Origin of the sequence: Mycolicibacterium austroafricanum, assembly GCF_000612725.1 — a bacterium.
GTDB classification, from domain to species: domain Bacteria; phylum Actinomycetota; class Actinomycetes; order Mycobacteriales; family Mycobacteriaceae; genus Mycobacterium; species Mycobacterium austroafricanum.
On record NZ_HG964450.1, the window covers coordinates 616,808 to 673,133 of the forward strand.

Annotated in this window: 57 protein-coding genes (1 of these 57 only partly in view); 25 read left to right on the forward strand and 32 right to left on the reverse strand. The window is 68.1% G+C overall.

Annotated features, from left to right (window positions below):
- The first annotated feature begins 46 nt into the window (after positions 1-46).
- The 3 genes from BN976_RS03050 (at position 47) to BN976_RS03060 (ending at position 4,060) form a co-directional block, all read left to right on the forward strand.
- Positions 47-1,045, forward strand: a complete 999-nt coding sequence (locus BN976_RS03050; RefSeq protein WP_036367776.1) for a glutamate ABC transporter substrate-binding protein — start codon at positions 47-49, stop codon at positions 1,043-1,045.
- A complete protein-coding gene (locus BN976_RS03055; RefSeq protein WP_036369067.1) occupies positions 1,045-3,312 on the forward strand; it encodes a serine/threonine-protein kinase PknG in 2,268 nt (755 codons plus the stop codon). The genes BN976_RS03050 and BN976_RS03055 overlap by 1 nt, the downstream gene beginning before the upstream one ends.
- 289 nt (positions 3,313-3,601) lie before the next feature.
- Complete coding sequence (locus BN976_RS03060; RefSeq protein WP_084182180.1) at positions 3,602-4,060, forward strand: STAS domain-containing protein; 459 nt, start codon at positions 3,602-3,604, stop codon at positions 4,058-4,060.
- Here the strand turns inward: BN976_RS03060 and BN976_RS03065 are convergent.
- From BN976_RS03065 to fgd, 4 genes are read right to left on the reverse strand one after another with little or no spacing between them, the layout of a single operon-like run.
- Complete coding sequence (locus BN976_RS03065) at positions 3,980-5,152, reverse strand: acetate kinase (RefSeq protein WP_036369070.1); 1,173 nt, start codon at positions 5,150-5,152, stop codon at positions 3,980-3,982. The two genes, BN976_RS03060 and BN976_RS03065, sit on opposite strands and share 81 nt — an antisense overlap.
- A gap of 5 nt (positions 5,153-5,157) precedes the next feature.
- Positions 5,158-7,236 carry a phosphate acetyltransferase gene (gene pta / locus BN976_RS03070; RefSeq protein ID WP_036367780.1) on the reverse strand — a complete coding sequence of 693 codons (2,079 nt, stop codon included), beginning with the start codon at positions 7,234-7,236 and terminating at the stop codon, positions 5,158-5,160.
- A gap of 17 nt (positions 7,237-7,253) precedes the next feature.
- Positions 7,254-8,225: an endonuclease/exonuclease/phosphatase family protein gene (locus tag BN976_RS03075; RefSeq protein ID WP_036367782.1), complete on the reverse strand. Its 972-nt coding sequence runs from the start codon at positions 8,223-8,225 to the stop codon at positions 7,254-7,256.
- A gap of 16 nt (positions 8,226-8,241) precedes the next feature.
- Positions 8,242-9,252 (reverse strand): glucose-6-phosphate dehydrogenase (coenzyme-F420), encoded by a 1,011-nt coding sequence (gene fgd / locus BN976_RS03080; RefSeq protein WP_036367784.1) that lies wholly within the window; start codon positions 9,250-9,252, stop codon positions 8,242-8,244.
- Positions 9,253-9,275: 23 nt separating this feature from the next.
- Between fgd and BN976_RS03085 the strand changes: the two genes are divergently transcribed.
- Positions 9,276-10,016 (forward strand): MBL fold metallo-hydrolase, encoded by a 741-nt coding sequence (locus BN976_RS03085; RefSeq protein WP_036367787.1) that lies wholly within the window; start codon positions 9,276-9,278, stop codon positions 10,014-10,016.
- Positions 10,017-10,069: 53 nt separating this feature from the next.
- On the opposite strand, the gene BN976_RS03090 is transcribed toward BN976_RS03085, so the two are convergent.
- From BN976_RS03090 to BN976_RS03105, 4 genes are all read right to left on the reverse strand, one after another.
- Positions 10,070-10,333, reverse strand: a complete 264-nt coding sequence (locus BN976_RS03090) for a hypothetical protein (RefSeq protein ID WP_011777971.1) — start codon at positions 10,331-10,333, stop codon at positions 10,070-10,072.
- A 72-nt stretch (positions 10,334-10,405) separates the two neighbouring features.
- Positions 10,406-10,900 carry a GNAT family N-acetyltransferase gene (locus BN976_RS03095; RefSeq protein WP_036367791.1) on the reverse strand — a complete coding sequence of 165 codons (495 nt, stop codon included), beginning with the start codon at positions 10,898-10,900 and terminating at the stop codon, positions 10,406-10,408.
- A 53-nt stretch (positions 10,901-10,953) separates the two neighbouring features.
- Positions 10,954-11,433 carry an SRPBCC family protein gene (locus BN976_RS03100; RefSeq protein WP_011777969.1) on the reverse strand — a complete coding sequence of 160 codons (480 nt, stop codon included), beginning with the start codon at positions 11,431-11,433 and terminating at the stop codon, positions 10,954-10,956.
- Positions 11,430-11,762 carry an ArsR/SmtB family transcription factor gene (locus BN976_RS03105; protein ID WP_011777968.1) on the reverse strand — a complete coding sequence of 111 codons (333 nt, stop codon included), beginning with the start codon at positions 11,760-11,762 and terminating at the stop codon, positions 11,430-11,432. The genes BN976_RS03100 and BN976_RS03105 overlap by 4 nt, the downstream gene beginning before the upstream one ends.
- A 78-nt stretch (positions 11,763-11,840) precedes the next feature.
- Here BN976_RS03105 and BN976_RS03110 point away from each other — a divergent pair, with 78 nt between their 5' ends.
- Genes BN976_RS03110 through BN976_RS03120 form a run of 3 tightly spaced genes read left to right on the forward strand, consistent with a single transcriptional unit; the run spans position 11,841 to position 14,115 of the window.
- Positions 11,841-12,551, forward strand: coding sequence for a DUF899 domain-containing protein (locus tag BN976_RS03110; protein ID WP_036369073.1), 711 nt, complete (start codon positions 11,841-11,843; stop codon positions 12,549-12,551).
- Positions 12,538-13,182 carry a maleylpyruvate isomerase N-terminal domain-containing protein gene (locus tag BN976_RS03115; protein ID WP_036367793.1) on the forward strand — a complete coding sequence of 215 codons (645 nt, stop codon included), beginning with the start codon at positions 12,538-12,540 and terminating at the stop codon, positions 13,180-13,182. Before BN976_RS03110 ends, BN976_RS03115 begins: the two co-directional genes overlap by 14 nt.
- Before the next feature lie 54 nt (positions 13,183-13,236).
- Positions 13,237-14,115, forward strand: a complete 879-nt coding sequence (locus BN976_RS03120; protein WP_036367795.1) for an SDR family oxidoreductase — start codon at positions 13,237-13,239, stop codon at positions 14,113-14,115.
- Positions 14,116-14,166: 51 nt separating this feature from the next.
- On the opposite strand, the gene BN976_RS03125 is transcribed toward BN976_RS03120, so the two are convergent.
- The 6 genes from BN976_RS03125 to BN976_RS03150 are packed head-to-tail and all read right to left on the reverse strand — an operon-like array spanning position 14,167 to position 18,349.
- Positions 14,167-14,577 carry a hypothetical protein gene (locus BN976_RS03125; RefSeq protein ID WP_036367797.1) on the reverse strand — a complete coding sequence of 137 codons (411 nt, stop codon included), beginning with the start codon at positions 14,575-14,577 and terminating at the stop codon, positions 14,167-14,169.
- Positions 14,578-15,813, reverse strand: a complete 1,236-nt coding sequence (locus tag BN976_RS03130) for an O-succinylhomoserine sulfhydrylase (protein WP_036367799.1) — start codon at positions 15,811-15,813, stop codon at positions 14,578-14,580.
- On the reverse strand, positions 15,810-16,232 hold the full coding sequence (locus tag BN976_RS03135; protein ID WP_036367801.1) for a rhodanese-like domain-containing protein: 423 nt from the start codon (positions 16,230-16,232) through the stop codon (positions 15,810-15,812). The genes BN976_RS03130 and BN976_RS03135 overlap by 4 nt, the downstream gene beginning before the upstream one ends.
- 19 nt (positions 16,233-16,251) lie before the next feature.
- Positions 16,252-16,695 carry an Rv0361 family membrane protein gene (locus BN976_RS03140; RefSeq protein WP_036367803.1) on the reverse strand — a complete coding sequence of 148 codons (444 nt, stop codon included), beginning with the start codon at positions 16,693-16,695 and terminating at the stop codon, positions 16,252-16,254.
- Positions 16,692-17,843: a formate-dependent phosphoribosylglycinamide formyltransferase gene (purT, locus tag BN976_RS03145; RefSeq protein WP_036367806.1), complete on the reverse strand. Its 1,152-nt coding sequence runs from the start codon at positions 17,841-17,843 to the stop codon at positions 16,692-16,694. Before purT ends, BN976_RS03140 begins: the two co-directional genes overlap by 4 nt.
- Positions 17,840-18,349 carry a MarR family winged helix-turn-helix transcriptional regulator gene (locus BN976_RS03150; protein ID WP_036367807.1) on the reverse strand — a complete coding sequence of 170 codons (510 nt, stop codon included), beginning with the start codon at positions 18,347-18,349 and terminating at the stop codon, positions 17,840-17,842. Before BN976_RS03150 ends, purT begins: the two co-directional genes overlap by 4 nt.
- A gap of 61 nt (positions 18,350-18,410) precedes the next feature.
- On the opposite strand from BN976_RS03150, the gene BN976_RS03155 reads away from it, so the two are divergent.
- Genes BN976_RS03155 through BN976_RS32365 form a run of 3 tightly spaced genes read left to right on the forward strand, consistent with a single transcriptional unit; the run spans position 18,411 to position 21,875 of the window.
- Positions 18,411-20,450, forward strand: a complete 2,040-nt coding sequence (locus tag BN976_RS03155) for an MMPL family transporter (protein ID WP_036369076.1) — start codon at positions 18,411-18,413, stop codon at positions 20,448-20,450.
- A 9-nt stretch (positions 20,451-20,459) separates the two neighbouring features.
- Positions 20,460-21,680: a cytochrome P450 gene (locus BN976_RS03160; protein ID WP_036367808.1), complete on the forward strand. Its 1,221-nt coding sequence runs from the start codon at positions 20,460-20,462 to the stop codon at positions 21,678-21,680.
- Positions 21,681-21,875, forward strand: coding sequence for a ferredoxin (locus tag BN976_RS32365; RefSeq protein WP_084182182.1), 195 nt, complete (start codon positions 21,681-21,683; stop codon positions 21,873-21,875).
- On the opposite strand, the gene BN976_RS03165 is transcribed toward BN976_RS32365, so the two are convergent.
- From BN976_RS03165 to BN976_RS03180, 4 genes are read right to left on the reverse strand one after another with little or no spacing between them, the layout of a single operon-like run.
- Complete coding sequence (locus BN976_RS03165) at positions 21,832-22,488, reverse strand: hypothetical protein (RefSeq protein ID WP_036367809.1); 657 nt, start codon at positions 22,486-22,488, stop codon at positions 21,832-21,834. The two genes, BN976_RS32365 and BN976_RS03165, sit on opposite strands and share 44 nt — an antisense overlap.
- 25 nt (positions 22,489-22,513) lie before the next feature.
- The gene (locus BN976_RS03170) at positions 22,514-23,617 is read right to left on the reverse strand and encodes a GGDEF domain-containing protein (RefSeq protein WP_036367811.1); all 1,104 of its coding nucleotides are present in this window, start codon (positions 23,615-23,617) and stop codon (positions 22,514-22,516) included.
- A 24-nt stretch (positions 23,618-23,641) separates the two neighbouring features.
- The gene (locus tag BN976_RS03175) at positions 23,642-24,286 is read right to left on the reverse strand and encodes a PaaI family thioesterase (RefSeq protein ID WP_036367812.1); all 645 of its coding nucleotides are present in this window, start codon (positions 24,284-24,286) and stop codon (positions 23,642-23,644) included.
- Complete coding sequence (locus tag BN976_RS03180; RefSeq protein ID WP_036367814.1) at positions 24,283-25,578, reverse strand: adenylosuccinate synthase; 1,296 nt, start codon at positions 25,576-25,578, stop codon at positions 24,283-24,285. The genes BN976_RS03175 and BN976_RS03180 overlap by 4 nt, the downstream gene beginning before the upstream one ends.
- A 92-nt stretch (positions 25,579-25,670) precedes the next feature.
- On the opposite strand from BN976_RS03180, the gene BN976_RS03185 reads away from it, so the two are divergent.
- Positions 25,671-26,273, forward strand: a complete 603-nt coding sequence (locus BN976_RS03185; protein WP_036369079.1) for a hypothetical protein — start codon at positions 25,671-25,673, stop codon at positions 26,271-26,273.
- Here BN976_RS03185 and BN976_RS03190 read toward each other — a convergent pair.
- A complete protein-coding gene (locus BN976_RS03190) occupies positions 26,215-27,588 on the reverse strand; it encodes a cytochrome P450 (protein ID WP_051558263.1) in 1,374 nt (457 codons plus the stop codon). The genes BN976_RS03185 and BN976_RS03190 overlap by 59 nt on opposite strands.
- 24 nt (positions 27,589-27,612) lie before the next feature.
- Here BN976_RS03190 and BN976_RS03195 point away from each other — a divergent pair, with 24 nt between their 5' ends.
- Positions 27,613-28,392 (forward strand): site-2 protease family protein, encoded by a 780-nt coding sequence (locus BN976_RS03195; RefSeq protein WP_036367816.1) that lies wholly within the window; start codon positions 27,613-27,615, stop codon positions 28,390-28,392.
- A 40-nt stretch (positions 28,393-28,432) separates the two neighbouring features.
- The gene (locus BN976_RS03200) at positions 28,433-29,332 is read left to right on the forward strand and encodes a cation diffusion facilitator family transporter (protein WP_036367820.1); all 900 of its coding nucleotides are present in this window, start codon (positions 28,433-28,435) and stop codon (positions 29,330-29,332) included.
- Here BN976_RS03200 and BN976_RS03205 read toward each other — a convergent pair.
- Positions 29,329-29,745, reverse strand: coding sequence for a DUF3151 domain-containing protein (locus tag BN976_RS03205; RefSeq protein WP_036367823.1), 417 nt, complete (start codon positions 29,743-29,745; stop codon positions 29,329-29,331). The genes BN976_RS03200 and BN976_RS03205 overlap by 4 nt on opposite strands.
- 61 nt (positions 29,746-29,806) lie before the next feature.
- Between BN976_RS03205 and BN976_RS03210 the strand changes: the two genes are divergently transcribed.
- Positions 29,807-30,598: an Rv0361 family membrane protein gene (locus tag BN976_RS03210; protein ID WP_036367825.1), complete on the forward strand. Its 792-nt coding sequence runs from the start codon at positions 29,807-29,809 to the stop codon at positions 30,596-30,598.
- Here BN976_RS03210 and fbaA read toward each other — a convergent pair.
- A complete protein-coding gene (fbaA, locus tag BN976_RS03215) occupies positions 30,595-31,632 on the reverse strand; it encodes a class II fructose-bisphosphate aldolase (protein WP_036367828.1) in 1,038 nt (345 codons plus the stop codon). The two genes, BN976_RS03210 and fbaA, sit on opposite strands and share 4 nt — an antisense overlap.
- A 44-nt stretch (positions 31,633-31,676) precedes the next feature.
- Between fbaA and BN976_RS03220 the strand changes: the two genes are divergently transcribed.
- The 5 genes from BN976_RS03220 to BN976_RS03240 all read left to right on the forward strand — a co-directional run bounded on the left by BN976_RS03220 (position 31,677) and on the right by BN976_RS03240 (position 39,856).
- Positions 31,677-34,520, forward strand: coding sequence for a helix-turn-helix transcriptional regulator (locus tag BN976_RS03220; protein ID WP_084182183.1), 2,844 nt, complete (start codon positions 31,677-31,679; stop codon positions 34,518-34,520).
- 112 nt (positions 34,521-34,632) lie between these two features.
- On the forward strand, positions 34,633-35,376 hold the full coding sequence (locus BN976_RS03225; RefSeq protein WP_145977903.1) for a hypothetical protein: 744 nt from the start codon (positions 34,633-34,635) through the stop codon (positions 35,374-35,376).
- A gap of 649 nt (positions 35,377-36,025) precedes the next feature.
- The gene (locus BN976_RS03230; protein ID WP_235621955.1) at positions 36,026-36,640 is read left to right on the forward strand and encodes a hypothetical protein; all 615 of its coding nucleotides are present in this window, start codon (positions 36,026-36,028) and stop codon (positions 36,638-36,640) included.
- Positions 36,641-36,734: 94 nt separating this feature from the next.
- A complete protein-coding gene (locus tag BN976_RS33495) occupies positions 36,735-36,962 on the forward strand; it encodes a hypothetical protein (RefSeq protein WP_145977904.1) in 228 nt (75 codons plus the stop codon).
- A 137-nt stretch (positions 36,963-37,099) separates the two neighbouring features.
- Positions 37,100-39,856 carry an AAA family ATPase gene (locus BN976_RS03240; RefSeq protein ID WP_051558264.1) on the forward strand — a complete coding sequence of 919 codons (2,757 nt, stop codon included), beginning with the start codon at positions 37,100-37,102 and terminating at the stop codon, positions 39,854-39,856.
- On the opposite strand, the gene BN976_RS03245 is transcribed toward BN976_RS03240, so the two are convergent.
- Positions 39,853-40,155: a DUF732 domain-containing protein gene (locus tag BN976_RS03245; RefSeq protein ID WP_084182184.1), complete on the reverse strand. Its 303-nt coding sequence runs from the start codon at positions 40,153-40,155 to the stop codon at positions 39,853-39,855. The genes BN976_RS03240 and BN976_RS03245 overlap by 4 nt on opposite strands.
- Before the next feature lie 202 nt (positions 40,156-40,357).
- On the opposite strand from BN976_RS03245, the gene BN976_RS03250 reads away from it, so the two are divergent.
- Positions 40,358-41,197 (forward strand): CAP domain-containing protein, encoded by an 840-nt coding sequence (locus BN976_RS03250; protein WP_036367837.1) that lies wholly within the window; start codon positions 40,358-40,360, stop codon positions 41,195-41,197.
- Positions 41,198-41,201: 4 nt separating this feature from the next.
- On the opposite strand, the gene BN976_RS03255 is transcribed toward BN976_RS03250, so the two are convergent.
- Together BN976_RS03255 and BN976_RS03260 are read right to left on the reverse strand one after the other, a co-directional pair.
- On the reverse strand, positions 41,202-41,732 hold the full coding sequence (locus BN976_RS03255) for a DUF3558 family protein (RefSeq protein WP_036367840.1): 531 nt from the start codon (positions 41,730-41,732) through the stop codon (positions 41,202-41,204).
- Positions 41,733-41,780: 48 nt separating this feature from the next.
- Positions 41,781-42,794 (reverse strand): alcohol dehydrogenase catalytic domain-containing protein, encoded by a 1,014-nt coding sequence (locus BN976_RS03260; protein WP_036367842.1) that lies wholly within the window; start codon positions 42,792-42,794, stop codon positions 41,781-41,783.
- On the opposite strand from BN976_RS03260, the gene BN976_RS03265 reads away from it, so the two are divergent.
- A complete protein-coding gene (locus BN976_RS03265; RefSeq protein WP_409366008.1) occupies positions 42,793-43,539 on the forward strand; it encodes a DedA family protein in 747 nt (248 codons plus the stop codon). The genes BN976_RS03260 and BN976_RS03265 overlap by 2 nt on opposite strands.
- Here the strand turns inward: BN976_RS03265 and nhaA are convergent.
- Positions 43,536-45,389, reverse strand: coding sequence for a Na+/H+ antiporter NhaA (gene nhaA, locus BN976_RS03270; RefSeq protein WP_409366009.1), 1,854 nt, complete (start codon positions 45,387-45,389; stop codon positions 43,536-43,538). The two genes, BN976_RS03265 and nhaA, sit on opposite strands and share 4 nt — an antisense overlap.
- Entirely contained in the window at positions 45,376-46,497 is a 1,122-nt protein-coding gene (locus BN976_RS03275; RefSeq protein WP_036367846.1) for a glycoside hydrolase family 76 protein, read from the reverse strand. Before BN976_RS03275 ends, nhaA begins: the two co-directional genes overlap by 14 nt.
- Before the next feature lie 73 nt (positions 46,498-46,570).
- On the opposite strand from BN976_RS03275, the gene BN976_RS03280 reads away from it, so the two are divergent.
- Both BN976_RS03280 and BN976_RS03285 read left to right on the forward strand, forming a co-directional pair.
- The gene (locus BN976_RS03280; protein WP_036367849.1) at positions 46,571-47,110 is read left to right on the forward strand and encodes a TetR/AcrR family transcriptional regulator; all 540 of its coding nucleotides are present in this window, start codon (positions 46,571-46,573) and stop codon (positions 47,108-47,110) included.
- Positions 47,107-48,714, forward strand: coding sequence for an MFS transporter (locus BN976_RS03285; protein WP_036367851.1), 1,608 nt, complete (start codon positions 47,107-47,109; stop codon positions 48,712-48,714). The genes BN976_RS03280 and BN976_RS03285 overlap by 4 nt, the downstream gene beginning before the upstream one ends.
- On the opposite strand, the gene BN976_RS32370 is transcribed toward BN976_RS03285, so the two are convergent.
- The 5 genes from BN976_RS32370 to clpB form a co-directional block, all read right to left on the reverse strand.
- Positions 48,598-49,242 (reverse strand): TrmH family RNA methyltransferase, encoded by a 645-nt coding sequence (locus BN976_RS32370; RefSeq protein WP_084182185.1) that lies wholly within the window; start codon positions 49,240-49,242, stop codon positions 48,598-48,600. The two genes, BN976_RS03285 and BN976_RS32370, sit on opposite strands and share 117 nt — an antisense overlap.
- Complete coding sequence (locus BN976_RS03290; protein WP_036367853.1) at positions 49,235-50,128, reverse strand: hypothetical protein; 894 nt, start codon at positions 50,126-50,128, stop codon at positions 49,235-49,237. Before BN976_RS03290 ends, BN976_RS32370 begins: the two co-directional genes overlap by 8 nt.
- Positions 50,129-50,134: 6 nt before the next feature.
- Entirely contained in the window at positions 50,135-50,911 is a 777-nt protein-coding gene (locus BN976_RS03295) for an SDR family NAD(P)-dependent oxidoreductase (RefSeq protein WP_036367856.1), read from the reverse strand.
- A 14-nt stretch (positions 50,912-50,925) separates the two neighbouring features.
- The gene (gene ttfA / locus BN976_RS03300; RefSeq protein ID WP_036367858.1) at positions 50,926-51,708 is read right to left on the reverse strand and encodes a trehalose monomycolate transport factor TtfA; all 783 of its coding nucleotides are present in this window, start codon (positions 51,706-51,708) and stop codon (positions 50,926-50,928) included.
- A gap of 153 nt (positions 51,709-51,861) precedes the next feature.
- Positions 51,862-54,408 carry an ATP-dependent chaperone ClpB gene (clpB, locus tag BN976_RS03305; RefSeq protein ID WP_036367861.1) on the reverse strand — a complete coding sequence of 849 codons (2,547 nt, stop codon included), beginning with the start codon at positions 54,406-54,408 and terminating at the stop codon, positions 51,862-51,864.
- 182 nt (positions 54,409-54,590) lie between these two features.
- On the opposite strand from clpB, the gene BN976_RS03310 reads away from it, so the two are divergent.
- Positions 54,591-55,226 carry a CYTH domain-containing protein gene (locus BN976_RS03310; protein WP_036367864.1) on the forward strand — a complete coding sequence of 212 codons (636 nt, stop codon included), beginning with the start codon at positions 54,591-54,593 and terminating at the stop codon, positions 55,224-55,226.
- Positions 55,227-55,249: 23 nt separating this feature from the next.
- Here the strand turns inward: BN976_RS03310 and BN976_RS03315 are convergent, their stop codons facing one another.
- Entirely contained in the window at positions 55,250-56,107 is an 858-nt protein-coding gene (locus BN976_RS03315) for a DUF2510 domain-containing protein (protein ID WP_235621956.1), read from the reverse strand.
- A gap of 54 nt (positions 56,108-56,161) precedes the next feature.
- Here BN976_RS03315 and BN976_RS03320 point away from each other — a divergent pair, with 54 nt between their 5' ends.
- A protein-coding gene (locus BN976_RS03320) for an EspA/EspE family type VII secretion system effector (protein WP_036367865.1) crosses the window boundary here: on the forward strand, positions 56,162-56,326 show its 5' end (the start). It continues 603 nt past the right edge of the window; 165 of the gene's 768 nt are visible here — the first part of the coding sequence; its start codon is at positions 56,162-56,164; its stop codon lies off the right edge, out of view.

Below are 56,326 nucleotides of genomic sequence, written 5' to 3' on the forward strand. Positions count from 1 at the left end.
CAGACAGCCGGTGATGAGCGCTCGCGCGAAGAACAGACAGCCGGTGATGAGCGCTCGCGCGAAGAACAGACAGCCGGTGATGAGCATGAAGATCCTGGGCGCGCTGCTCGCGGGGGTGCTGGTGCTGGGTGGGTGCGCGCAGACGTCGCCGGTGGTGGCAACACCGAGTGTCACGCTGGCGCCGCCGACGCCTGCGGGGCTGCAGGAGATGCCGCCAGAGCCCGCGCGTCCACCGACCGCCGCGGACGACGACTGTGATCCCCTGGCCAGCCTGCGCCCGTTCGACAACGAGGAGGACGCCGCGAAGGCGGTGGCCAACATCAAGGCCAGGGGCCGGCTCATCGTCGGCCTCGACATCGGCAGCAACCTGTTCAGCTTCCGCGACCCGATCACCGGCGAGATCACCGGCTTCGACGTCGACATCGCCGGTGAGATCGCACGCGACATCTTCGGCACCCCGTCGCAGGTGGAATACCGCATTCTGTCTTCGGCGGATCGCATCGAGGCGCTTCAGAAGAACCAGGTCGACGTGGTCGTCAAGACGATGACGATCACCTGTGAGCGCAAGAAGCTGGTGAACTTCTCCACCGCCTACCTGTCCGCCAACCAGCGGATCCTGGCACCGCGGGATTCGAACATCCGGCAGTCGTCCGACCTGTCGGGCAAGCGGGTCTGCGTCGCGAAGGGCACCACGTCGCTGGAGCGCATCCAGCAGATCACGCCGCCGCCGATCATCGTCGGCGTGGTCACCTGGGCGGACTGCCTGGTCGCGTTGCAGCAGCGCCAGGTCGACGCGGTCAGCACCGACGACTCGATACTGGCCGGGCTGGTGTCCCAGGACCCCTACCTGCACATCGTGGGGCCGTCGATGAACGAGGAGCCTTACGGCATCGGAGTCAACCTGGAGAACACCGGGCTGGTGCGCTTCGTCAACGGCACGCTGCAGCGCATCCGACGCGACGGCACCTGGAACACGCTGTACCGCAAGTGGTTGACCGTACTCGGGCCCGCACCCGCGCCCCCCGCCGCGAGGTACTCGGACTGATGACCGAGCCAGAGGATCTCGACGGGGGACCGGGCACCCAGCCGGCCGGCTACACAGACCTCGCCGACGACACGATGTCGACGGTGCGGCCGATGGCCACGCAGGCGGTGTTCCGGCCCAACTTCTTCGACGACGAAGACGACAGCGACGGGCTGCACACCGGGGATACCGAACCGCAGCTCACCACCACGACGGTGACCCGCCACATGTCACCGACCCGCCGCCTCGGTGGTGGTCTGGTCGAGATCCCGCGAGTGCCCGCGCGGGATCCGTTGGCGGCGTTGATGACCGATCCGGTGGTGGCGGAGTCGAAACGCTTCTGCTGGAACTGCGGCAGACCGGTGGGCCGGTCGACGAAAGACGGCAGAGCGCTCTCCGAGGGCTGGTGCCCGCACTGCGGCAGCGCGTATTCCTTTCTGCCGCAACTCAATGTCGGTGACATCGTCGCCGACCAGTACGAGATCAAGGGCTGCATCGCTCACGGCGGACTCGGCTGGGTGTACCTGGCGTTCGACAAGAACGTCAACGACCGGCCGGTGGTGCTCAAGGGGCTGGTGCATTCCGGCGACGCCGAGGCGCAGGCCATCGCGATGGCCGAGCGCCAATTCCTCGCGCAGGTGACCCACCCCGGGATCGTCAAGATCTACAACTTCGTCGAGCACGAGGACAAGCACGGCAACCCGGTCGGCTACATCGTGATGGAGTATGTCGGCGGCACGTCGCTCAAGCAGGCCACCGCGCAGAAGAGCACCCGGCTGCCGGTCGCCGAGGCGATCGGCTTCATGCTCGAGATCATGCCCGCGCTGGGCCATCTGCATTCGATCGGGCTGGTCTACAACGACCTCAAGCCCGAAAACGTCATGGTCACCGAGGACCAGCTCAAGCTCATCGACCTCGGCGCCGTGTCGCGGATCAACTCGTTCGGATACCTTTACGGCACACCGGGTTACCAAGCCCCCGAGATCGTGCGCACCGGCCCGACGGTGGCCAGTGACATCTACACGGTGGGCCGGACGCTGGCGGCGCTGACGTTGAAGTTGCGCACCCGCAAGGGGCGCTACGTCGACGGGCTGCCCGAAGACGACCCGGTGCTGGCCACCTACGACTCGTTCGGCAGGCTGCTGCGGCGCGCGATCGACCCCGATCCGCGACGGCGTTTCCAGAGCGCGGAGGAGATGTCGAGCCAGCTGATGGGTGTGCTGCGCGAGGTGGTCGCCAAGGACTCCGGTGTGCCGAGGCCTGGCTTGTCGACGGTGTTCAGCCGGTCACGGTCGACGTTCGGCGTGGACCTGCTCGTCGCTCACACCGACGTGTACCTGGACGGGCAGGTGCATTCCGAGAAGCTCACCGCCCAGGAGATCGTCAGAGCGCTTCAGGTGCCGCTGGTCGACCCCACCGACGTCGGAGCGACGATACTCTCGGCGATCGTGCTGAGTCAGCCGGTGCAGACTCTGGATTCGCTGCGCGCAGCACGCCACGGAACGCTCGACTCCGAGGGCATCGACCTGTCGGAATCGGTGGAGTTGCCGTTGATGGAGGTGCGTGCGCTGCTGGATCTGGGCGACGTCGCCAAGGCCACCCGCAAGCTCGACGACCTGGCCGACCGGGTCGGGTGGCGCTGGCGCCTTGTCTGGTTCCGCGCCGTCTCCGAACTGCTGACCGCCGACTATGACTCGGCGACAAAGCATTTCAACGAGGTCCTGGACACCCTGCCCGGCGAGCTGGCCCCGAAGCTGGCGTTGGCGGCCACCGCCGAACTCGCCGGGACCGCAGACGAGCACAATTTCTACAACACCGTGTGGTCCACCGACAACGGGGTCATCTCGGCGGGATTCGGGCTGGCCAGGGCGCAGTCGGCGGCCGGGGACCGAGACGCGGCGGTCCGCACGCTGGACGAAGTGCCAGCCACCTCAAGGCATTTCACGACCGCACGGCTGACCAGCGCGGTGACACTGCTGTCCGGGCGGTCCAGCAGCGAGATCACCGAGCAGCACATCCGCGACGCCGCGCGTCGGGTGGAGGCCCTGCCTGACACCGAGCCCCGCGTGCTGCAGATACGGGCGCTGGTGCTGGGGACCGCGATGGACTGGCTCGCCGACAACACCGCCAGCACCAACCACATCCTCGGTTTCCCGTTCACCGAGCACGGGCTGGCGCTGGGTGTGGAGGCGTCGCTGCGAAGCCTGGCCAGGGTGGCGCCGACACAGGCGCATCGCTACGCGCTGGTCGACCTGGCCAACAGCGTGCGACCCATGTCGACGTTCTAGCCGACGCAGCCAGCAACGACGAATTCCGTTGCTGGCTGTCTCCCCGCAGCTCACGGCACCCCCGCAGTGTGCCGATTGCCGGGGTTCACCGCCGACAAAGTGCCAGCTAGAAGTACATCGACGGGATTCTGTTCAAGATCTGTTCAAGCAACGGATTCCGTAGTAACGTGGCTGCACTACTAAGGTGACGTCATCGGCGCAGCTTTGAGACGCGAGGGCCCCGATCCCTGACTTCACCCACAGCACGAATCACGGTTCTCAGCTGATTTCGTCTGAGGGAGTGTGCTAAATGTCCATATCCGATCCATTGCCCGCATCCAGCACCCAGCGGGTGTTCCGACCGGATCCGACGTCGTTCGAATTGCGCGAGGAGCATCATCGCGCGACGTTCTCCGCCTGCGAGCTGCCCCCGTCGACGGTGCTCGTGACGATCCACGGTGAGGTCGACGCGACCAACAGCATGGCCCTGGCCTGCTATATCGAGAAGCGCCTCGGCGGGGCGCGCAAGCTGATCCTCGACCTGCAGACAGTGGAGTTTTTCGCCGCCTCGGGGTTTGCCGCACTGTCCAACATCAACGTCGTCTGCGCCCGACGCGGTGTGCGTTGGAGCCTGCTCGCGGGAACGCATGTCCGCCGGCTGTTGAGGATCTGCGACCCGGTGCGCGAGCTACCCGTGGCCGAGACGGCCGCCAAGTACTCCCGCACACGCCCGAGCGATCGCAAGCTCCTCGTCAGTCGGCACGACTAGCACGGTGATCGGTGCCCCGTCGGGCGAGATGCGGCGGGCCGTCCGCGCGGGGCTCGCGTTGAGGTGCTCGTCGAGTTCGATGCCGAAGGCCGTCAGTCCGGACAGCACGTCCCGGCGCACCGCCGCGTCGTTCTCGCCGACGCCCGCAGTGAAGGTGATGACATCGACCGAGCCGAGGGTCGCCAGGTAGGCGCCGACGTACTTGCGCAGCCGATGGATGTACACGTCGTAGGCCAGTTGCGCGGCCGCGTCGCCGGATTCGATGCGCCGGTGCAGCAGCCGGAAGTCGATCTCGCCGCCCAGCCCGCGCACCCCTGACCGCCGGTTGAGCATCGCCTCGATGTCCTCGACGGTCATGCCCGCGGTCCGCCACAGATAGAAGATGACACCGGGGTCCACGTCCCCGGATCGCGTCCCCATCACCAACCCCTCCATCGGGGTCAGGCCCATCGAAGTCTCCACGGGCCTGCCACCCAGAATGGCCGACGCCGACGCACCGTTGCCCAGGTGCAGCACGATCTGGCTCAGCGACTCGAGCGGGACGTCCAGGAATGCGGCCGCCTGTTCACTGACGTACTGATGCGACGTGCCGTGGAAACCGTAGCGGCGGATGTGCCAGGGCCCGGCCACCTCGGCGTCGATCGCATAGGTGGCCGCCGCCGGCGGCAGGTCGTGGAAGAACGCGGTGTCGAACACAGCGATGTGCGGCAGGTCGGGCAGTGCCTTGCGGGCCACCTCGATCCCCAGGATCGCCGGTGGATTGTGCAGCGGCGCAAGGGGGGACAGCTCCTTCAACCGTTCGATGGTGGCGTCGTCGACCACCGTCGGCCGGTACAGGTCCTGACCGCCGTGCACGACTCGGTGCCCGACCGCGACCAGCCCGAGATCGTCGAGCCGGTGGCCGTCGGAGGCCAGCGAGTCGAACACCATCTGCATCGCCGCGGCATGGTCGGCCACTGCCGGCGCGTCAGAACTCTGCTCGCCGATCCGCTCGACGATCCCGTCGGCGACCAGCACACCCGAATCCGGGTTGAGCACTGCGTATTTGACCGACGACGAACCGGAGTTGAGCACCAGCACCGACCGCGACATCGCCGTCACCCCTGCGCCTGGATCGCGGTGATGGCCACGGTGTTGACGATGTCCTCCACCAGGGCGCCCCGCGACAGGTCGTTGACGGGTTTGTTCAGGCCCTGCAGCACGGGCCCGATCGCGATGGCACCCGCACTGCGCTGAACCGCCTTGTAGGTGTTGTTGCCGGTGTTGAGGTCCGGGAAGATCAGCACGGTGGCATGCCCGGCCACCCTCGAGTCGGGCATCTTCGTCATCGCCACCGACGGTTCCACCGCGGCGTCGTACTGGATCGGCCCCTCGACCAGCAGCTCGGGCGCGCGTGTCCGCACCAGTTCCGTCGCCTTCCTGACTTTGTCCACGTCCGCACCGGTGCCCGAGGTACCCGTCGAGTACGACAACATCGCCACCTTCGGCTCGATGCCGAACTGCGCGGCGGTCCGCGCCGAGGAGATCGCGATGTCGGCAAGTTGTTCGGCGGTGGGGTCGGGCACGATCGCGCAGTCGCCGTAGGCGAGCACCTCGTGGGCAAGGCACATCAAGAAGATGCTCGACACGGTGGAGACGCCGGGCACCGTCCTGATGATCTCGAACGCCGGCCGTATCGTGTGCGCCGTGGTGTGGCACGCGCCGGAGACCATGCCGTCGACCAGGTCGTTGTGCACCAGCATGGTGCCGAAGTACGACACGTCCTTGATGATCTCGTGGGCCTGCTCGACGGTGACGCCCTTGTGTGCGCGCAACGCCGCGTACTGCTCGGCGAACCGATCACACAGCTCGCTGGTCTGCGGATCGAGCACCACCGCGCTGGACAGGTCCAGGCCGAGCTCCGCCGCGCGTGCCCTGACCCGGGCCTCCTCGCCGAGAATCGTCAGGTCGGCCACGCCGCGGTGCAGCAGTCGACCCGCGGCCTTGAGGATGCGGTCGTCGTTGCCCTCCGGAAGCACGATGCGCTTGCGGTCGGAGCGGGCCCGCTCAAGCAGCTGGTGGGTGAACATCTGCGGGGTGACCACGGTGGGAATCGGAATGGCCAAGTGCGCCAACAGTTCCGCAGTGTCGACGTAGGTGTCCATCAATGTCAGCGCGGTGTCGATCTTGCGATGCGACGTCGAGGTGACCCGTCCCCTGGTCGCGGCGATCCGGCTGGCGGTCTCGAATGTGCCGAGTCTGGTCTCGATGACCGGCAGCCGCAGCCCCAGGCCCGACACCAGCGATCCGATCGCAGGATGCAACGTGAGCCCGCCGTTCAGAATGACTGCCGACAGCGATGGGAATCCTGCTGCGGCATGGGCACTGAGCACCGCCAACACCACGTCGGACCGGTCGCCGGGGGTGACGACCGCGACGCCTTCGGTGAGCCGCTCCAGCACGTGCTCGGCCGTCATGCCCGCGACGAGGACGTCGAGCACTTCGCGGTCGAGCAGCGCCGGGTCCCCTTGCACCTGGTGGCCTTCGACCGCGCTGCGCAGTTCGGAGACCGACGGCGCGACCAGCAGGGGTTCTTCGGGCAGCACGTAGCTCTGCGGTCCGATACCCGCCAGGGCCTCGGCGACGTCGACCAACAGGGTCGGGTCACAACGGTTTACCACCACGGCGGCGGTGTGGGCGTGCTGGACGGCGATCTCGTTGATGCACACGTCGACGACCTGGAGGATCTGCTCGGCGGTGCGGTCCTTGCCCTTGACCGCGAGCACCACCGGCGCACCGAGGTTGGCGGCGATGCGCGCGTTGACGGACAGCTCGCTCGGCGCGGCGACGTCGGTGTAGTCACTTCCGACGACCAGAACCGCGTCGCACCGGTCGGCGACGCGGTGAAAGCGGTCGACGATCTCAGCCAGCGCCGCGTCGGGGTCGTCGTGCAGTTGCTGATAGCTGACCCCGACACAGTCCTCGTACGGCAGTCCCGCGGTGGTGTGGTCGAGCAGCAACTCCAGGATGTAGTCCCGGCTCTCGCCCATCCTGGTGATCGGCCGGAAAACCCCGACCCTGGCCACCGTGGCCGAGAGCCGGTGCAGGATGCCCAGCGCGATCGTCGATTTTCCGGTGTCGCCTTCCGGCGACGCGAGGTAGATCGAGGAGGTGGCTCCCGTCGTGGCGTCAGGCACGTGTCAAAGCCTGCCTGTCAACTGGCGGTCATGTCCACCGGGACCCGCAGCGTGGCGAGCAGTCCGCGATGGTCGGCACCGGGCACCACCACGGTCTCGGCGGTCGCGGCGGAGCAGTTCTTCGTCAGGATGTGGTCGATGCCCAGCAGTGGCGGCCGCATCCCGCGGCCGGGATAGGTGCGTGCCAGGCCCGCGCCGGCCTCGGGACCGGCGTCGCCGTATCCCTGGTCCAGCAACCGGTTGAACGGCGCCATATCGGCGGTGGCGTTGAAGTCGCCCGCCACGATGACCGCGCCCGCGCCTGCGCTACGGCCGACCTCACGCAGCGTGTCGGGGAACAGCGCGAGGTCGGACTGCCACGCCGCAATCGGCATAGGCCACGGCGCGGCCAGGTGAACGGAAAGCACGGTGGTGTCGACGCGCACGCCGGGAATCCGGATCCGGGAGCCCACCATCGGCAGCGCATAACCGTCGATGCGTCCGGAGTGCACGATGGGGTGGCGGCTCCAGATCCCGATGCCGGACGCCATCGGCGCGGGCACGATCACCCGGTGTGGGAAGGCGGTGTCCATCCCGGCCGCCGCCAACCCGTCGGCCGCTTCCTGCGTCATCTCCTGTACCGCGACGACGTCGGCCGCGGCACCGGCCAAAGCGACGAACGCGGCCGGATCCGCTTGGCCCATACCGAGGTTGGCGGTCAGCACCCGCAGGTCGACCGCCGCGACGTCCGCATCCGAAGATCCCAGATAGCGCGGCACGTACACCCACATCAGCGCCACGGTCAGCGCCACCGCCACCAGGGTCAGCATCCAGCGCCTGCCCAGCACCAGCAACAGCATCGCCACCGGCGCCGCGACCGCGAGATACGGCGAGGCTGCCGCGACGATCAGGCTCGGGTGCCCGGAGATCGGCAGCCAACGCGCACCGAACGCCACCAGACCGACGGCCAGGGCACCCAGCCCCGCCACGGTCGCGAGAATGCGGACCATCTCGCTGCGCCGGTGCTCAGCCGAGCTTGCGCAGCCTCGGTTCCAGGTCGCGCTTGAACAGTTCCAGGAAACGCTTCTGGTCGTGCCCGGGTGCGTGGAAAACCAGATGATTGAGTCCATAGCCGACATATTCGGCGACCTTGGCGACGGCCTCGTCGGGGTCTGACGAGACGATCCAGCGTTTGGCGACCTGCTCGATCGGCAGCGCGTCGGCGGCCTTCTCCATCTCGATCGGATCGTCGATGGAGTGCTTCTGCTCGGCGGTCAGCGACAGCGGCGCCCAGAAGCGGGTGTTCTCCAGGGCCAGCTCGGGATCGGTGTCGTAGGAGATCTTGATCTCGATCATCCGGTCGATGTGGTCGGGATTCTTGCCCGCCGCCTCGGCCCCCTCGCGCATCGCGGGGATCAGCTTGTCCTTGTACAGCTCCTCGCCCTTGCCGGAGGTGCAGATGAAGCCGTCGCCCGCCCGCCCGGCGTATTTGGCGACCTGGGGCCCGCCAGCGGCGATGTAGATCGGGATGCCGCCCTCGGGCACGTCGTAGATGGAGGCGCCCTTGGTCTTGTAGTACTCGCCCTCGAAATCAACCCGGTCGCCGAGCCAGAGATCGCGCATCAGCCGCACCGATTCACGCAGCCGCGCGTAGCGCTCCTTGAACTCGGGCCAGTCCCCCTCGTAGCCGGTGGCGATCTCGTTGAGCGCCTCACCGGTGCCCACGCCGAGGAAGATCCGGCCCGGGTACAGGCAGCCCATCGTCGCGAACGCCTGGGCGATCACCGCCGGGTTGTAACGGAAGGTCGGGGTGAGCACCGACGTGCCCAGCTGCAGCCGCTTGGTGCGCTCGCCCACCGCGGTCATCCACGCCAGCGAGAACGGCGCATGGCCGCCCTCGTGCCGCCAGGGCTGGAAGTGATCGCTGACCGTCGCGCTGTCCATGCCGTGCTCTTCGGCAGCGACAGCGAGCTCGACGAGTTCCCGTGGCGCGAACTGCTCCGCCGACGCCTTGTAGCCCAGTTTCAGTTCAGCCATAGATAAGTTTCTACACTCGGCTCATGGCAACGGCTCTGACGGCCATCACCGACAGCGTCCATTTCGCGCAGACCGACCTGGTGAACTGGACCCTGGTCGCCGACGACGGCGGCGTGCTGTTGATCGACACCGGCTACCCGGGGCACCGGGAAGAAGTGCTGGAATCGCTGGGACGGCTCGGCTTCGGGGCGGCCGATGTCCGCGCAATCCTGTTGACCCACGCGCACATTGACCACTTCGGGTCCGCGATGTGGTTCGCCCGCGAGCACGGTACCCCCGTCTACTGCCATGCCGACGAGGTCGGCCATGCCAAGCGCGAGTACCTCGAGCAGGCGTCGCCGTTGGCCGTCGCCGCGCATGCCTGGCAGCCCAGGTGGCTGAAGTGGTCGCTGACGCTCATCCGCAAGGGCGGCCTGGACCGCACGGGCATCCCCACCACCGCGGCGCTGAGCGAGGACATCGCCGCGGGACTTCCCGGGGCGCCGGTGTGCGTCCCGACGCCGGGGCACACCGGCGGACACTGCTCCTACGTGGTGGACGGCGTGCTGGTCAGCGGCGACGCGCTGATCACCGGCCACCCCGTTTCGCGGCGCCGCGGACCGCAGCTGCTGCCGTCGGTGTTCAACCACGACGAGGTCGCCTGTCTGCGCAGCCTCGAGGCTCTTGGCATGCTCGACACCGAGGTGATGCTGCCCGGCCACGGGCCGGTGTGGCGCGGACCGGTGAGGGACGCGGTCGCGCAGGCAACCACGGCGGAGCCGTGAATCAGGCAACCACGGCGGAGCCGTGAATCAGGCAACCACGGCGGAGCCGTGAATCAGGCAAGCGTCTCGTAGCCCAGCAGGAACAGGGCGGTCAGCGCCAGCCCGCAGGCGACGACGATCGACGGCATGAGGATCATCGTGTCGAGTTCGTCGTCGTCGAGGACGTCGGACTCGAAGCGCCCGAACAGAACCCGGGCGAGCCCCGTGCGGCGGAACACCCGCACGAGCAGGCGCACCGCCCCGCTGTCCCGGTGGCGGCCGACGAGCAGGCGGGACAGCCCGCCGAGAGCGAATGTCAGGGCGGCAGCCGCCAGCATCAACCAGCCAACGGTCGCCTGCGACACATTGGCAAGCCTATAGGTCGGTGGCGCGGCGCATCGTGGACCCGGTCAGTGCCGCTCCTTGAGGAACGCGATCGCGTAGACCTCCCCCTCGGCGGGCAGCGGCTCCTCGAGGCGCTGGTATCCGAGCGACGAGTACAGCGCCTCGGCTTCGGGCTGGCGGTCACCGGTGGTCAGGTAGATCCGCGAGTAGCCTCGCGCGGCGATGTCGGCTTCGAGGCGGGACACCAGGGCCTGCCCGAGCCCTCGCCTGCGGTACCGGGCGTCGGTCCAGATGCGTTTGAGTTCGGCCGTGGTGTCGTCGAAGCGCCGGAACGCGCCGCCGGTCACCGGTTGCCCGTCGAGCAGTCCGATAAGCAGGCCGCCGCCGGGAGCCTCGAACTCGGCGGCCGGATAACCGCGCAACCAGGCATGCACTTTGTCGCGTGAGCCGCCGTAGCGGTCGGCGTACTCGACGGCGAGTTCGTCGATCAACGGAGCGGCGAGTGGGTCGTCCTGACCCACCGCCACGAAGCGCAACTCACCCACTGTCTGCACGGACATCACGACACTGTCCAACGTAGGTCGGGCTCTCCGCAATTTCCCGCGCGGCGTCGTCACCGGGTGTCGGGTTCCCGCATTTCCGTCGCGGCCCGTCTGCTCGCGAGCCGGTGCCCGAGTTGCTCGGCGGTGAGCGTCCATCCGTGCTCGTGGTCGTCGAACGCTTCCTGCGGCAGCAGCGAGTGTTCGATGGACATCAGCGTCGCGTCATCGCCATGCGGCACGAATTGGACGTCGACGATGCTCTGCGCCGTCGGGTCCGACCAGCCCGAGTGGCTCCAGGTGAAGCTCAACCGATTCGGCCGATCGACGTCGAGAAACTGTCCGGTGATCAGCACCAGGGGTCCGTCGTCGCCGTCGTCCACATCGAATCGCACCCGTCCGCCGACACGGGCCTCGATCGTGATCGCAACACACCGGGACGGCCGGGGGCACATCCAGTCCGCGAGCGCCTCCGGATCGAGCCATTCGTCGAACACCACGTCGGGGGTGGCCGGCATCACCCGCCGCACGCGCACGACCGGTCCGCCGCTCACCGGCCGCGCGCCTTCTTACGCAACCGCTCCGACAACGCGTCCGCACGCGCCGACCAGAACTCGGTCTGCTCGTCCATCCATCGGCGGGCGTCCGACAGACCGTCGGGCTGCAGCGACAACCAGTGCTCGCGCCCGCGCACCTCCCGTCGCACCAGGCCGGCGGATTCCAGCACGCCGATGTGACGGGACACCCCAGCGAAGGTCATCGGCAGTGGCGCCGCCAGATCGGTGATGCGTGCATCGCCGGTACGCAGCGCCTCGAGCAATCTGCGGCGGGTGGGATCGGCGAGCGCGGCGTAGGCCCGGTCCAGCACCAGATCTTCAACCATTCTGTTGACTATAGCCGCCAACCGTGGTGTCCTGATGGAACCAATATTCAACTGACATGTTTAATGATTGGATCGATCGTGAAGACACCCCAGATCGTGTCGGCCCAGGACTGGGACACCGCCCGCTCGGAAATGTTGGTCAGGGAAAAGGAGTTCACCAAAGCCCGCGATGCCATGGCGGCCCTGCGTAGGCGGATGCCATGGACGCTCGTGGAGCGCGAGTACCGGTTCGAAGGACCGGAAGGCCCGGCCACTCTGCTCGACCTGTTCGCCGGACGTAAGCAATTGATCGTGTACCGGGCTTTCATGGATCCGGGCGTGAGCGGCTGGCCCGAACACGGCTGTGTGGGCTGTTCCCTGATGGCTGACCACATTCCGAACCTGTCGCACCTCAACGCGCGCGACACCACGCTCGTCTACACCTCCCGCGCGCCACAGGCCGACCTTGCGAGGATTCAGAGACAGATGGGCTGGAACATTCCCTGGTACACCATGGTTCCCGGCGATGGGAACTGGTTCGACGCCGACTTCGGCGTGGACGAGTGGCACGGCACGAACGCGTTCATCCGCCTCGACGGTCAGGTGTTCCGCACCTACTTCGTCGACGGGCGGGGTGACGAGGCGTTCGTCAACACGTGGAACTTCCTGGACATCACGGCACTGGGCCGTCAGGAGAAGTGGGAGGACTCGCCTCCCGGCTACCCCCAGACGGCGCCGTATCAGTGGTGGCGCCACCACGATTCCTATGACACGGCCGAGTCGTGCGGGGGCCACTGTGCTGATCGATGACATCTACCAGGACACCCGGGCGCGAATCGCGGGACTGCTGACGGAACCGGAGGCGTGGGCGCGGCCCGTAGCGGCGTGCCCCGGATGGTCCGTCCGCGACGTCGTCGCCCACATGACGGCGGTGGCTCAGGACTGGGGGGACGGGTCTCTGACTGGAGCTCCGACCGACGACGAGACGGCCGAGCACGTCGCGAGGTTCGCCGGTCAGGACAACGCGCGACTGCTCGACACCTGGTCCGCCACATCCGAACGACTCCATCGCCTTTCCGAAACCGCCGGGTTCGTACCACCTTTGGGCGACATCGCCTGTCACGAGCACGACATCCGCGGCGCCGTCGACCGGCCGGGCGCCCGGGACGCGGCATCAGTGCGGTGGACGGCGGACCGACTGCTCACGATGTTGGAGAGCCCGGTCCCCCTGCGGGTCGTCACCGAGGATGCCGACTATCGCAGCGGCCCACCCGATGGCCACGAAATAGTGCTTCGCACAACGCGGTTCGAGTCACTGCGCTGGCGCACCGGACGCCGCAGTCCGGCACAACTGGCCCGGATGGACTGGTCGGCCGACCCGGCCCCGGTGCTCGGCCATCTATGCCTGTTCGGGCCCGCGACCGATGATGTCATCGAATGACCCCCTGAAACCACCCCTTCACACCAAAACTTGACACGTGTAAAGTTCGCCCGCATGGACAACATCCGGGGCAAGACCATCGCGATCACCGGGGCCGCCCGCGGCATCGGATATGCGACCGCCGAGGCCCTCCTGAGGCGCGGGGCGCGCGTGGTCATCGGCGACCGCGACGTCGCACTGCAGGAGTCTGCGGTCGCACAGCTGACCAAGCTCGGGCCGGTGTCGGGCTACCCGCTCGACGTCACCGACCGGGACTCGTTCGCGACGTTCCTCGACAAGGCGCGCACCGACGGTGGCGGCCATGTCGACGTGCTGATCAACAACGCGGGCGTGATGCCGATCGGCCCGTTCCTGGACCAGTCCGAGCAGTCGATCCGCTCGTCGATCGAGGTGAACCTCTACGGCGTCATCACCGGGTGTCAGCTGGCGCTGCCCGACATGATCGCCCGCAGGCGCGGCCACATCATCAACATCGCGTCGCTGTCCGGCCTCATCCCGGTGCCCGGCCAGGTCGTCTACGTCGGCGCGAAGTTCGGCGTGGTGGGCCTGTCGACCGCGCTGGCCGACGAGGTCGCACCGCAGGGCGTGGACGTCTCGGTGATCATGCCCCCGTTCACCAACACCGACCTGATCTCGGGCACCACGTCCAGCGGGGCGCTCAAGCCCGTCGAGCCCGAAGACATCGCCGCGGCGGTGGTGAAGACGCTGAACAAACCCAAGACCCACGTGTCGGTGCCCCCGCCGCTGCGGTTCACCGCGCAGGCCGCCCAGATGCTGCCACCCCGCGGCCGGCGCTGGCTGAGCAGGAAGCTGGGCCTGGACCGGGTGTTCCTCGAGTTCGACACCACCAAGCGGCAGGGCTACGAACAGCGCGCCCAGTCCGCACTCGGCGTGGTCGAGGGATCGGAGCACAAACCCTCGCCGAAAATGTAGGTACGCAGCCGGAATCCGCTAAAGGCCCTGCTGGAATGCAATTTCGGCGGCTCAGAAAACCGGTGGTGGATCGCCGTGTCGATACGCCTCGATCACGTCGAGGTGCTCGAACAGCTCGTCGAGATTGAACTGGTAGTCGTCCGACATTCCGACAAAGACGACGTGCGCGGTCTCGCCGCCGTCCTCCGGGGTGAGCAGCACCACCGTCACGTTGACGGTCTCGTCCTCGTCTGCCACGTCGGCTTCCGACGGCGGCCAGTACCACGCCACGCCTGTCTCGTCAGCCGAGTTTCCGTCGTCTTCGGCGAACTCCCACCCGCGTTCGGTCAGCTTGGCGTCGAATTCCTCAAGATCCGAGGCGATTTCGAGTTGTTCGACGACACGCGCCGGAACCCAGGCCTCGTCGCGGGCGGCCCGCCGCTTGTTGCGGCGGGCCTTCTTCTGGTCCGAGCGCCTGGACAACTACCCGAGCGCCCGGTCCAGGTCGGCGAGTAGGTCCTCGGTGCCTTCCAGCCCGACCGAGATCCGCACGACCCCGTCACCGAGCCCGATCGCGGCGCGTCCCTCCGGCCCCATCGCCCGGTGCGTCGTCGTGGCCGGATGGGTGATCAACGACTTCGCGTCGCCGAGGTTGTTGGAGATGTCGATGATCTGCAGCTTGTCGAGCACCTCGAAGGCCCGCTCCTTGGCCGCGTCTGGATTGCCGGCTCCGCCGGCGCTGGCGAGCTCGAACGTCACCACGGTGCCGCCGCCGGTCATCTGACGCTTGGCCAGGTCGTACTGGGGGTGTGACTCCAGGAACGGGTACTTCACCCAGCTCACCGAGGGATGCTGTTCGAGGAACTCGGCGATGCGATGGGCCGACGAGTTCTGGTGCTGCACCCGCAGCGACAGGGTTTCCAGGCCCTTGAGCAGGGTCCACGCGTTGAACGGGCTCAGCGCCGGACCGGTGTGGCGCATCAGCTTCTGCACCGGCTCGTCGATGTACTCCTTGCTGCCGAGGATCGCCCCGCCGAGCACCCGACCCTGCCCGTCGATGTGTTTGGTGCCCGAGTACACCACCACGTCGACACCCAGCGGAAACCCCTGCTGCAGGATCGGGGTGGCAAAGACGTTGTCCAGCACCACCTTCGCGCCGGCGGCATGCGCAAGCTCACAGACCGCCGCGATGTCGACCAGCGACTGCATCGGGTTCGAGGGGGTCTCGAAGAACACCGCCTGGGTGGGCACCGAAAGGGCCTGCTCCCACTGCGAGAGGTCGTCGCCGTCCACGAACACCGTCTCCACGCCCCAGCGTGGCAGGATCTCGTTGCACACGACGAAGCAGGAGCCGAACAGGCTGCGCGCGGCCACCAGCCGGTCACCGGCCCCCAGGAGCGCACCGAGCGCGGTGAACACCGCCGACATGCCGGACGAGGTGGCGAAGCAGGCGGGCGCACCCTCGATCAGGCGCAACCGCTCCTCGAACATCGAGACGGTCGGGTTGCCGTAGCGCGAGTACACGTAGCGGTCGATCTCGCCGGTGAACGCCTTCTCCGCGGCGGCGGCGGACTCGTAGACATACCCCGAGGTCAGGTACAGCGCCTCGGCGGTCTCCTCGAACCCGGACCGCAGCAACCCGCCCCGCACGCCGATGGTCTCCTGGCTCACCCCGTCCGGCAGCGCCGCCGGAATCCGCACCGAAGGCACCTCCGTCATGACTGCCTCCAGGGCAGTCCGACCGCCTTCCACCCGGTGACACCGCGGTGCCCGTTCTCGTCGGGGTTGCCCTCGAACCCGTCGAGGATGTTGTAGGAGGGCGCGACACCCGCCTCGGTGGCCGCCTTCGCAGCACCGATGGAGCGGTTGCCGGAACGGCACAGGAAGACCACGGGCCGCTCCGTGTCCGAACCGGCGCCCCCGATCCTTTCCAGAAGATCGTCGACGAAGCCGTCGTTTCGCGTGCCGTCGGTGCGGCTCCACTCGATGTAGACGACATCGCGGTCGAGGCTGGACAGGTCGGGCACCCCGACGAACCGCCACTCGGCGTCGGTGCGGACGTCGACGAGCACCGCAGCGGGGTTCTCGTTCAGGATCGTCCATGCCTGCTCAGGCGTGATGTCTCCGGCATAGCTCACGGTCGTGAGTGTCCCACAGCTAGCTGGGGCCGGTCGAACAGACCTTCCAGGTCCCGCCCTCGCGGGCGAAGGTCATCTCGACGGTCTCTTTGGCGTCGGGATTCTTCTCGAAGTAGTAGGTGATGTCGGCGGTGGCCCGGTCACCGTCGATGACCACACCGGCCACCTTCTCGACGAACCGGTTGCCCCGCTTCTCCACCGAGTCACGTTGCCGGTCAAGCACTTCCGCCTCATCTTCGCGCGCTTCGGCGCACGTGAAGGCCTGCAGGTCGGAGTAGTCCGCGCGCTGCAGAGCGTCGTTCTGCCCGGAGGTGGCGCGCGCGATCAGCGCTTCGTCGGTCAGTCCGTCACCGGAGAAGACGTTGAACAACCAGATTCCGATCACGACGGCGACAATGATGCTCAGTGCCCCCAGGAACGGGGCCACGGCGCGGCCACTCGAGGTCTCGTCGGGCTCTGTCACCGGAGCCTGCGCACGGCTGTCGCGACGCGGCGGGCGCGATCGCGCGCCACGATGGGATCCTGCGCGGTGGCCGTGGACCAACTGAGCCAGGGCGTTTCGCCGCCGCCGGCCGCCGCGGCCGGAAACAGGCGCACGTCGCTCTCGGCGACCGCGAGCGCATCGGCCAGCACCGCACGGATCTCACGGTCGGGCGCCGCGTGCCCCTCTCCGTCGGTGTAGCTCACCTCGACGGCGCCGGGCGAGATCATGATGGTGTCGACGGGTAGCCCGAGAACGGCCCGCGCGTGCAGTTCGAACTGCGACAGCCGCTGGGAGCGCAGCGTCACCAGGCCACTGTCCTGCAGTCGGGGCCGGACGTCGGAGAAGTACACCTCGTCGCCCCGCACCAGCAGTTCCACCGCGAAGACCCCCCGCCCACCGAGCGAGTTGACGATGCGGGCCGAGATCGACTTCGCGGAGTCCAGCGCCGCCGGTGAAAGTTGTTGCGGCTGCCATGCTTCGAGCGCGTCGCCGTCGTTGCGGTGGTGCCCGATCGGTTCGCAGAAGTGCACGGTGGGGCCGGCCGCGCCGGTGGTGCGCACCGTCAGAAGCGTCACCTCGAAGTCGACCTCGACCACGGTCTCGGCGATGATGCGCTGCACGCTGCCCGCGGCCGTGGCGTGGCGCCACGCGGGCTCGACATCGTCGGGGCGCAACAGTACCGACTCGCCCTCCCCCGGTGCCGCCGAGACCGGTTTGACCACCATCGGGAACCCGGCATGCGCCGCGATCGCGGTCAGTTCCTCCACCGACCCGGCGAACCAGAAGGGCGCGGTGGGCAGGCCCAACTCGTCGGCGGCGAGCCGGCGCAAGCCCTCACCGTCGAGGGACAGCCGGGTGGCTCGCGGCGTGGGGAACACCTCGACGTCGTCCTGTTCGGCGACGGCGATCAGGGCGTCCGTCGCCACCGTCGCGGCGTCGGCGATCACATACCGGGGTTTACGCTCGTCGATCAGCGCCGTCAGCGCCTGCGTCTCGCCGTGGTCGGTCACCGTGACGACGTCGGCACCGAGATGCCGGAATGCCAGCGCAAGCTCACTGCTGCGCTCGCCCGCGCCGAGCAGCAGGACCGTGTCGGGGTTCGTGTCACTCCTCGATGGATCACTCATCGGTTTTCCAGCCTGCCAGACGGACCGCCGGAATCGGCGCTGAGCGCCGCCCGAAATGTGCTCATCGCGTCGATCAGCGCGGTGAACACCCGGTGAGCGGCCGTGAGGTCGCCGTCCGGGAGGCCGGCCAGCCCTTCGTGGACGTGATCGGCCAGCGGTGTGAAGAACTCGCGGGCCACGTCCATGCCGTGGTCGGCAACCCGCAGCATCACCTTGCGGCGGTCGCTCGGATCGGATTCGCGCAGCAGGTGTCCGGAGGCGTTCATCCGCTCCACCAGATACGTGATCGCTGCGCCCGAGGTGCCCATCCGCTTCCTGAGCTCACCCGCCGTCAACGGTGTACCTGCATTCTCGGCGACCATGACGTGCAGGAGGGCCCGGAAGTCGTTGGGTGTCAACGCATGCAGGCCCGCGAAGCGATGGCCGATCCGGTCCGACTCCGCGGTCAGCGCCCGCATGTCGGCGGCGATCGACGCCTCCAGTGCCACCCGGTCGACATCCTGCACGCACCCACCATAGCGAGAAACTTCAATTGATTAATCATTAATATTCTGAAATGTTGGAATGATGCGCCGTCGATACTCCTGGGTGGTCGCGCTCCTTCTCGTCCTGCTCTCCGGTGCCCTGATGGGCCTGCTGGGCAGCGGCGACTCCGGTTCGCAGTCACCGCTGATCGTGCCGCCCGAGGCGGAGTCCGCCCGCGCCGACGCCGCCCGGGCGGCCCTGCCCGGCGGGGACCTGGTGCCCGCCATCCTGGTGGTAACCCGCACCGACGCCGCTCCGCTGACCCCCGCCGACGTCGCCGCGGTGGACTCGGCCCGGGACCGCATGCTCACGGTCGCAGGCAGCGCCGGCACCGGAGGCCCGCCCACGCAGGTCTCCGAGGACGGTCAGGCGGCGGTGGCGACGGTTCCGCTGTCGGCCGACCTTTCGGGGTTCGCGCTCACCGACAAGGTCAAGGAGGTGCGCGCCGCGGCCACCGACGGACTGCCGCAGGATCTGCGTGCCGAGGTGACGGGCGGACCGGCTTTCGGCGCCGATATCGCCGACTCGTTCTCGGGGGCGAACGTGACGCTGCTGGCGGTCACCGCGGCGGTGGTGGCTCTGCTGCTGATCGTGACCTACCGCTCACCGGTGCTGTGGCTGGTGCCGCTGCTGGTGATCGGGTTCGCCGACCGGGTCGCCGCCGTCGCCGGGGCGGCCGTCGCCGAGACACTCGGCATGAGCCCGGACGGGTCCACCGGGGGAATCACCAGCGTGCTGGTCTTCGGCGCCGGCACCAACTATGCGCTGCTGCTGATCTCGCGCTATCGGGAAGAACTGGGGCGCAGCGAATCCCACCGTGACGCGCTGGACACCGCGGTACGTCGCGCCGGGCCGGCGATCATCGCCAGCAATGCCACGGTGGTACTGGCGCTGCTGACTCTGCTGTTCGCGTCGTCGCCGAGCACCCGCAGCCTCGGTGTGCAGGCCGCTTCGGGGTTGGTGATCGCCGCGGTGTTCGTGCTGCTGGTGCTGCCCCCCGCCCTCGGCGTGTTCGGGCGGAAGCTGTTCTGGCCGTTCATCCCGCAGGTCGGGGCCAGACCGCTGACCGACAGCGGGGTCTGGCACCGGGTGGCCGCCGCCGTCGCGCGCCGGCCCGCCCGGGTCGCCATCGTGTCGATCGGCGGGTTGGCCCTGCTGTGCACCGGACTCCTCGGCACTCCGGTCGGGCTGTCGCAGACCGAACAGTTCCGCGTCCAGGCCGAGTCGGTCAGCGGTTTCGAAACACTGGCGGCGCACTTCCCCAGCGGCCTGACCGACCCGGCCCGGGTGATCGCCTCGACCGAGCGGGCCTCCGACGTGCAGCGCGCCATCACCGAGACGCCCGGCGTGGTGTCGGCCGTTGCCGCCGGGAACGGACCCGGTGGGGTGAGCCAGTGGTCGGTGGTCCTGCAGGCCGCCCCGGCATCTGACGAGGCGTTTGAAACCGTTGATGCGCTTCGTGATTCGGTCCACCGGGTGGATCCCGACGCGCTGGTGGGCGGGTCCGACGCCACCGCGCGCGACGCGGCCTCGGCCGCCGCCCACGACCGCGCCGTCGTCATCCCCGCGATCCTGGTCGTCGTGCTGCTGGTGCTCTACCCATTGCTGCGCTCGGCGCTGGCACCGCTGGTGCTGGTCGGGGTGACGGTGCTCAGCGCACTGGCCGCGCTCGGTCTCGGCGGTTGGGCGAGCGTGCACGTGTTCGGGTTCCCCGCCCTCGACTACACCGCCCCGCTGTTCGCCTTCCTGTTCCTGGTGGCGCTCGGCGTGGACTACACGATCTTCCTGGTGACCCGGGCACGCGAGGAGACACCCGAGCACGGGACCCGCGACGGCATCGTGCGCGCCGTGTCGGCGACCGGCGCGGTGATCACCAGCGCGGGCATCGTGCTGGCGGCGGTGTTCTGCGTGCTCGGGGTGCTGCCGCTGATCGTGCTGACCCAGGTCGGCATCATCGTCGGCCTGGGCATCCTGCTCGACACCTTCGTCGTGCGCACCGTCATCATCCCCGCGCTGTTCACGCTCATCGGCCCCCGGATCTGGTGGCCCGCACTGCGCGAGGACGCCTCCTCCGGCGGGTAGCGTCGAGAGATGAGCCAGGCCGTCCGCCCCGACCTGCCGCCGGTGCACATGCGGCGCGACGGGTTCGATCCCACGCCGCAGCTGCGCGAGATCCGCGAGACCGAGGGCGTGCGGGTGATCACCAGCGCCTTCGGGATGTCGGCGTACCTCGTGACCCGCTACGAGGACGTCAAGACCGTGCTGTCGGACCACACGCGGTTCTCCAACAGCCGCCCGCCCGGCTTCGTGGTTCCCGGGGCGCCCCCGATCGACGAGGACGAACAGGCGCGCAGCCGTGCCGGAAACCTGCTCGGACTCGACCCTCCCGAGCACCAACGGCTGCGCCGCATGCTCACCCCCGAGTTCACGCTCCGGCGGATGAGGCGGCTGCAGCCCCGCATCGCCGAAATCGTCGACGCGCAACTGGACGCGTTGGCGGCGGCCCGGGACGGAGAAGCCTCAGCCGACCTGGTGGAGCACTTCGCGCTGCCGATCCCGTCCCTGGTGATCTGCGAGCTGCTCGGTGTGCCGTACGCCGACCGCGACGACTTCCAGCGGCGCAGCGCACGCCAACTCGACCTGTCCATCCCGATCCCCGAGCGCATCGAGCTGGTGCGGGAGGGGCGCGCCTACATGAGCAGCCTCGTCGCGGGAGCCAGGACCCGTCCCGGCGACGACATCCTCGGGATGCTCGTACGCGAACACGGCACCGAGCTGACCGACGACGAACTGGTCGGGATCGCCGGCCTGCTCCTGCTGGCCGGCCACGAGACCACCTCGAACATGTTGGCGCTGGGCACCCTTGCGCTGTTGCGCCACCCCGACCAGCTCGCCGCGGTGCGTGACGACCCGGACGCGGTGGCGCCGACGGTGGAGGAGCTGCTGCGCTGGCTGTCGATCGTGCACACCGCGATCCCGCGCATCACCACCACCGAAGTCGAGATCGCCGGCGTCGCGATCCCGGCCGGGCAGTTGGTGTTCGCGTCGCTGCCGTCGGGCAACCGCGACAACGAATTCATCGAGCGTCCTGAGGTTTTCGACATCACCCGGGGAGCGCTGGGGCACCTGGCGTTCGGGCACGGGGTGCACCACTGCCTCGGCGCGCCGCTGGCCCGGATGGAGATGCAGATCGCGTTCCCCGCACTGCTGCGCCGCTTTCCGACGCTGGCGCCTGCGGTCGAGTTCGACGATGCGCCGTTCCGATCGTTCCATTTCATCTACGGTCTGAAATCGTTGGAGGTGACCTGGTAGATGAGGGTTTCAGCGGACCGCGAGCTGTGCATCCAGGCCGGCAACTGCGTGATGGTCGCCCGTGAGGTGTTCGACCAGGACGACGACGGCATCGTCGTCGTGCTCGAAGACGACGTCACCGGCGACGCGGCCGAGCACGCGCGGGAAGCGGTCAAATTGTGTCCGGCGAGCGCTCTTCGTCTGGAAGATCGATGACGCCCGCGCGCGCGAGCAGAAGCAGGCTGACGATGAGCACCCAGACCGGGAACGCCACCGTCATCCACGCGGTGATGTCGCTGCCGACCAAGACGCACAGGGCCACAACGTAGGTCACGATCACCAGCCAGATCGGCATGAGCCGGGTCCGCAGCCAGATGGTGGCCAGCGAAATCATGAAGACCGCGGCCATCCGTAGCGCGTAGGTGTCGGACAGCGAGACCAGCAGCGCGTGGCCGAACTCCGTGACCTCCGTGCGGGCATCACCCAGCCCGGAGTGCTTTCTGGCGGCGATCAGGCCTGCCCCGACGGCCGTCGACGCGAAGATCATCGCCAGGAACAGCAGCCCGCTGCCGATGAAGACCGTCGAGAAGAACTTGTCCTCCAGCGCACCCAGCCCGTCTCGGATCACCCCGATGAACCACAGGAACGCGATGCCGGCGAACGGCATCAGCACCACGGCGATCCGGAGCCGGTGTTCGGAACCGGGCACCGACGTGCGGATGATCACCAGTGCCACACCGAACAACAGCGCGAACAGCACGCCGGCGAACGCCGCGGCGCGCGGCGTGGTCAGGTAACGCAGGTGGCGGTCCGCCGGATGCGTGGTCATTGCCTCATGCTGGCACGGCCGACCCTCAATCTCCGGCAGCAACGGCGTCGTCGACGATCACGGTCTGGTTGCCGCCGGCATGCTTGGCGCGATACATCGCCGCATCGGCCAGCTCGATCATGGTGCGCACGGCACTTTCGAGGTCGCCGTCGACACGCGCCGCGGCCGCCCCGATACTCACCGTGGGAACGGCCGCCGCGTCGCAGCGCGCCACCTCGGCGTGCAGCAGCGCCGCAAGGCGCCGGACCGTCTGAGTCCCGCCCTCGACCACGACGACGAACTCCTCGCCGCCGGTGCGGGCGGTCACCGACCGGACCCCCAGATCCGTGACCGCGGCGCGGGCGGCTTCGGCCACCCCGACCAGCACCCGGTCACCGGCGTCGTGACCGTGGCCGTCGTTGATCGCCTTGAACTTGTCGATGTCGAGGGCCAGCACCCCGATCTGCACGCCGCCGGGCGCCACCAGTTCGGCGAGGTGGACGTCGAGCCCACGCCGGTTGTACAACCGGGTCAGCGGGTCGTGCAGCGCGTCGACGGCGCCCATCCGCAGGGCCGACAGGTACGACTGCACGATGACCGGGACACCGATGACCGTCGGCAACAGCACGAGCAGACGCACCGTGACAACCGACACCGGCGCGGTGGCCTGGGCGATCGCCAACCCGTAGGTCACCGCGAACACCGCCGTCGAGAACGCCAGATGCAGCACCAGTGCCCGCGGACCGTGCACCACGACGATGTAGATCCCGTTGGCCGCCAGCAGCGCCAGCCCGGGCATCGCGGTGAACGCGTCCTGGTAGCAGGCGATGACCACGACCACCGCGACATCGGCGTACACCGCGAACGCCACGGATTGCCCCTCGGTGGGCCACGGGCCGAAGATCCAGATCACGCCGAGCACACAGGAACTGACCGCGATCGCGATCACCAGGACGCGAGCCGCGACCGATCCCCCGTCGTAATAGGCCCACACCACGGTCAGCAGCGCAGTCAGGCCGTACAGCAGCGAGAAGCACCCGATGAACACCTGATGCAGCCGCAGCAGTCCGCGGGAGCGGAAATATCTTGCGGTCCAATCAAATTCGTGCGGCTGTCGCCACCAGATGAGGAGGAACTCGCGTAACCCCATCCCGACCTCCCCCAGAGGCGTCCGTTACGGCTGCCCGGGCAGCAGCCTGATCATGAGCCCGTTCGACTCGGCCAGCACATTGCCGTCGGCGTCGAGAAGCTCGGCGTTGACGAACGCCTTGCGCCCCTCGGTATCCCGCAGCCAGCCCCGCGCCGTCAGCACGGTGTCGATCGGCGTCACCTTGCGGTAGTCCACGTGCAGGAACGCGGTACGGCTGATCGGACGGCCGGTCGCGTGGATGACCATGCCGAACATCGAGTCGAACAACAACGGCAGCACCCCGCCGTGCACGGCGGAGTTGCCGCCCACGTGGTAGCGGCTGAACGTGACCTCCAGCTCGACGCCGTCGGCCTCGAACCTGGTCACCGTCCACGGCGGCATCAGCAGGCTGCCGGCACCCGGCAACGAGGGCACCCGGTTTGCCGGTCCGACACCCTCGCCGGCCCGGTACGGATCGAGCAGCTTGACCAGTTCCTCGACCCGGTCGGCGGCGTCATCCCAGGTGTCCGGGTCCGGGTTCACCGAAACGGCGAGATCCTGCGCCTGCCGCATCGCGGCGAGGAAACGCGCGAAACCCGGCCCGGGATCGGCGGCCTCGAACACCGGGAACCCGCCGTGGCGGTCGTATTCGGGGTCGACGCGTCGCGGATCCAGCCCGAAGTCGGTCACGGTGTGGCCAGGACGTCGCGTCGCACGATGGTCTGATCGCGGCCCGGACCCACGCCGATGCACGAGACATGGGCTCCGGCAAGGTCTTCCAACCGGAGGACATAGTCGCGCGCCTTGGCGGGCAGTTCGTCGAACGTACGGCAGGCGCTGATGTCCTCCCACCAGCCGGGCAGTTCCTCGTAGATCGGCTCGGCACGCGCGATGTCGCTCTGGGTCATGGGCATCTCGTCGGTGCGCTTGCCGTCCACGGTGTAGCCGACACAGATCGGCACGGTCTCCAGGCTGGACAGCACGTCGAGTTTGGTGAGGAAGTAGTCGGTGATGCCGTTGACCCGGGTCGCATAGCGGGCGATGACGGCGTCGAACCACCCGCAGCGGCGCGCCCGGCCCGTGGTGACACCGACCTCGCCTCCGGTCTTGGCGAGATAGGCGCCGTGGTCGTCGAACAGCTCGGTGGGGAACGGACCGGAACCGACGCGGGTGGTGTAGGCCTTCAGGATTCCCAGCACGGTGGTGATCCGGGTGGGCCCGATACCGGATCCCACCGACGCGCCACCTGCCGTCGGATTCGACGATGTGACAAAGGGATACGTGCCGTGGTCGACGTCGAGCAGGGTGCCCTGCGAGCCCTCCAACAGCACCGTCTCGTTGCGCTCGAGCGCCTCGTTGAGCAGCAGCCGCGCGTCGGCGATGCGGTGTTTGAAACCCTCGGCCTGTTCGAGCAGGTTCTCGACCACCTCCGCGGGATCGAGCGCCTTGCGGTTGTAGATCTTGACCAGCACCTGGTTCTTCAGTTCCAGCGCGCCCTCGATCTTCTCGGCGAGCAGCGCCGGGTCGAGGACGTCGGCGACGCGGATGCCCTGACGGGCGATCTTGTCCTGGTAGCAGGGTCCGATACCTCGGCCGGTGGTGCCGATCTTCTTGCTGCCCGCGTAGCGCTCAACCACCTTGTCGATCGCGACGTGGTAGGGCATCAGCAGATGTGCGTCGGCGGAGATCAGCAGCCGCTCGGTGTCCACGCCGCGCTCCTCGAGCCCCTTGAGCTCGGTGAGCAGCACACCGGGGTCGACGACCACGCCGTTGCCGATCACGTTGGTCACGCCCGGGGTGAGGATCCCCGACGGAATCAGGTGAAGCGCGAAGTTCTCCCCGGTGGGCAACACCACGGTGTGCCCGGCGTTGTTGCCACCCTGGTAGCGGACGACCCACTGGACACGTCCACCAAGGAGGTCGGTGGCCTTACCTTTGCCCTCGTCACCCCACTGGGCGCCGATGAGCACGATTGCCGGCATCGCAGTCCTTCGCGTCTTCCCGCTAGTCTTTCCGCTCGAGCTGCGCTCGATACAGTGTGCAGCCGGTGACCCACCATATCTCAAGGATCGAGTTGGACCTGTCAACAGTCGCGATCGTGCGCCTGGGCAACGACCGGGTTCCCCGCGCCCTGCGCGACCTTCCGGTCCTGGCTTCCGCCGACGCCGACGATCTCGTCGGCTACCGGCGTCTCATCGTGGTGGGCACCCACCGGGACTTGTCGCAGGTCCTGACCCAGCTGCTGCGCGCCGACCGGCTCGACATCGAGGTGGCCCACGTGCGACGTCCGTGGCAGGGCCGACGCGCCCGCACCGCCGCCGCGACCAGGGTGCCTCTCATCCGGGACGAGACGGGAACAGTCACCACCGAGGCCGCGCTGTGGCTGGCTCCGGAGGGGCAGCGCACGCTGCGCGGCGAGGCCGTCGTCGACGACGAGCCGTTGTTCGACGGCGAGGTCACCGGTGTGCGCATCGAGCCGACCGCGGCGATGCCCGGGCTCCGCGCCGGCGTGCTGTCGGGCCGGACGCGGCCGAAGCGGTGGATCAGCGGCCGCGCCGCCCAGCTGGGCACCACCGGCGCGCTGGTGGTTCGCGACGGCGTGGCCGGCAATCGGCAGGTCAGACGGTCGACGTTCTATCGGCACACCGAGGGTTGGCTGCGGGTCGGGCGGGGGTGAACCTGACCCTGGTGCCGTCCCGGGGCACCAGGACCGGCGAGGCCCGAAACGGCGGCGTCTCCAGGTGGGCGCTGACGGGCTCCAGTTCGCCTTCCCGCAGCACGGTGTGCAACGTCGTGGTCAACTCGCGCATGGCGAAGGCCGCGCCGATGCACCGTTTCACCCCGCCGCCGAACGGGATCCACGCGTACGGATGCGGCCGGGAGCCGAGAAAGCGCTCCGGCCGGAACTCATCGGGCTGCGGATAGGCGTCCGGATCCCGGTTGATGACGTCGAGCAGCAGCACGATGCGGGTGTCGGGTTCCAGCGTGTACTCGCCCAGCCGGTAGGGACCCGTGGTCATCCGGCCGGTGATCGGCGCGGCGGGCCGCAGCCGCAGGGTCTCGGCGATGACGGCCTCGGTGTAGTCGGTGTCGCCGGACACCGCTTCGGCGCGCACCCGGGCCAGGGCCCGCGGATGGTGCAGCAGCAGGTCGATCAGCCACGACAGCGTGGTCGCGGTGGTTTCGTGCCCAGCCAGCATGAGCGTGATGAGATCGTCGCGGATCTCGTTGTCCGACAGGGCTTCCCCATCATCGGCGCGGGCGTTGGCGAGCACGCTGAGAATGTCGGCGCGCTCGGCGGACGACGGATCAGACCGGCGTTCGGCGATCAGCGGCAGCACCAGTTCGTCGATTCTGCGGTTGGCGTCGGAGAGTCTGCCCCAGCGTCGCAGCGCGCCGAACCGCCGCAGCGCGTAGCGCACCGGCGTCTCCTCCGACAGCGCCAGGTCGAGCAGTTGGTGAAACGGCTTGCCGAACCGGGCGACCGACTCGGGGTCGTGCACCCCGAAGACCACCTGAACGATGATGTCCAAGGTCAGTTCACGGGCGGCGTCGAGCATCCGCATCGGCCGCGCGACCGGCCAGGTCGCCATCGCCGACCGGGTCGATGACTCGATGATGGGCACGTAGCTGTTGAGCATCTCGCCGTGCAGCGGTGGGGTCAGCAGCCGCCTCCTGCGCAGGTGGTCGGGCTCCTCCAGGACGAACATCGACCGCGGACCGTAGATCGCCGCCGCCGGCCCGACGCCCTCGCCGCCCAGCAGCACGTCGGGATTCTCGGTGAACACCTGCTTGGCCAGGTCGGCGTCGGCGACTGCGACCACCTTCCCGAAGCCCAGGACAGGCAATGCCACCACCGGCCCGTACCGCCGCACCATCTGGTGCACGATCGCCTGCCCGCCCATCCCGAAGGCGGCGGCGTACACACCGCCGAAGACGGGCGCCAGCGGTGGCGGTGCGGGCAGGCTCGGTGGTCGCACAATACGAACCATCTCACGGCCGGTAGCTTTCGTGGGGTGAGTGTTCGGCCACTGCACCAGTCGGTACGACCGAGCCCGATCTTCCTCGCCCTGGTCGCGCTCACGGCGGCCGGCGGAGCCCTGGCGTGGACATCGGCCGGGCGGATCGAGCCCGTCGCCTACCTCGGCGTGTTCGTCTTCGTCATCTTCGGCTGGTTGGTGACGTTGTGCCTGCACGAGTTCGGGCACGCGTATTCGGCCTACCGGTTCGGCGACCGCGACGTCGCGGTGCGCGGCTACCTGACGCTCAACCCGCTGAAGTACTCGCACCCGCTGCTGTCGCTGGGGCTGCCGGTGCTGTTCATCGCACTCGGCGGGATCGGGCTGCCCGGCGGGGCGGTGTATGTGCAGACGGCCCATATGACGGACCGGCAGAAGACGTGGGTGAGCCTGGCCGGGCCCGCCGTCAACCTGATCTTCGCGGTGCTGATGCTCGCGGTGACCCGGCTGCTGTACGACCCGGCCCATTCGGTGTTCTGGGCCGGCGTGGCGTTCCTGGGTTTCCTGCAGGTCACCGCGCTGCTGCTGAACATGCTTCCCATTCCGGGCCTGGACGGTTACGGCGCGCTGGAGCCACACCTGAGCAGCGACACGCAGCGCGCACTGAACCCCGCCAAGCAGTGGGGTTTCTTCATCCTGTTGATCCTGCTCATCGCGCCGCCGCTGAACCAGTGGTTCTTCGGCGCGGTGTACTGGCTGTTCGAGCTCTCCGGCGTGCCACCCGCCCTGTCCGCCATCGGCGGTCAGCTGACCCGGTTCTGGTCTGCCTGGACCTGACCCTTGTCACATATGCGTCTTTGCGCATATATTTCTGGCCATGGGTGCCGGACACGACCACAGCCACGGCGGTGACACCAGGGTCTCCCGCATGGTCATCGGGGCGGGCATCCTCACCGCCTTCTTCATCGTCGAGCTGAGCACGGCGCTGGCCATCAACTCGATCGCGCTGCTTGCCGACGCCGGCCACATGCTGACCGACCTGGTCGCGATGTTCATGGGGCTGACCGCGGTGCTGCTCGCCAAGCGCGGCAGCACGTCGCCGTCGCGCACCTACGGCTGGCACCGCGCCGAGGTGTTCACCGCCGTCGCCAACGCGGCGCTGCTGCTCGGGGTGGCCGGGTTCATCCTCTACGAAGCCTTCGAGCGACTCGGCGACGCGCCCGACATCCCGGGTGTCCCGATGATCGTCGTCGCGCTGGCCGGACTGCTGGCCAACGCCGTGGTGGTGCTGCTGCTGCGCTCGCACTCCAAGGAGAGCCTGGCGGTCAAGGGCGCCTACATGGAGGTCGTCGCCGACACCGTCGGAAGCATCGGGGTGCTGATCGCGGGCATCGTCACCGTCACCACGCGGTGGCCGTACGCCGACGTCGTCGTCGCGGTGCTGGTCGCACTCTGGGTGCTGCCCAGGGCCATCTCCCTGGCCAGAGCGGCGCTGCGGATCCTGTCGGAATCCTCGCCGCGCCACATCGACGTCGAGGAGCTGCGCGCGGCCCTCGGCGCCGTCGACGGGGTCACCGAGGTCCACGACCTGCACGTGTGGACGCTGGTACCGGGTAAGGACATGGTCACCGCCCATCTGACCAGCGACCGCGACTCCGCGCAGATCCTCGACGACGCGCGGGCCGTGTTGACCGCGCGCGGGCTCGATCACTCCACCGTGCAGGTCGAACCGCCAGACACCGCCGCGGACTGCGACTGCGAAAGCCGGAAGCGCTAGGTCAGCCCGAGTTCGGCGCGGGCCGCCGGATCGCAGTCGTCGAGCAGATCCAGGCAGCGCTGATACTCAGGCAGCTCCCCGATCGCCTCGGCCGCGCGGGCCAACGCCGCCACGCACCGCAGGAACCCCTGGTTGGGTTCGTGCGCGAACGGCACCGGGCCGAAGCCCTTCCAGCCGTTGCGGCGCAACGCATCGAGGCCGCGATGGTAGCCGGTGCGCGCGTAGGCGTACGCGGTGACGGCCTGCTCGGCGTCGAGTGCCTGTTCGGCGAGCACCGCCCAGGCGATCGACGCAGCCGGGTGCGCAGCGGCGACGATGGCGGGGTTCTCCGACGCATCGAGCTCGGCCTCGACGGCGGGATCGCCGGGCAGCAGCACAGGTTCGGGTCCGAGGAGATCGCCCATCCGAGTCATGTGCCCCATTGTGCCGTGTGGGCGTGGGCGGGCGTCACCGCGGATGGCTAAGCTCCGCGGTATGTCGAACGCAGGAGGGTCTGACAACTCCGACCAGGATCCCTCGCCCGCCGAAGCCGAGACCGAGGTTCTGCCCGGGGCCGATTCCGAGCATGAACCCGCGACGGAGGTCTTCGCCCCCGCCGAGCAGCAGGACGAAGATCCGGACCAGCCCGGCGAGCGACGGTTCACGGCGCCGTCCGGGTTCGACGCCGGCTCCACACAGGTCATCAACCGGCCCACCGATCCGGCGACCGAGCAGTTCTCGGCGCACGACCCCGGCGCGCCCACCGAAGTCTTCGCGCCGCAGAAACCCGCTGCGCCGCAAATGATCCCGCCGCGCGGGGACACACCGAAACCACCCAAGAAAAGGCGCAACTGGGGCTGGCTGGTGGCCATCGTCCTCGTCGTCGCCGCGCTGGCCGCCGTCGCGATCCTCGGCACACTGCTGCTGACGCGTGGTTCCGGCTCGACCGTGTCCCAGGAAGACAGGGTCCGGTCCACGATCCAGAACTACGACGCCGCGATCGAGAAGGGTGACCTCGCGACGCTGCGCAGCATCACCTGCGGCACGACGGCGGAGGCCTACAACAACATCGACGACAAGAAATGGATCGAGACGCACCGGCGGGTGGCCGACGCCGGCCGCTACCCCGTCGTCGCCAGCATCGACCAGGTCGTCGTCAACGGCGACCACGCCGAAGCCAACGTCACCACGTTCATGGCGTTCGCGCCGCAGACCCGCTCCACGCGCAGCTTCGATCTGCAGTTCCGCGACGACGAGTGGAAGATCTGCCAGGCCCCTCAGCCCTAGCCGGCCGACACGCTCCGGCCCGCGCTGTGCAGATCCTTGCAGGCCTCCACCACCCGCTCGCTCATCGAGGCCTCGGCCTTCTTGAGGTAGCTGCGCGGGTCGTAGACCTTCTTGTTGCCCACTTCGCCGTCGACCTTGAGCACGCCGTCGTAGTTGGTGAACATGTGGGCCGCGAGCGGACGGGTGAACGCGTACTGGGTGTCGGTGTCGACGTTCATCTTGACCACGCCGTAGCGCAGCGAGTCCTCGATCTCGGACTTCAGCGAGCCCGAGCCGCCGTGGAAGACGAAGTCGAACGGCTTGGACCCTGCCGGCAGCCCCAGCTTGGCCGACGCGACGCGCTGCCCCTCGGCGAGCACCTCGGGCTTGAGCACCACGTTGCCCGGCTTGTACACGCCGTGCACGTTGCCGAACGTGGCAGCCAGCAGGTACTTGCCGTGCTCGCCGGCGCCGAGCGCCTCGATGGTCTTCTCGAAGTCCTCGGTGCTGGTGTACAGCTTCTCGTTGATCTCGGCCTCGACGCCGTCCTCCTCGCCACCGACCACGCCGATCTCGATCTCCAGGATGATCTTGGCGGCCGCGGCCTGCTTGAGCAGTTCCTGCGCGATCGAGAGGTTCTCGTCGATCGGCACCGCCGAGCCGTCCCACATGTGCGACTGGAACAGCGGGTTCTGTCCCTTCGCGACACGCTCAGCCGAGATGGCCAGCAGCGGGCGAACGTAGGTGTCCAGCTTGTCCTTCGGACAGTGGTCGGTGTGCAGCGCAACGGTGATGTCGTACTTGGCGGCGATCACATGCGCGAACTCGGCGAGCGCGACAGCGCCGGTGACCATGTCCTTGACACCCAGACCCGACGCGAATTCCGCACCGCCGGTGGAGAACTGGATGATGCCGTCCGACCCGGCGTCGGCGAACCCCTTGATGGCGGCGTTGACGCTCTCCGAGCCGACGCAGTTGATCGCGGGAAACGCGAACGAGTGCTCCTTGGCGCGGCTGAGCATCTCCGCATAGACCTCGGGCGTAGCGATGGGCATGAGCGGTCCTTTCCGAGACGGGCTTGCGTCCGAGTATTTCAGGAATGCGATCCCGGCGCGCTGCTCCGCTCGAGATCCTCGTCGGGTTCGCCAAGGCCGTCATTTGTTGCCATGATTCGCTGGTGGGGGTGTTCGGACGCCAGGCGGAGTCCGCTGCCGTCGCGGAATTCCTTGCCGCCACCGCGCCCGCGGGTCTGGTGATCAGTGGTGAACGCGGCATCGGCAAGACCACGGTGTGGTGGGACTCCATCGAACAAGCCCGCGCTCTCGGCTGGCAGGTGCTGACGGCCCAACCTGTCGACGCCGAGTCGGAGCTCGCCTACCGAGGCCTGGCCGACCTACTCGCCTCCGTCGATGGCGAGGTGTTCGCCGTCCTGCCGACCCCGCAGCGGACGGCAATCGACCGTGTGCTTCTGCGCAGTATGGCTACGGCCGCGCCGGCCGAATCCCGCGCGGTCGCCGCGGCCTTTCTCACCGTGATCGAGCAGTTGTCCGAAACAGCACCGGTGCTCATCGCCATCGACGACGTGCAGTGGCTAGACCGGTCCAGCGCGACGGCCGTAGCGTATGCAGCGCGTCGAATGTCGGGTGCGCAAGCTGTGTTGACCACGGTGCGCACCGGCAGCGACGCGTCCTGGCTTCAGCTGCCCCGCCCCGACGCCGTTCGGCAGATCACACTCGGCCCGTTGAGCGTCGGCCTGCTGCACAAGATCGTCACCGAGCGGCTACACCGGTCATTTCCCCGCCCAACGATGGTGCGGATTGCCGAGCTGTCGAGCGGGAATCCGTTCTACGCCATCGAGCTGGCCCGAGCGATGCCTGATCCTCGTGCCAGTGGCGAATTGCCTCTTCCGACAACGTTGTCCGATCTGCTACGCACCCGTCTCGACGGCCTCGAACCGGCAGTCAGCGACCTTCTACTGGCAGCCGCATGTGCGGAAGCGCCTACCGCCGAGCTGATCGCGCGAGCCACCGGCAACACCACGGCGCACGTCGACGAGTTACTCGCCGACGCCGAAGCCGACGGGATCGTTCACTTCGACGGCATCCGGCTGCGCTTCGACCACCCGACGTTGTCGGCCGGTATTCGCGCAGGCGTGAGCCCGGCTGAGCGCCGGGCCATGCATCGCAGGCTGGCCGACGTGGTGGCCGAACCCGAGTTGCGCGCACGTCATCTCGCACTGTCGGCGGTTGCCGGGGACGAGACCACTTACGCTGCGCTCGACGCGGCGGTGCGATCGGCCAGTGCTCGCGGAGCGCCGGCAGCGGCAGCCGAACTACTCGAGCTCGCGATCGGGCTGGGCGGCGACAGTGCCGAACGCCGGATCGAGCTGGCGCGACAATGTTTTTACGCCGGCGACGCGGGACGCGCCCGCGAGCTGCTGGAGACGACCATCGCTAGGCAACAGGTGCCTCTCGAGCGGGCGGGGGCCCTGGCGTTCCTCGGTGTGGTGCGGCTGTTCGACGAAAGCTTCGCCGCCGCCGCCGAGGTGCTCGCACAGGCTCTGGCCCAAGCCGCCGACGACGTCGGCCTGCGGGTGCACATTCGCATCACACTCGCGTTCGCGTTGTTCAACGCCGGTGACCTGCACGCCGCCATCGACTGCTGCGACCGTGCGGTTGCAGATGCCGTCACCCTCGATAAGACCCCCGAGACCGACGACGCACTCAGCCGCGCACTGAGTTTGCGCACGGTCCTGCGATTCCTTCACGGAGACGGGCTCGACGAGACTGTTCTGAAGCGCGCTCTGGACTTGGAGGACCGGTCTGCGGACACCCCCGTGGCGTTGTCTCCCTTCGCGCACTGCGCGACACTGCGGGCATGCATCGGTGACCTTGACACTGCGGCCGCCATGCTCGCCGACGAGCGACGGCGCCGCCTGGAACGCGGCCACGACAGCGAACTTGTCTATATCGCTCTGCACGCTGTGCTCACCGATGTGTGGCGCGGCGACTTCGCCGCCGCCAGCCTGCTCAGTGAGGACTTCTTCGAGCACGCTGAGCAACTGGGCGGTGAGTTACCGCGCTTGCTGGCGTTGACCTGCCGGGCAATTGTGGGAGCTCACCTCGGGCAGACAGTGGACGCCCAGCAAGACGCCGCCGAGGCGATCACCCTGACCGAGCGGTGCAGTTCGCCCAGGCTCGGTGAGTGGCCGCGGATGGCACTGGGTTTCGTGGCGGTATCCCAGGGCGATTACCACGCGGTGATCGCCGCCCACGAGCCGCTGCGGGTGGCGCTCCTGGCAGCGCCGGCGAACACCGAGATCATCACCGCGTGGTTCGTGCCCGACGCAGTCGAGGCATTGATCGGCGTCGGCCGCCTCGTCGACGCGGAATCGCTCATCACCGCGCTGGAACGGAACGGACGTCGTCTGGACCGAGCGTGGATGTTGGCCTCCGGTGCGCGTGGGCGCGCCATGCTCGAGGCCGCCCGCGGCGACCTTGATGCCGCGGTCGACCACATCGGGCGGGCAATGATCGAGTACCAGCGGTTGTCGATGCCGTTTGACATCGCCAGAGCCCAACTGCTCGCCGGCCAACTCGAGCGACGCCAGCGCCGTGACCAGACCGCCGCTACCTTCTTCCGGCGAGCGCTGGAGACCTTCGAGCGGCTCGGCACCCCGCTGTGGGCCGACCGCGCCCGCGCCGAACTGGGCCGCGCCAACCTCGGTCCGCAATCGGCCGGCTCCCTGACGCCCTCCGAGCGACGGGTGGCCGAACTCGCCGCGTCCGGGATTACGAACCGCGCGGTGGCCTCCGCGCTGTTCATCAGCCCCAAGACCGTCGAGGCCAACCTCGCTCGCGTCTACCGAAAGCTCGGCATCCGGTCACGGGCAGAACTCGGCCATCTGATGGCTCAACTTCCTGGTCCCACCGCAGCGAGCTGAAGAACTCGCCCCGGCACAGTCGGCGAAGTAGGGAAACACCCTATTTAGTCGACACTGGCTCGAGTGCCATCGTGATGGTTCGGAGTTGCCGATCGCGACGACAGGAGATGTCATGCCCAAGTCATTGCAGCCAATGATTCGTGACAGCGCGACGATCCCGCCCGGTCATGACCGCCGACGATCAAAACGTCTGGCGGCCAATGGATTTACGGTAACACTCCTAGCTGCAGCATTGCCACTCGCATCACCGACGGCCCACGCGTTGCCGCAATTTCCTCTGGCACCCGCATGCAGCAGCTACTCCTACAACAGCCCTGCGATGGAGGTTGCGCAGGACAACAACGTGACGGTGGTGGTCGACAAGTCTGGCGACTTCTTCTCCGGTAACGCCGGATACACGCAGAACGGAAGTGGGGTGTGGACCAACGGTACCGCTGTCGGGCGAATCAGTGGCCGCAACATCACCGTCGACTTCAAGTGGAACAACGGCTTGACGACCCACTGGGACGGTTACATCGACGATGACCTCACCGCCCGAGGAACCGCCAAGAACAGCGAAGGTGCGGTCAATACCTGGTCTTCGAAAGCCAAGTTCGGTTGCGTCCCCGCCGCGGCACCACCTGCACAGTCGCCAGGGCCCGCGAATAACCCTCCGCCACCGGACGAGCTGACAGCCACGGTGAACGCCGATACGGACCTCTACGACAAAGCAAACGACGACGGTGACGCCGTGGTCATCGGCCAGCTGAACGTCGGACAGGTGGTGAAGGTGCAGAGCGCATGCTCACCCAACGCGTGGTGCTTCTTGGTCGAGCCCAAGGGCGCGGCCTGGGGAAGAGATCTCACGAACAACTGAATGCGGAGGCGGCGTTCGAAGGCGCATGAGGAACGAGCCTGCAACTGGTCCGCGGATGGTCGCTGCGGATCTGAAGTACGGCGTTGAGTCCTTGAATTAGCCAGCAGGACAGGGGATTACCGTGCTGGCCCGTTCACAACCGAGCGTCCCGAGCGGACGAACCTCGAGAAACACCCGATTAGGTCGACCGATATGACACCAACCATCAAACCGATGGGCCCTGGCGCACCGTGTTACCTGGTCGAGTGGTACCAGCCTCCGATGTGCGACGCGGCACTCCACCTTCTCCAGTCGTGACCGTGCGAGTGCTGGTAAATCGGGTGTTTCCCTATCGCTGCCCGAGTGAGTCGCCACCGCAGACATAGGGAAACACCCTATTTTGTCCGCCGACACAAGCGGCTTACGGTCGAGCCATTGAGTGAGTAGCCGGCGACGGACGAACACCCGAGGAGACAGCCGTGATCCCCGTTCGAACCTCCAAATATGCAACCCCTGCAGTAGTTTTCGCGGGTGCGTTTGCACTGTCCGGCGTGACGGCATCCGAGCTGCAGTCAACGCAGCGCGCAGCGGCTCACCCTGCGGCCCTCTGAACTACAACTTCGACCTCGAGGGCGAGGCGCAGCACAGGGTCGGTAACAGGCTGCCGGGGGTGCCTCCGGCAGGCCAGTACAAGGGCAGGATGTACCAAGGTCACGCATCATCCGATCCGACATCGAGGGCGACGGAGATCCTCGTCAACGAGATGCGCCCCCAGATCACCAACTGCAGCTACAAGGACTTCGGCGTGGGCATGGCCCGAGACGACGAAGAAGAGACGAGTTACGTGAGCATCGCGCTGGGCGAGCCGCCCGCGGCCCCCATACCGGAAGCCGAGGCGCCGAAACCCGCGGAGAGGCCCATCAAGTGCACCGGCGGCCCGACCATCCCGGCCGGCCAAACCTGCCCGCCGAAACCACCGCCGGCGGAGATGGCGCCGACGAACGCCGTCACGCTGAATATCGTCCGGGAAGGCCTGCGCGCCAAAGTGACTGTCGGAAATACGTCGAATCTGCGGGCGCAGTGCACCTACAACGCGACCGAAATAAACGGACTGGGCATTCCGGTCAACCGCGACTTCGAGGTCAACCCGAAAAGCACCACCCCGCTGGAGTTCCCGGCTCCGCTGATCGGGCAGACCTACACAGTGGTGGTGACCTGCCGCGCCAATTTCAACGGCACGGACGTCGAGATCGGTCGGGTGCAGCAGGACTTCTCAAGCTTCTGACGGCAATCTGAACCACGTTGCCGCGCCCGCCCGCCGGGAAATCCACCTGCCCGTCACCGCGACGCGTCATACCGGTCTCGTGGGCGCGAGACGGATGTCGGTCGCCGCGGTGAGCCGATCGGCGGGCAAACCGGCGTGCCGACATACCTTCGAGACCAAATCGGCTGAAGCGGCACAAAAGACCCCGAAGACCATCTCGTCGGTGGGGACCACGATCATGGACATCAACTGGATCGTTGGTCCGAGCGCCGATGCTGCCGCGGCACTTGATTGCAGGACAGCCGATGTCCGTTCGAGCGATCCGCGCACGACGGCGGGCTGATACCACTCGACCAGATAGCACGGTTCTGCAGGACCCACAGCTCGGAGGCTATCGGGCCGCGCAGCGGCGTTAAATCGGGCGAATCCCTAATCAGCGCGATCCGAGCCGAGCCGCACCGGCTGTGACATGATCCTGGGGTGGCCGCGGGGGTGGTGAGCCGCGATGCCGAATGCGCGGCAGTCGCTGGGTTTCTCGACGCCGCGATCCGCGAACCCAGCAGCCTGCTGATCGAAGGCGAAGCGGGAATCGGGAAGACCACCATTTGGCTAGCCGGGGTGGAGCAAGCCCGCGTGCGCGGCTTTCAAGTGCTTGCCACCCGGCCGGCGCAGACGGAATCGGTGCTGTCCTACGTTGCGCTGGCAGACCTACTGAGCCGCGTCGACGCGACGGTGCTGGACAGCCTGCCCCACCCGCAACGACTCGCGTTGGACCGGGTCCTGCTTCGCGGGGATGCCGGTGACGCCCCGACCGATCCGCGGGCGGTGGCCGCGGCGTTCCTGTCGGTCATCGAGACGCTTGCGGAGGTCGGGCCGGTGTTGATCGGCATCGACGATCTGCAATGGCTCGACCCCTCCAGCGCGGCCGCCGTCGCGTTCGCCGCACGCCGGCTTTCGGGTGCGGTCGGGGTGATCACGGCGATGCGCAGCGACGCGAGCCCCGCCCTCGACCTCTTTCGGGATCGGCTGCCCAGACCGGAAACCAGCAGGCGCCTGGTGGTCGGCCCGCTGAGCCTGGGCGCCTTGCGGACCATCGTTGCGCGCCGGCTCGGCCTGTCGTTGCCGCGACCGACAATGGTGCGCATCCACGACATCTCCCGCGGCAACCCGTTCTACGCCCTACAACTGGCATATTCGTCCGTTGATGGTGAAATATCCATGCAAACACCACTTTCCGATCTGGTTCGAGCCAGGGTCAGCGAAGTGGGGGCGGAGACGCGGGAAGCGCTGCTCGCCGCTGCCTGTGCGGGATCGCCGACAATCGACCTCATCGCGCGGGCGATGAACGTCACCCACTCGCGCGTAGCGGAGATCCTCGACGAGGCCGAAGACCATAAGCTCATCCACTACGAGGGACATCGGGTGCGGTTTTCGCATCCCCTGCTGGCCGCCGGTATCCACGCCGACGCCCCTGCGCCCCGGCGCCGACGGATGCACGCCACGCTCGCCGGTATCGTCACCGAGCCAGAGCTGCGAGCCCGACACCTGGCGCTGTCGGCTACCGTCGCAGACGAACAGACGCTGCACTCCCTGGACGCCGCCGCGCTGTCAGCGGCCAACCGAGGCGCGCCCGGCGCCGCCGCAGAGCTTCTCGATTTGGCCATCGGCCTCGGCGGCGACACTCCCGAGCGTCATATCCGGGCAGCCGCACATCACTTGCACGCCGCGAACTTCAACGAAGCAGCGACGCGGCTAAACCAGATCATCGACACGCTGCCACCGGGTCGGTCGCGCGCGGAAGCACTGACCCTGCTGGCCAAGGTCCGCACCGCCGAAGAGAACCTCGCTGAGGTGATGGCGGTGCTCACGCGCGTGCTGGCCGACTCCGCTGACGACCCCGGCCGACGCGCGCACGCCCTCATCCTGCTGTCTCACGCGCAACTCAATTCGGCCCAGTTCGACGAGTCTGCCCGCAGCATCGACGAGGCCGTCACGCTCGCCACCGAACTGGACCGAACTGATTTATTGAGTGCTGCCCTGGCCCTGCGCGCGATGCAGAACTTCGCCTCCGGGCATGGTTTCGACGAAGAGACGATGGCCCACGCACTCGCGCTTGAGGATGGTGCGTCCGACATTCCTCTGGTGCTGCGGGCACCCGTCAACAATGCGCTCCTGCTGGCGTGGACGGGCCAGCTGCAGCGCGGGCACGACGCGATGATGGCAGTGCGACGACAGTCGCTGGACCGAGGCGAGGAGCACGAGCTGGCCATCCTCGACTTTCATTGCTTCCTGATGGCTCTCTGGCGCGGTGACCTGGCAGACGCCGGCTTGCTGGCCGAGGACGCGCTCGAACGGGCCAACGCCCTGGGCGACCCGGAGCCCGTGTGCATCGGTCTGACGACGCGGGCGACCCTTGCCGCCTACGCAGGACACGAACAACGCGCCAGGGACGACGTCGCGCAGGCGTTGGTGCAGTTGCAGCTGCTCGGCACACCCCCGATGACTCGGTACCCGCTCGCGATGCTGGCCTTTCTGGAGGTGTCACTGGGCAACCACGCCGCCGCGCTGAGCGCGCTGGAACCGGCGTTGGCGCTGATCGACTCGACACCCATGGCTCTGGAGATCATGATCGGTCTGTTCGTTCCGGACGCCGCCGAGGCGATGGTCGCCATGGGACGTCTCGACGACGCCGAACGGCTGATCGAACGGTTCCTCGACGACGGCCGACGGTTGGACCGGGCATGGATTCTGGCCTGCGGCGGACGCTGCCGTGCGATGCTGCTCGCTGCGCGCGGCGACGTCGACGCCGCGGCCAACGCTGCCCAGCTGGCGATGGTCGAACACCAGCGGCTGCCCATGCCGTTCGAACGCGCCCGAACGCAACTTCTGGTCGGCCAACTCGAACGCCGGCAACGCCGCAACCAGGCCGCCTCCGCCGCGCTCAACGAGGCGCTGCAGACCTTCGAGCAACTCGGCACCCCGCTTTGGGCCGAACGCACCCGCACCGAGTTGGGCCGCGCCAACGTCGGCCCGCACCGCGACGCCACCCTGACCCCGTCCGAGCAACGGGTCGCCGAACTCGCAGCATCCGGCATGACCAACCGCGACGTCGCCGCCGCCCTGTTCATCAGCCCGAAGACGGTGGAGGCCAACCTCTCTCGGATCTATCGCAAACTCGGTATCAACTCGCGGGCCGCACTCGGCCGACAGATGGCCGAGGAACGGGGAGACTCCTAACCGGCGAAATCAGGACAGAGATGAGTCGTGGCCGCGCTGACGAACAGCGTGCCCTGCTGAAACAGGTAGCGCGATTCCACCCGGCCCATCTCGTCGAGCACCGGCACACCACCACGCAGGTCTGCGCACGCGGCGAAGCCCGCGGCGATGACTTCGTCGGCGTTCTTGCCCGGCAGCCAGGCGTCGTTGACACCGAGTTCATCCAGGAAGGTTGCCGGGTCAGCCGCAGCGCTCGGGGCGCAGACCAATGCACAAGAAGCACAACTGAGCGCGGCTACCAGCGAGTGAAGTCTGGGCATCGGATTCTCGTCTCTTCAGGATTGACATCGCGTTGCTTTCGGCCACGTCGACGGTATTCGCCCGGACTGGGACTTAAATCGGGTGTTTCCCTATCGCTGCCGCAACAGAAGAACGCCACAAGAATAGGGAATCACCCTATTTAGTCGCCGATGATCAACGGCTTACGGTCGACCCACTGGAATTCAGCCGAGGGGAGTAGCCGTGACCACGACTCGCACCACTGTATCCATCGCTACTGCAACGCTTTTCGCGGCAACGTGGGCTGTGTCCGGGGTGGCGGTGGCGCCGGTTGCGCACGCCAGCCCGCTCGACGGAATTCGCGCCGCCGTCAACGCTGCACGCAGCGGGTCACCCTGCCCCCCGTTGAACTACAACATCGACCTGGAGGGCGACGCGCAAGCGATGGTGGGCAACACCTCACCGGGTGTGCCGCCGGGCGGCCGCTACAACGGCAAGTCCGCGACGGGCGACTCGCAGGAAGATCCCACCTCGGAGGCGATCCGGGTTCTCATCGACAAAATGCGCCCTCTGATCACCAACTGCAGCTACAAGGATTTCGGCGTGGGCATGGTCCGAAACGACGACCGCGAATTCAGTGTCGTGAGTCTCGCGCTCGGCGAACCGCCCGCCGCGGCCCCGGTTCCGGCGCCGGTCCAGGAACCCGCGGGGAGGCCCATCAAGTGCACCGGTGGCCCGACCATCCCGGCCGGCCAGACCTGCCCACCCAAACCGCCGCCGGCGGAGATGGCGCCGACGAACGCCGTCACGCTGAACATCGTCCGGGAAGGCCTGCGCGCCAAAGTCACTGTCGGGAACACGTCGAATCTGCGGGCGCAGTGCACCTACAACGCCACGGAAGTCAACGGGCTGGGCATTCCGGTCAGCCGCGACTTCGAGGTCAACCCGAAAAGCACCACCCCGTTGGAGTTCGCAGCTCCCCTGCCCGGGCAGACCTACACGGTGGTGGTGACGTGCCGCGCCGACTTCAACGGCCAGAATGTCGAGATCGGTCGAGTGCAGCAGGACTTCTCAAGCTTCTAGACAGTCAGCGCGGGATCTGGGGAGAAATCTTGCGCGCGAGGTCGACGGCGGCGGCGTCGGCTTCGTCGTCCGACAACGACAGGACGGCGACCTGCACCATGTTGTTGCGGCCACCCGCCGGGAACTCCACCTGACCGGGCACCAGAAACCGCATGCCGTCCGGACCCGGTGTACCGACGTCGGGGAATCCGGATTCGGGTGGGGCGAGAGTGTTGTTGACCGCCGAACCCGGATTACCGATCTCGATCGCAACGGACTCGTAGTTGTCCGGGTTCTCCCAGAGGCATCCCGGCATGGTGGGGTCGGTGGAGGTCGAGCGTCCCTCGACGGCTACACCGAGCAGCGCCGAGACGTCCTGCGCCGACAGCAGCGCGCACGCGTCGATCGCGGCGGGGGTGGCCGCCGGCGGGGCCGCCGGTGTGTCGCCGGCCTCGGTGTCCCCGTCGCCGACACTGCCCGGCGAGCTGCAGCCCGCCACGGCAAGAATCGACATCACCAGTGTGAAAGTGCGCAACGCGGCCGGATGCTCAACCATGAGCCAGACGCTAGTGTCGGCGCGACGCAGGAGAAATCAGGTGTTTCCCTACGTGGTGAGCACCATCCGGTAGCGGGCACGGCCGGAGTCCATCGCCTCATATGCTTCGGCGGCCCGCTCCAGCGGCACTTCCTCCACCTTCGCGCGCACCCCCGACAGCAGCGCGAAGTGCATCGTCTCCTCGACGTCGCGCGATGTCCCCGACGGATGACCGGTCACCGAGCGCCCGGCGTTGATCAGGTCGAGCGGACTGATCGGCAGGTTCTCGGCGGTGACGCCGACGACGACGAGTTCGCCGGCCGGACCCAGGCCGCCGACGGTCGCAGCCATCGCGGCGGCGTTGTTCGCCGTCGCCAGCACCACAGACGCGCCGCCCAGCTTCGTCAGCTCCGCGGCGACGTCCTGCCCGGTCGAGTCGATGTAGTGGTGTGCGCCGAACTGCGTGGCTTCCTCGGCCTTGCCGGTGCCGCGGCCGATCGCGACCGTCTCGAAGCCCATGGCCCGCGCCCACTGCACGCCGAGGTGACCGAGGCCCCCGACACCGAGGACCGCGACCAGGTCGCCGGCCTTGGCGCGCGTCTGGCGCAGGCCGTTGAACGTCGTCACGCCCGCGCAGCCCATGGGTGCGGCTTCGACGAATGACAGCCCGTCCGGTATCCGCGCGAGTGCGGTCGCGGGCGCCGTCACCGACTCGGCATAGCCGCCCGGGTAGTGCCAGCTCGGCACCTGCATGCGTTCGCACTGCATGAAGAAGCCCCTCCGGCACGGGACGCAGCGGTTGCAGTTGCCTCCGAACCAGCCGACCGCCACCCTGTCGCCGACCGCGAAGTCCTCGACACCGTCCCCGAGCTCGGCGACGGTTCCCGCGATCTCGTGTCCGAGCGTGACCGGCCACTGCAGACCGGGAAAGTGGCCGGCGCGGATCTCCCGGTCGGTGCCGCACACCCCGCACGCGGCGACGTCGATACGGACATGGCCCGCAGGCGGGGGCAGGGTGTCGACCTCGACGTGGGTGAGCGCTTCGTTGGCGGAGGGGACCTGCACGGCCTTGTGGGTGGGCATGACCCAGCCTAAGTCGCCGGTACCCTTGGGACCCGTGGTCGTCGACAATCTCGCGCTGATGCCCGATTTCCTGGACCCGATCAACCTGTTGAGCTACTTCGGGACCTGGGCGCTGATCGGTCTGCTCGTGGTCGTCTTCGTCGAGTCCGGGGTGCTGTTCCCCGTCCTGCCGGGCGACTCGCTGCTGTTCGTGGCCGGGATGCTGGCGGCGGGCACGGCGGCGGCGTCCAAGGAGGGCAATGTCGCCAACGCCGACTTCCAGCTGTGGCAACTGCTGGTGTTCATCCCGATCGCGGCGGTGCTCGGCGCCCAGGTGGGCTACTGGATCGGCCGCAACGTCGGCACCGCGATGTTCAAGCCGGACGCGCGGTTCCTGAAGCAGAAGTATCTCGACGAGGCTCACCTGTTCTTCGAGCAGCGCGGCCCGTTCGCGATCGTCGTCGCGCGGTTCGTGCCGATCGTGCGCACGCTGGCGCCGATCACCGCCGGTGCCGCGAAGATGAACTATGCGGTGTTCACGCTGTACAACGCTGTCGGCGCGGTGGTGTGGGGTGCGGGTCTGACGCTGCTCGGCTACTGGCTGGGCAGGTTCGAGGTCATCCAGAAGCTGCTCGAGCCGATCGTCATCGGGATCGTGCTCCTGTCGGTGCTGCCGATGCTCATCGAGTGGTACCGGCGCCGCAAGGCCGCCAAGCAGGCCGGCGGCGCAATCCCCGGCAGCACCGAGGCCGAACCGACCGGTTAGCGCCTCCCCGCTTCCAGCGCCCGGATCAGGCTGGCGGCATCCCACGGTCCCCTGTGCCGGATGCCGTTGACGAACAGCGTCGGTGTCGCGTTGAGGTCCATCGCCTCGGCGTCCTCGGCGTCGTCGGTCACCCGGTGCAGCACCTTCGACGAGTGCACCCGCACGTCCTGATCGAACTGCTCGATGTCACACCCGGCCGCCACCGCGTAGCGGTACATGTCCGACCACTCCAGGTCGTCCTGGTGGTCGAACAGTTCATGGGCCATCTCCCAGAACTTGCCCTGCAGTGCCGCGGCCTCACTGGCCCGCGCGGCGTCGAACGCGCGCGGATGCGCCCGCTCCAGCGGGAAGTGCCGCCACACATACAGCAGATCGTCGCCGAAATGGGCGCGCACCTCGTCGATCGCCCCGGTGGCCCGGCTGCAGAACGGGCATTCGAAGTCGCCGTACTCGACGAGGACCAACGGCGCGTCGTACCTGCCGCGGACGTGGTCGCGGTCGGGCTCCACCGGGCGCAGCAGCTTCAACCCCACCGGTTCGGGCGGGCTCAGCCAGTCGGTGATCCGGAAGACCGCCCAGCCGAATACGAATGCGAGGACGGAGGCCGCCAGCACGCCGATGCGCGCCTGATCCTGACGGCTCGCGTCGGAGATCGCGATGTCGACGATGAACAGCGAGATCGTGAATCCGATCCCGGACAGCGCGGCGCCGCCGGCGATCCGGCGCAGCGTCAGCCCCGGCGCGAGCACGCCCAGTCCGGTGCGGCGCATCAGCCAGGTGGCGCCGGTGATGCCGACGAACTTGCCGATTACCAAACCGGCCACGATGCCCCACGTCAGCGGCGACCGCAGGGCCGTCATCAGGCTCTGCCCGTCGAGCAGCACGCCGGCGTTGACCAACGCGAACAGCGGAAGGATCACGAACGACACCGCCGGACCCACCGCGGTCTGCATCCGCTCGTTGATCGAGATCGACTCCCGCAGCGAGCGACTCGCGGCGCGCGCGTACTGAGAGTTCGGCGACTGCCGGAACGCGCGGATCTGGTCGACGGCCCGCTCGACGGGGCGCCGTTCCGGCGTGAACACCGGGATCAACAGCGCGACGGCGACGCCCGCCAGGGTGGGATGGATCCCGGCCAGGTACAGCGCCACCCAGAGCGCGACACCGAGCACCGCGTAGGCGGGGCCGCGCACCGCGGGCAGGAACCGCACCAGGGCCAACGCGACGAGCATGGTGACCGCGACGACCAGCGGCCCGACTTGGATGGCGTCGGAGTAGAACACCGCGATCGCGACCAGCGCCCCGACGTCGTCGACCACGGCGAGCGTGAGCAGGAACAGCCGCACCCGGGCCGGGAACTTCGGCTTGATGATGGCCAGCGCACCGACCAGGAACGCGGTGTCGGTCGAGATCACCACGCCCCAGGCGTGGGCGTTGTCCCCGGACGGGTTGAACGCCAGGAACACGATGGCAGGCACGATCAGGCCTGCAGCGGCGGCGACGACGGGCACCGCCGCCCTGGACCGGTCGGTGAGCTCACCGATGGTGAACTCCCGGGTCACCTCGAGCCCGACGATGAAGAAGAAGAACGTCATCAGCGCGTCGTTGACGAGGTGCTTGACCGTCATCTCGAAGTGGTGAGCACCGAACCCGAACCCGATGTGGGTTTCCAGCAGGGTCGAATAGCTCTGCGCCCAAGGCGAATTCGCCCACAGGATGGCCACGACGGTGAACGTCAGCAGCAGTGCCGCGGCGGTGTTGTCGGTGGTCCTGGTGGCCTGGCTGCCGCGGGACAGCCGCGAGGGGAGCAGCGGGAATCCCCGCGCGGTGGTCTGCTCAGTCACTGTCACCTGCGGTCACAACATGCGCGGCCTCCAAAAGCATCCATCCGGCAAGTTGCACCGACAGGTCGCGCTCGGGGATCTCCGAGGAGTTGACCGCGCCGTCCACGAACTCGGCGTCCCCGGTACCCGCCGTCGGCAGTTCGGCGGGGCGGTCCCAGAACGCCGCGAACAGCGGCAGACCCTCGGTGTCCTTGCCGGTCTGCCTGTTGTCCCACGCGGCGCGCGCCGAGGTGAGCACCAGCTCGGTCGCCGTCTCGCGGGCCGTGCCATCGGCCGGGGAGTCGCCGGGCAGCGCCGTCGCCACCAGGGCCAGATACCGCGCGAGGATGCCGTTGAACAATCCGCCGTCGCCGCCGCCGGCACCCTTGATGACCCCTGCGGGTGCCATGTGCTCGGCGACCGCGGCCACCAGGCGGTGCACCCGCTCGGCGTGCCGGGGTGCGTCGGTGCGCACGGCGAGCTCGGTCTCGAGGCCGAGCACGACGCCCTGGCAGTAGGTGTACTGGGCGCGCACCAACGAGCCCGCCTTGATGCCGTCGAACACCAGGTGGGTCTCCGGATCGATCAGCGTGTCGTCGATCCAGTCGGCCATCTGCTGGGCCCGCCGCAGCCGGTCGTCATAACGGGCCAGGAAGATCGCGGCCGGTCCGTTGGCGGGGGCGTTGAAGAACTGGTCCTGTTTGCGCCACGGGATGCCGCCGCCGTCCTCGGGCACCCACGCGGTGACGAACTGGTCCGCCAGCTTCGCCAGCGCCCTGGGCCGCGTCACCCCGGTCAACCGTCCCGCGCGTTCCAGGGCGAGCGCCAACCATGCCATGTCGTCGTAGTAGTCGTTGGTCCACCTGCCGATGTTGCGCAGCCGAATCCCGCGGATCTGCTTGGTGATCACGCCGAGCCGTTCGGGTCTGGGGTCGCGCACCTGCGCGTCGACGAGGTTGTCCAGCAGGTGGGCCTGCCACCAGTAGTGCCAGGTGCCGAATCGCCGGTCCCGGCCGTCGGCCGGCCAGGCCACCACCCCCAGTTGCGTTCGCGGCAACCCCCACAACCGCTTGAGGTGTCGGGCGGAGATCGCGGCTTCGGCGCTGGCGGCGCGGTTGGCCCACATCTGGTCCATGCGGTCGATCCTGCCCTACCAGCCCCCACCTGGCTATGAGACAAATATGTCTCATATGAGCTAAAGTTGTCACATGACTGCGACCCGCGATCAATTGCTGCGCGCCGCGGCCGATTTCCTGGGACGGCGCCCCAACGCGACGCAGGACGAGATCGCCGCCGCCGTCGGCGTGAGCCGCGCGACCCTTCACCGGCACTTCGCCGGCCGGCTCGCGTTGATGACCGCGCTGGAGGAACTCGCGATCACCGAGATGCGCACAGTGCTCGACACCGTCCGGCTCGACGAGGGCACGGCGACGGAAGCGCTGCGCCGCCTGGTGTCGGCCTGCGAGCCGGTCTCGCCGTACCTGGCCCTGCTCTACACCCAGAGCCAGGAGATCGACATGGACACCACGCTGGAGGCCTGGCGGGTGATCGACGACAAGATCACCGCACTTTTTCTGCGCGGTCAGCGCGACGGGGAATTCCGGCCCGACCTGACCGCGGCGTGGCTCACCGAGATGTTCTACAGCCTGGTCGGCGGCACCGCGTGGTCGATCCGCGCCGGACGTGCCGCCGCCCGCGACTTCGACCGGCTGATCATCGACCTACTTCTGCACGGGGTGACCTCGTGACGCGCCGCTGGTCGGCTCTGGGCGTCCTGACGCTGGCCGTTCTGCTCATCGGTATCGACGGCACGGTGCTGGCGCTGGCGACCCCGTTCATCAGCGCCGACCTCGGCGCCACCGGCACCCAGATCCTGTGGATCGGCGACATCTACTCGTTCGTGCTCGCCGCGCTGCTGATCAGCATGGGAAGCCTCGGCGACCGGATCGGACACCGGAGATTGCTGCTCTGCGGCGCAACGGCTTTCGCGGTCATCTCGGCCGTCACCGCGTACTCGACGTCGCCGCAGATTCTGATCCTCACCCGCGCGCTGCTCGGGATGGCGGGCGCGACGCTGACCCCGGCCACGCTGGCGTTGATCCGCGGCCTGTTCCCCGACCAGCGGGAGCGCAGCATCGCCGTCGGCATATGGGCGTCGGCGTTCTCGGCGGGCGCCGCGCTCGGCCCGGTAGTGGGTGGTGTTCTGCTGGAACACTTCTGGTGGGGTTCGGTCTTCCTGATCAACATTCCGGTGATGGTGGTACTGCTCGTCGGCGGTCTGCTGCTGCTGCCCGAGCACCGCAACCCCGACCCCGGCCCGTGGGACCTGCCCAGTGTGGCCCTGTCGATGGTCGGCATGCTCGCCGTGGTGTACGCGGTCAAAGAGGGCTTCGCCGGGCTGGCGCACGGTCTCGGCCCCGACGTCGCCGTGGCCGGCCTCGTCGGCGCCGCTGCGCTGACGGTGTTCGTGCGCCGCCAGCTTCGCCTGCCGGTACCGCTGATCGACGTCCGGCTGTTCGCCAACCCGCGGTTCTCCGGCGTGGTGGCCGCGAACCTGCTCTCGGTGCTCGGCCTGTCCGGTCTGGTTTTCTTTCTGTCCCAGTACTTTCAGCTGGTGCATGGGTACGGGCCGCTGAAGGCGGGCCTGGCCGAGCTGCCCGCGGCGGTGACGGCCACGGTGTTCGGTGTGCTGGCCGGGGTGGCCGTGCGGTACGTCTCACACCGCGCGGTACTCGCCACGGGCCTGGCGCTCGTCGGCGTTGCGATGGCCGCACTGACCGCCTCGCTACTGGTGTTCACCCCTGTCGCGCCGTACCTGCCGCTGGGTGTTGCGCTGTTCGTGGTCGGCGTGGGACTCGGCCTGGCGTTCACCGTCGCCAGCGACGTGATCCTGGCCAGCGTGCCGAGGGAGCGCGCCGGGGCCGCGGCCGCGGTCTCGGAGACGGCCTACGAGCTGGGCATGGCTCTGGGCATCGCGATGCTCGGTTCGATCGTCACCGCCGTGTACCGCACTGTGCTCGTGGCACCCGAGCTCCCCTCAGCGGCAGCAGATCTGGCCCGCGACTCGCTTCCCGGCGCAACTCACGCCGCGCACTCACTGCCGGCCGATCAGCAGGCGACGCTGCTGGACGCGGCGCGGGCCTCGTTCACGCACGGGCTGGCGTCCGCGTCGGCCGTCGGCGCCGTGCTCCTGCTCACCGCCGCGGTCGCGGTGTGGTGGCTGCTGCGGCCGGGGTCACCAGGCGCATCCGAGGTCGGCGTGCTGGCGGATCCAGGTGTGCATCGCGATCCCAGCGGCGACGCCGGCGTTGATGCTCCTTGTGGAGCCGAACTGGGCGATCGAAACGGTTAGCGGCGCACCGCTTTTCGCATCGTCGGTGATACCCGGCCCTTCCTGGCCGAAGATCAGCAGGCAATCCCGTGGCAGCGAGGCCTCCTCGATGCGGGACGCACCGGGCACGTTGTCGACGGCGACGACCGTCAGGCCTGCGCGGCGAGCGAAGTCGAGCAGCTCGGCAGTGGTGTCGTGGTGACACAGGCGCTGGTAACGGTCGGTCACCATGGCTCCGCGCCGGTTCCACCGGCGCCGCCCGACGATGTGCACGGTGTTCACCGCGAACGCGTTCGCCGTGCGCACCACCGACCCGATGTTGGCGTCGTTGCCGAAGTTCTCGATCGCGATGTGCAGCGGATGTCTGCGCGTGTCAATGTCGGCGATGATGGCCTCACGCGTCCAATACCGGTACGCGTCAACGACGTTGCGGGAATCTCCGGCACGCAGCAATTCGGGGTCGAGGCGCTGGTCGTCGGGCGGTGGGCCCTGCCACGGGCCGACGCCGGGCCCCTCACCCCACTCGGTGGGCCCGGGCAGATCAGTCATCGGTGGTCCACAGTGCGGCGTGGGTGCCGGTCAGCGACACGGTGGCGTACAGCAGCGCCGCGTTGATCTCTCCCTGGGTGCACAGCGACACGCCGACCTGCACGCTGTCCCGTGAGGCGTCGGGCAGCACGAGCATCGAGGACCCGTACACGTCACATGCGTGGCTCAGCCCCTTGCCGGAGCGGGTCGGCGCGGTGAGCACCATCATCGGCCCGCCACGCTGGACGGAGTCGTCGCGGTATCGCGCTGCCAGGCCGCTGATTTCGAGGCCGAGCAGCATGTAGCCCTCGCCCTGGAAGGCAGCGGGGTCCCCGAGTGCAGTGGGGGTGAGCTTGGCGCCGTCCGCGCGGAAGGCGTCGACGCTCGTGGTCTTCAGCGCCAGGCCGGTGTCCGTGCCGGTGGTGGGCGGCAACCCGACCGGGAACGCGGCAGGGTAGGCCACCGTCGTGCCGGGCATGCGGTTTCGCGGCGAGTACACGTAGACGCCACGCACCTGGGACTGGTCGCGCAGCGGCCCCAGACACACCGTCCCGGTGAGCCGGTCGGGAGTCGGCGCCGACAACGGTTGGATGTCAAGGCTTGTCACGTTTCGGCAGCCGCCGAGAGCGTTCGCCTCGAGGGGGTGCGCCAGCGCCCCGTAGAGACCGAAGCGGATGTCTTCGGGCGCTGTGTGCGGCTCACCGTCGGCGGCCGGCGAGGCGTCGACGTCGATCAGGACGTTCTCGGCGTCGAAGCGCAGGTTCGACACCGACATGTTCCAGCCCAGGATGGCCAGTGAGTCGCCGATCTTCGCGGTGGCCGCGGAGAACACATCGTCGCGGCGCTGCGGTTCGGAGCATGACGTGACGGCGAGCAACAGCGCCGTCAGGATCGCGATTACCCGCACCGGTTCTCAGGTCCGACCACGGCCCCTGCCCACCACTTTCGTCAACGCGCGCACCAGTTTTCGCGGCACCAACCGGCCTCCGGTGGTCAGCGCCTTGTACTGCAGGCCGGGGATGATCACCACTTTGTGTTTGGCGATACCAGCCATCGTCTCGCGGACCACGTCATCGACCTCGAGCCACAGGAACGACGCGGTGCCCGCCATGTCGATGCCGGCCCGCTCGTGGAACTCGGTGCGCACGAACCCGGGACACAGCGCGTGGGCTGCGACGCCGGTCCCTTCGAGGCCGTTGGCCAGCCCTTCGGTGAACGACACCACCCACGCCTTCGACGCCGAGTACGTCGATCCCCGCCCGGGCAGCAGACCCGCGACGCTGGCGACGTTGAGCACCGTGCCCTCGCCCGCGGCCAGCATCGGGGGCAGCGCGGCGTGCGTGAATTGCATGACCGCGGTGACGTTGACGTCGAGCTGCGCCTGCAGCAGCGCGTAATCGGCCGACCAGAACTCCCCCGACGTGCCGAACCCGGCGTTGTTCACCAGGACCCGGACGCCGGCGCGCAGCCGGTCGGCGACGACCGCGCGGTCGTCGGCGTCGGCGAGATCGGCGCGGATCACCTCGACATCGGCCCCGGCTTCGTCGTGCAGCTCTGCGGCGAGCCGGTTCAGCCGCTCGACGTCGCGTGCGACCAGCACCAGGTCGAACCCGTCGACCGCGTAGCGGCGCGCGAAGCCCTCACCGAGCCCGGACGTCGGTCCGGTGATCAGAGCGACGGGGCGGGACATGCCCCAGAGGATACTTATCGCTGATAGTTCGGCGACTGCCGCCCGTTGCGCTGGGGCGGTCCGGCCGGCGGTGGCGGGGTGCGGCGCGCCGGGTCGGGCCGGCCGGCCTCGGGCCTGGCGGGCGCGGGTGTCAGCGGGCGGCTCGGCGAGCCGCTGCGGCGTGCGACGGGCTGACCGGTGGCTGCGGACGGCAGCGGAGGCAGCACCCGCAGCAGGTCGTTGAACTGGCGCACCGTGCGCAGCCCCTCGTCCCACTGGGCCCGGGTGCTGGTGACCGGCATGCTGATCAGCGTCCAGTTCTGCTCGTTCCACATGATCTCGGCGCAGTCGGGCGCGGTGTGGGCGAACGTCACCATGCGGCGGTCGCAGGCCCGGCGGGCAGCGTCGAGGTTGGTGGAGTACACCATCCGCGGGCCGATCGCTCCGAGCAGCCAGATGTCGCTCTCGCGGGGTTCCTTGATGCCCTTGAGACGCATGTCGACGACGACGTTGGTGCCGACCTTGCGGTGCAGCGCGATGACAGTAGCGACGTCGTCGAGGTCGAAGATGAACACCGCCTCGCCGCGGATCTGGCCGAGGACCACGTTGCGCGCGGTCACGTCGCCCACGGTCGACATCACGCCGCGCTTCCAACGCTTCAGGATGTCGGTGGACTCGTGCTCGTAGTCGAAGCCGTGCGACTTCGCCCACGACTTGCGGCGGCGGCCGAGGCCACGGCGGCGGTCCAGATCGACGTACAGCAATACCGCCGCACCCACGAAACAGAGTGCGGACAGCGTGAACCAGAGCGGAACCATTGGGTCAAGAGTATCCGCTCGAGGCGGTGCGGTCCGAATCCGAATGGGTCACAACCCGGTCACCCTTTGCCGCGCCCCTCTTGCCGAAATTGCATTCCACGCGGTCATCCGGCGGGATTATGCGCGTGGAATGCAATTTCGGCGGGTGTCAGCTCAGCCCAGGACCAGCGAGTCGCCGTTCGGGCTGACGTTGACCGGCACAATGTCGCCGTCGTGCACGTCACCGGCCAGAAGCAGCTTGGCCAGCTGGTCGCCGATCGCCTGCTGCACCAGCCGACGAAGCGGCCGGGCACCGTAGAGCGGGTCGAAACCGCGCTCGGCCAGCCACTTCTTGGCAGGCAGCGACACCTCGAGGGTGAGGCGACGCTGGGCCAGCCGCTTCTGCAGCTGCGCCAGCTGGATGTCGACGATCGACACCAGCTCCTCCGGGTCGAGCGCGTCGAACATGATCACGTCGTCGAGGCGGTTGATGAACTCCGGCTTGAACGCCGCCCGCACCGCGGCCATCACCTGCTCCTCGTTGCCGCCGGCACCGAGGTTCGACGTCAGGATCAGGATGGTGTTGCGGAAGTCGACCGTGCGACCCTGACCGTCGGTCAGCCTGCCCTCGTCGAGCACCTGCAGCAGCACGTCGAACACGTCCGGGTGGGCCTTCTCGATCTCGTCGAACAGGATCACCGTGTACGGGCGCCGCCGCACCGCCTCGGTCAGCTGACCGCCCTGGTCGTAGCCGACGTAGCCGGGAGGGGCACCGACCAGGCGAGCGACCGAGTGCTTCTCGCCGTACTCGCTCATGTCGATGCGGACCATGGCCCGCTCGTCGTCGAACAGGAACTCGGCCAGCGCCTTGGCCAGCTCGGTCTTGCCGACACCGGTCGGGCCCAGGAACATGAACGAGCCCGTCGGGCGGTTCGGGTCGGCGACACCGGCCCGGCTCCTGCGCACCGCATCAGAGACAGCCTGCACGGCCTTCTTCTGCCCGACGACACGCTTGCCGAGCTCGTCCTCCATGCGCAGCAGCTTGGCGGTCTCACCTTCGAGCATGCGGCCGGCCGGGATACCGGTCCACGCCGACACCACATCGGCGATGTCGTCGGGGCCGACCTCCTCCTTGAGCATCACATTCTCGCGGGCTTCCGCCTGGGGAACCGCCGCGTCGAGCTTCTTCTCGACCTCGGGGATGCGGCCGTAGCGCAACTCGGCGGCCTTGGCCAGATCGCCGTCGCGTTCGGCCCGGTCGGCCGCACCGCGCAGGTCCTCCAGCTGTTCCTTCAGCTCTCGGACGACGTCGATCGCGCCCTTTTCGTTCTGCCAGCGGGTGGTGAGCTCCGCCAGCTTTTCCTTCTGGTCGGCCAACTCGGAGCGCAGCTTCTCCAACCGATCCTTGGAGGCAGCATCCTCTTCCTTCTCCAGCGCCATCTCCTCGATCTCGAGGCGACGGACCAGCCGCTCGACCTCGTCGATCTCGACGGGACGGGAGTCGATCTCCATGCGCAGCCGGGAGGCGGCCTCGTCGACGAGGTCGATGGCCTTGTCCGGCAGGAAACGGGCGGTGATGTAGCGGTCGCTCAGCGTGGCCGCGGAGACCAGCGCCGAGTCGGTGATCCGCACACCGTGGTGCACCTCGTAGCGCTCCTTGAGTCCGCGCAGGATGCCGACGGTGTCCTCGACGGACGGTTCGCCGACCAACACCTGCTGAAAACGGCGTTCCAGCGCGGCGTCCTTCTCGATGTACTTGCGGTACTCGTCGAGCGTGGTCGCGCCGACCAGCCTAAGTTCACCGCGGGCCAGCATCGGCTTGATCATGTTGCCGGCGTCCATCGCCGATTCGCCGGTCGCGCCGGCGCCGACGATGGTGTGCAGCTCGTCGATGAACGTGATGATCTGGCCTGCCGAGTTCTTGATGTCGTCGAGGACAGCCTTGAGCCGTTCCTCGAACTCGCCGCGGTACTTGGCCCCGGCCACCATCGAACCGAGGTCCAGGGAGACGACGGTCTTGTCCCGCAGGCTCTCCGGCACGTCGCCGGCGATGATGCGCTGGGCCAGGCCCTCGACGATCGCGGTCTTGCCGACGCCGGGCTCACCGATGAGCACCGGGTTGTTCTTGGTGCGACGGCTCAGCACCTGCACGACGCGACGGATCTCGTTGTCGCGGCCGATGACCGGGTCGAGCTTGCCTTCCCGCGCGCGGGCGGTCAGGTCGGTGGAGTACTTCTCCAGCGCCTGATAGGTGCCCTCGGGGTCGGGGCTGGTGACGCGGGCACTGCCACGCACCTTGACGAACGCCTCACGCAGCGCCTGGGGCGACGCGCCGTGTCCGGTCAGGAGCTTCGCGGTGTCCGAGTCTCCGGTGGCGAGCCCGACGAGCAGGTGCTCGGTGGAGACGTACTCGTCGTCCATCTCGGTTGCGAGGCGCTGCGCCGCCGTGATTGCAGCGATGGCCTCCGAATTCAGCTGCGGCTGCGAACTCGAACCGGTCGCGCTGGGCAGCCGGTCGAGCAGGCGCTGCGCCTCGGCGCGGATTGTCGCGGGGTCTACACCGACGGCCTCCAGGAGAGGTGCGGCAATGCCATCGTTCTGGGTGAGCAGTGCCATCAACAGGTGCGCGGGCGCGATCTGCGGGTTGCCCGCGGCCGTGGCCGCTTGCAGCGCCGAGGTCAGGGCCGCCTGGGTCTTGGTCGTCGGATTGAACGAGTCCACGACACCATCCCTTCCATGTACAGGGGGCCGCACAGCGGACCCTTGAATTGTTTGTCCACTACTCCAACGCCGTCAATGTTGAGTCTGTTCCGCTCAAGTCTGTCCAGTTTTACCAGATTTTCCGCCGGTGGACACGGACACGGTGTCCACTGTCCCGGCTGCGGCCGGGTTACCGTCGCGGTATGTCCGATTCCGGCTTCGGTGACTTCGAGTTCGAACGGAAGTTCTTCGTCCGCGACATGCCTGCCGTGGCCGCCTCCGACCCGAGTCCCGCCCTGATCGCGCAGGCCTACCTGTTCGCCGCCGACGGCTACGCGGTACGCGTCCGGCTGCAGGGAGCCGCGCCTGCCGAACTGGACGGCACACCCGCCGAGTTGGTGGCAGCGCTGGGCGACGGGGCGATCGGCACCATGACCGCCAAAGGGCCGGCCGCCGGAGGCACCCGCTACGAGGCCGAGCGCGAACTCGACCCACTGGTCGCCGGCCAGATCGTCGCGCGCGCCGAGCACGTCGTCCTCAAGATCCGGTCCTCGGTCTGGCTGGGTGAGGACGGCTGGGTCATCGACCGCTTCCTGGGCGGCAACGCTCCCCTGGTCCTCTCCGAGGTGGAACGCGACGGGCCCGTGGTCGATCTGGCGATCCCGTCGTTCTGCACCACCGAGGTCTCCGAGGACGACCGGTTCCGCAACGAGTACCTGGCGCACCATCCGTTCGGCACGTGGGCCGAGGACTACCGTCGCGAACTCGAGCTGCTCGGACCGAGTTTCGTCAACAGCCTGGGCCGGAACCAGTTCGAGGGCACCCTCCGCGGCGATTAGGGCGTCAGCGCGGTTCGTGTGCCTCACGTTTCCCATGTTGGACGGGAGATCGCCTTTCCCAGTGCGCCCACCGGGCCACCAACTGCGAGCCGGTCGTACAGGTAGTGCGCAAAGACCGCGACCAACAGCAACCGCGGCAACGGATCCGACGTGATCCGAACGCAGTTCAGCCTGTAGTCGAAGTAGTCATTCATTGTTTCGGTTGCCCGCCACTGACGCTCGACGGCGCCCAGCGTCCCTCCGGCAGGGTCGCGAATCGGCTCGTTCACCGGGACATCACGCTGTTGTGGGTCGATCGACACGTCCGTGGTCGCGAATACATGTGTGCCCGACTCGATCTGCATCGTGACGCGTGACGTTCGAAAGAGTTGTCGCCAGTAGGAGCTGACCTGTCGCAGCTGTCCGAGATGCCGGCCGTTGTTGTCCGCCACATGTAGTCGTTGTTTGGCCTTGTTTCCGACACATGCAATGAACATCATGGGCCTGCCACCGGGGTCGATCACCTCGAACGTGAGGCTCGATGTTTCCTGCCCCGCGACTGGGACTCTCCCCACCGACCGAATGAATCCCAGTTGCTGGCCGCGACCGCCTTCGACTGCACAGGACACCTCCCGATCGAACCTGCCGGGAATGGCCCGGAGGTACAGCACGGGTTCCCCGAGCGGATATCCAGACGCTTGCGCGAAGGATGCGACAGGTGGCGAAGCCATGACGCTGCCGGTCCACTGCACACCGTCAAAGTACCTCAGCAGCAACGGATCCCACGGATCAGGAAACCAGCCAGGCGTCTTCCCGGCATCTGCGACATCGTCGATGACCGGCCACCTCCCCACTGGCACCTGCTTGGGATCGTACCCACGTCGGTGGCCGATCTGGCGCACCGATGTACCCCGCCGGTGGGATACGGTCGATAGTGACGAAAAGGGGGCGGGCCGGTGGGCCTCTTGGACTTCTACAGCGACCTGATGCACCAGGTCGGCGAGACCATGCAGCGGGTGGATCCGTTCGGTCCAATGGGCGCGGCCGGTGAGGCAGTCACAAGCCTCCTCGCAGTGGGCGACATCGTCGGCGACCATGGCGCCGATGCCATGTGGAACCTC

Bases quoted from the DNA above. Each gene is read 5' to 3' on its own strand.
- BN976_RS03050 (WP_036367776.1), top strand. From the start codon at position 47: ATGAGCGCTCGCGCGAAGAACAGACAGCCGGTGATGAGCATGAAGATC.
- BN976_RS03055 (WP_036369067.1), top strand. From the start codon at position 1,045: ATGACCGAGCCAGAGGATCTCGACGGGGGACCGGGCACCCAGCCGGCC.
- BN976_RS03060 (WP_084182180.1), top strand. From the start codon at position 3,602: ATGTCCATATCCGATCCATTGCCCGCATCCAGCACCCAGCGGGTGTTC.
- BN976_RS03065 (WP_036369070.1), bottom strand. From the start codon at position 5,152: ATGTCGCGGTCGGTGCTGGTGCTCAACTCCGGTTCGTCGTCGGTCAAA.
- BN976_RS03075 (WP_036367782.1), bottom strand. From the start codon at position 8,225: ATGGTCCGCATTCTCGCGACCGTGGCGGGGCTGGGTGCCCTGGCCGTC.
- fgd (WP_036367784.1), bottom strand. From the start codon at position 9,252: ATGGCTGAACTGAAACTGGGCTACAAGGCGTCGGCGGAGCAGTTCGCG.
- BN976_RS03085 (WP_036367787.1), top strand. From the start codon at position 9,276: ATGGCAACGGCTCTGACGGCCATCACCGACAGCGTCCATTTCGCGCAG.
- BN976_RS03090 (WP_011777971.1), bottom strand. From the start codon at position 10,333: ATGCTGGCGGCTGCCGCCCTGACATTCGCTCTCGGCGGGCTGTCCCGC.
- BN976_RS03095 (WP_036367791.1), bottom strand. From the start codon at position 10,900: ATGTCCGTGCAGACAGTGGGTGAGTTGCGCTTCGTGGCGGTGGGTCAG.
- BN976_RS03105 (WP_011777968.1), bottom strand. From the start codon at position 11,762: ATGGTTGAAGATCTGGTGCTGGACCGGGCCTACGCCGCGCTCGCCGAT.
- BN976_RS03120 (WP_036367795.1), top strand. From the start codon at position 13,237: ATGGACAACATCCGGGGCAAGACCATCGCGATCACCGGGGCCGCCCGC.
- BN976_RS03130 (WP_036367799.1), bottom strand. From the start codon at position 15,813: ATGACGGAGGTGCCTTCGGTGCGGATTCCGGCGGCGCTGCCGGACGGG.
- purT (WP_036367806.1), bottom strand. From the start codon at position 17,843: ATGAGTGATCCATCGAGGAGTGACACGAACCCCGACACGGTCCTGCTG.
- BN976_RS03155 (WP_036369076.1), top strand. From the start codon at position 18,411: ATGCGCCGTCGATACTCCTGGGTGGTCGCGCTCCTTCTCGTCCTGCTC.
- BN976_RS03160 (WP_036367808.1), top strand. From the start codon at position 20,460: ATGAGCCAGGCCGTCCGCCCCGACCTGCCGCCGGTGCACATGCGGCGC.
- BN976_RS32365 (WP_084182182.1), top strand. From the start codon at position 21,681: ATGAGGGTTTCAGCGGACCGCGAGCTGTGCATCCAGGCCGGCAACTGC.
- BN976_RS03165 (WP_036367809.1), bottom strand. From the start codon at position 22,488: ATGACCACGCATCCGGCGGACCGCCACCTGCGTTACCTGACCACGCCG.
- BN976_RS03170 (WP_036367811.1), bottom strand. From the start codon at position 23,617: ATGGGGTTACGCGAGTTCCTCCTCATCTGGTGGCGACAGCCGCACGAA.
- BN976_RS03180 (WP_036367814.1), bottom strand. From the start codon at position 25,578: ATGCCGGCAATCGTGCTCATCGGCGCCCAGTGGGGTGACGAGGGCAAA.
- BN976_RS03190 (WP_051558263.1), bottom strand. From the start codon at position 27,588: ATGGTTCGTATTGTGCGACCACCGAGCCTGCCCGCACCGCCACCGCTG.
- BN976_RS03200 (WP_036367820.1), top strand. From the start codon at position 28,433: ATGGGTGCCGGACACGACCACAGCCACGGCGGTGACACCAGGGTCTCC.
- BN976_RS03205 (WP_036367823.1), bottom strand. From the start codon at position 29,745: ATGACTCGGATGGGCGATCTCCTCGGACCCGAACCTGTGCTGCTGCCC.
- BN976_RS03210 (WP_036367825.1), top strand. From the start codon at position 29,807: ATGTCGAACGCAGGAGGGTCTGACAACTCCGACCAGGATCCCTCGCCC.
- fbaA (WP_036367828.1), bottom strand. From the start codon at position 31,632: ATGCCCATCGCTACGCCCGAGGTCTATGCGGAGATGCTCAGCCGCGCC.
- BN976_RS03220 (WP_084182183.1), top strand. From the start codon at position 31,677: ATGCGATCCCGGCGCGCTGCTCCGCTCGAGATCCTCGTCGGGTTCGCC.
- BN976_RS03225 (WP_145977903.1), top strand. From the start codon at position 34,633: ATGCCCAAGTCATTGCAGCCAATGATTCGTGACAGCGCGACGATCCCG.
- BN976_RS33495 (WP_145977904.1), top strand. From the start codon at position 36,735: ATGTCGGTCGCCGCGGTGAGCCGATCGGCGGGCAAACCGGCGTGCCGA.
- BN976_RS03245 (WP_084182184.1), bottom strand. From the start codon at position 40,155: ATGCCCAGACTTCACTCGCTGGTAGCCGCGCTCAGTTGTGCTTCTTGT.
- BN976_RS03255 (WP_036367840.1), bottom strand. From the start codon at position 41,732: ATGGTTGAGCATCCGGCCGCGTTGCGCACTTTCACACTGGTGATGTCG.
- BN976_RS03265 (WP_409366008.1), top strand. From the start codon at position 42,793: ATGACCCAGCCTAAGTCGCCGGTACCCTTGGGACCCGTGGTCGTCGAC.
- BN976_RS03260 (WP_036367842.1), bottom strand. From the start codon at position 42,794: ATGCCCACCCACAAGGCCGTGCAGGTCCCCTCCGCCAACGAAGCGCTC.
- BN976_RS03275 (WP_036367846.1), bottom strand. From the start codon at position 46,497: ATGGACCAGATGTGGGCCAACCGCGCCGCCAGCGCCGAAGCCGCGATC.
- BN976_RS03280 (WP_036367849.1), top strand. From the start codon at position 46,571: ATGACTGCGACCCGCGATCAATTGCTGCGCGCCGCGGCCGATTTCCTG.
- BN976_RS32370 (WP_084182185.1), bottom strand. From the start codon at position 49,242: ATGACTGATCTGCCCGGGCCCACCGAGTGGGGTGAGGGGCCCGGCGTC.
- BN976_RS03295 (WP_036367856.1), bottom strand. From the start codon at position 50,911: ATGTCCCGCCCCGTCGCTCTGATCACCGGACCGACGTCCGGGCTCGGT.
- ttfA (WP_036367858.1), bottom strand. From the start codon at position 51,708: ATGGTTCCGCTCTGGTTCACGCTGTCCGCACTCTGTTTCGTGGGTGCG.
- BN976_RS03310 (WP_036367864.1), top strand. From the start codon at position 54,591: ATGTCCGATTCCGGCTTCGGTGACTTCGAGTTCGAACGGAAGTTCTTC.